Origin of the sequence: Lachnoclostridium sp. Marseille-P6806 (assembly GCF_900625025.1) — a bacterium.
Taxonomy (GTDB): Bacteria; Bacillota; Clostridia; order Lachnospirales; family Lachnospiraceae; genus CAG-791.
Map to the genome: position 1 here is coordinate 230,205 of NZ_LR130574.1, position 57,671 is coordinate 287,875.

Annotated in this window: 50 protein-coding genes (2 of these 50 cut by a window edge); 4 read left to right on the forward strand and 46 right to left on the reverse strand. The window is 58.4% G+C overall.

Going from position 1 to position 57,671, the window contains the following annotated elements:
- The 10 genes from E0E20_RS00965 to E0E20_RS01010 form a co-directional block, all read right to left on the reverse strand.
- Positions 1-2,324 carry the 5' portion of a hypothetical protein gene (locus tag E0E20_RS00965; protein ID WP_130836202.1) on the reverse strand. 232 nt of this gene lie to the left of the window's left edge, so the window shows 2,324 of its 2,556 coding nt (coding positions 1-2,324); it begins with the start codon at positions 2,322-2,324; its stop codon lies beyond the left edge, outside the window.
- A 22-nt stretch (positions 2,325-2,346) separates the two neighbouring features.
- A complete protein-coding gene (locus E0E20_RS00970; RefSeq protein ID WP_130836203.1) occupies positions 2,347-3,033 on the reverse strand; it encodes a V-type ATP synthase subunit D in 687 nt (228 codons plus the stop codon).
- A 204-nt stretch (positions 3,034-3,237) separates the two neighbouring features.
- Positions 3,238-4,611 carry a V-type ATP synthase subunit B gene (locus tag E0E20_RS00975; protein ID WP_130836204.1) on the reverse strand — a complete coding sequence of 458 codons (1,374 nt, stop codon included), beginning with the start codon at positions 4,609-4,611 and terminating at the stop codon, positions 3,238-3,240.
- A complete protein-coding gene (locus E0E20_RS00980) occupies positions 4,611-6,386 on the reverse strand; it encodes a V-type ATP synthase subunit A (protein WP_130836205.1) in 1,776 nt (591 codons plus the stop codon). Before E0E20_RS00980 ends, E0E20_RS00975 begins: the two co-directional genes overlap by 1 nt.
- Before the next feature lie 4 nt (positions 6,387-6,390).
- Positions 6,391-6,717, reverse strand: a complete 327-nt coding sequence (locus tag E0E20_RS00985; protein WP_130836206.1) for a V-type ATP synthase subunit F — start codon at positions 6,715-6,717, stop codon at positions 6,391-6,393.
- Positions 6,710-7,672 carry a V-type ATPase subunit gene (locus E0E20_RS00990; RefSeq protein WP_130836207.1) on the reverse strand — a complete coding sequence of 321 codons (963 nt, stop codon included), beginning with the start codon at positions 7,670-7,672 and terminating at the stop codon, positions 6,710-6,712. The genes E0E20_RS00985 and E0E20_RS00990 overlap by 8 nt, the downstream gene beginning before the upstream one ends.
- Before the next feature lie 14 nt (positions 7,673-7,686).
- Positions 7,687-8,277, reverse strand: a complete 591-nt coding sequence (locus E0E20_RS00995) for a V-type ATP synthase subunit E (protein ID WP_165443920.1) — start codon at positions 8,275-8,277, stop codon at positions 7,687-7,689.
- A 49-nt stretch (positions 8,278-8,326) separates the two neighbouring features.
- Positions 8,327-8,809: a V-type ATP synthase subunit K gene (locus E0E20_RS01000; protein WP_130836209.1), complete on the reverse strand. Its 483-nt coding sequence runs from the start codon at positions 8,807-8,809 to the stop codon at positions 8,327-8,329.
- Positions 8,810-8,811: 2 nt separating this feature from the next.
- On the reverse strand, positions 8,812-10,830 hold the full coding sequence (locus E0E20_RS01005) for a V-type ATP synthase subunit I (protein WP_130836210.1): 2,019 nt from the start codon (positions 10,828-10,830) through the stop codon (positions 8,812-8,814).
- A gap of 39 nt (positions 10,831-10,869) precedes the next feature.
- The gene (locus E0E20_RS01010) at positions 10,870-11,181 is read right to left on the reverse strand and encodes a hypothetical protein (protein WP_130836211.1); all 312 of its coding nucleotides are present in this window, start codon (positions 11,179-11,181) and stop codon (positions 10,870-10,872) included.
- 235 nt (positions 11,182-11,416) lie between these two features.
- Here E0E20_RS01010 and E0E20_RS01015 point away from each other — a divergent pair, with 235 nt between their 5' ends.
- Positions 11,417-11,929, forward strand: coding sequence for a DUF402 domain-containing protein (locus E0E20_RS01015; RefSeq protein WP_130836212.1), 513 nt, complete (start codon positions 11,417-11,419; stop codon positions 11,927-11,929).
- Here E0E20_RS01015 and E0E20_RS01020 read toward each other — a convergent pair.
- The 6 genes from E0E20_RS01020 to E0E20_RS01045 all read right to left on the reverse strand — a co-directional run bounded on the left by E0E20_RS01020 (position 11,923) and on the right by E0E20_RS01045 (position 18,123).
- Positions 11,923-13,104, reverse strand: coding sequence for a cell wall hydrolase (locus E0E20_RS01020; RefSeq protein WP_130836213.1), 1,182 nt, complete (start codon positions 13,102-13,104; stop codon positions 11,923-11,925). The genes E0E20_RS01015 and E0E20_RS01020 overlap by 7 nt on opposite strands.
- A gap of 15 nt (positions 13,105-13,119) precedes the next feature.
- Positions 13,120-13,608, reverse strand: coding sequence for a deoxycytidylate deaminase (locus tag E0E20_RS01025; RefSeq protein WP_130836214.1), 489 nt, complete (start codon positions 13,606-13,608; stop codon positions 13,120-13,122).
- A gap of 73 nt (positions 13,609-13,681) precedes the next feature.
- Positions 13,682-14,311, reverse strand: a complete 630-nt coding sequence (gene upp / locus E0E20_RS01030; RefSeq protein WP_130836215.1) for a uracil phosphoribosyltransferase — start codon at positions 14,309-14,311, stop codon at positions 13,682-13,684.
- A 53-nt stretch (positions 14,312-14,364) separates the two neighbouring features.
- Positions 14,365-14,793 carry a ribose 5-phosphate isomerase B gene (gene rpiB, locus E0E20_RS01035; protein WP_130836477.1) on the reverse strand — a complete coding sequence of 143 codons (429 nt, stop codon included), beginning with the start codon at positions 14,791-14,793 and terminating at the stop codon, positions 14,365-14,367.
- Positions 14,794-14,856: 63 nt separating this feature from the next.
- Entirely contained in the window at positions 14,857-15,909 is a 1,053-nt protein-coding gene (locus tag E0E20_RS01040) for an L-threonylcarbamoyladenylate synthase (protein WP_130836478.1), read from the reverse strand.
- A 36-nt stretch (positions 15,910-15,945) separates the two neighbouring features.
- Positions 15,946-18,123, reverse strand: coding sequence for a glycosyl hydrolase family 18 protein (locus tag E0E20_RS01045; RefSeq protein WP_165443921.1), 2,178 nt, complete (start codon positions 18,121-18,123; stop codon positions 15,946-15,948).
- 972 nt (positions 18,124-19,095) lie between these two features.
- Between E0E20_RS01045 and E0E20_RS01050 the strand changes: the two genes are divergently transcribed.
- Positions 19,096-19,854, forward strand: coding sequence for an adaptor protein MecA (locus tag E0E20_RS01050; protein WP_130836217.1), 759 nt, complete (start codon positions 19,096-19,098; stop codon positions 19,852-19,854).
- Positions 19,855-19,942: 88 nt separating this feature from the next.
- Here the strand turns inward: E0E20_RS01050 and E0E20_RS01055 are convergent, their stop codons facing one another.
- A complete protein-coding gene (locus E0E20_RS01055) occupies positions 19,943-20,152 on the reverse strand; it encodes a DUF1858 domain-containing protein (RefSeq protein ID WP_130836218.1) in 210 nt (69 codons plus the stop codon).
- 349 nt (positions 20,153-20,501) lie between these two features.
- On the opposite strand from E0E20_RS01055, the gene nifJ reads away from it, so the two are divergent.
- Together nifJ and E0E20_RS01065 are read left to right on the forward strand one after the other, a co-directional pair.
- Positions 20,502-24,017 carry a pyruvate:ferredoxin (flavodoxin) oxidoreductase gene (gene nifJ / locus E0E20_RS01060; RefSeq protein ID WP_130836219.1) on the forward strand — a complete coding sequence of 1,172 codons (3,516 nt, stop codon included), beginning with the start codon at positions 20,502-20,504 and terminating at the stop codon, positions 24,015-24,017.
- A 150-nt stretch (positions 24,018-24,167) separates the two neighbouring features.
- A complete protein-coding gene (locus E0E20_RS01065) occupies positions 24,168-24,338 on the forward strand; it encodes a DUF362 domain-containing protein (protein WP_130836220.1) in 171 nt (56 codons plus the stop codon).
- Positions 24,339-24,499: 161 nt separating this feature from the next.
- Here E0E20_RS01065 and E0E20_RS01070 read toward each other — a convergent pair whose 3' ends face one another.
- From E0E20_RS01070 to E0E20_RS01205, 29 genes are all read right to left on the reverse strand, one after another.
- Complete coding sequence (locus tag E0E20_RS01070; protein ID WP_130836221.1) at positions 24,500-27,316, reverse strand: alpha-L-rhamnosidase; 2,817 nt, start codon at positions 27,314-27,316, stop codon at positions 24,500-24,502.
- 77 nt (positions 27,317-27,393) lie between these two features.
- The gene (locus E0E20_RS01075) at positions 27,394-28,245 is read right to left on the reverse strand and encodes a carbohydrate ABC transporter permease (RefSeq protein ID WP_165443922.1); all 852 of its coding nucleotides are present in this window, start codon (positions 28,243-28,245) and stop codon (positions 27,394-27,396) included.
- A 4-nt stretch (positions 28,246-28,249) separates the two neighbouring features.
- Positions 28,250-30,217, reverse strand: a complete 1,968-nt coding sequence (locus E0E20_RS01080) for an ABC transporter permease subunit (protein ID WP_130836223.1) — start codon at positions 30,215-30,217, stop codon at positions 28,250-28,252.
- Between the two features lie 30 nt (positions 30,218-30,247).
- Positions 30,248-31,915, reverse strand: coding sequence for an ABC transporter substrate-binding protein (locus tag E0E20_RS01085; RefSeq protein WP_165443923.1), 1,668 nt, complete (start codon positions 31,913-31,915; stop codon positions 30,248-30,250).
- A gap of 124 nt (positions 31,916-32,039) precedes the next feature.
- Positions 32,040-33,020, reverse strand: coding sequence for a LacI family DNA-binding transcriptional regulator (locus E0E20_RS01090; protein WP_165443924.1), 981 nt, complete (start codon positions 33,018-33,020; stop codon positions 32,040-32,042).
- Positions 33,021-33,310: 290 nt separating this feature from the next.
- Entirely contained in the window at positions 33,311-34,867 is a 1,557-nt protein-coding gene (locus E0E20_RS01095) for a DUF3329 domain-containing protein (RefSeq protein ID WP_130836226.1), read from the reverse strand.
- Between the two features lie 16 nt (positions 34,868-34,883).
- Positions 34,884-36,776: an ABC transporter ATP-binding protein gene (locus tag E0E20_RS01100; RefSeq protein ID WP_130836227.1), complete on the reverse strand. Its 1,893-nt coding sequence runs from the start codon at positions 36,774-36,776 to the stop codon at positions 34,884-34,886.
- A 65-nt stretch (positions 36,777-36,841) separates the two neighbouring features.
- Positions 36,842-38,206, reverse strand: a complete 1,365-nt coding sequence (dnaB, locus tag E0E20_RS01105; protein ID WP_130836228.1) for a replicative DNA helicase — start codon at positions 38,204-38,206, stop codon at positions 36,842-36,844.
- 14 nt (positions 38,207-38,220) lie between these two features.
- Positions 38,221-38,667, reverse strand: a complete 447-nt coding sequence (gene rplI / locus E0E20_RS01110; protein ID WP_130836229.1) for a 50S ribosomal protein L9 — start codon at positions 38,665-38,667, stop codon at positions 38,221-38,223.
- Positions 38,668-38,741: 74 nt separating this feature from the next.
- A complete protein-coding gene (locus tag E0E20_RS01115) occupies positions 38,742-40,790 on the reverse strand; it encodes a DHH family phosphoesterase (protein ID WP_130836230.1) in 2,049 nt (682 codons plus the stop codon).
- A gap of 54 nt (positions 40,791-40,844) precedes the next feature.
- A complete protein-coding gene (locus tag E0E20_RS01120) occupies positions 40,845-41,318 on the reverse strand; it encodes a YcxB family protein (protein ID WP_130836231.1) in 474 nt (157 codons plus the stop codon).
- 250 nt (positions 41,319-41,568) lie between these two features.
- On the reverse strand, positions 41,569-42,501 hold the full coding sequence (gene msrB / locus E0E20_RS01125; RefSeq protein ID WP_130836232.1) for a peptide-methionine (R)-S-oxide reductase MsrB: 933 nt from the start codon (positions 42,499-42,501) through the stop codon (positions 41,569-41,571).
- Positions 42,502-42,773: 272 nt separating this feature from the next.
- Positions 42,774-43,037 carry a 30S ribosomal protein S18 gene (rpsR, locus tag E0E20_RS01130; protein WP_130836233.1) on the reverse strand — a complete coding sequence of 88 codons (264 nt, stop codon included), beginning with the start codon at positions 43,035-43,037 and terminating at the stop codon, positions 42,774-42,776.
- A 36-nt stretch (positions 43,038-43,073) separates the two neighbouring features.
- Complete coding sequence (locus E0E20_RS01135; RefSeq protein WP_130836234.1) at positions 43,074-43,553, reverse strand: single-stranded DNA-binding protein; 480 nt, start codon at positions 43,551-43,553, stop codon at positions 43,074-43,076.
- A 474-nt stretch (positions 43,554-44,027) separates the two neighbouring features.
- Positions 44,028-44,255: a DUF951 domain-containing protein gene (locus E0E20_RS01145; protein WP_130836236.1), complete on the reverse strand. Its 228-nt coding sequence runs from the start codon at positions 44,253-44,255 to the stop codon at positions 44,028-44,030.
- Between the two features lie 40 nt (positions 44,256-44,295).
- Entirely contained in the window at positions 44,296-45,045 is a 750-nt protein-coding gene (locus E0E20_RS01150; RefSeq protein WP_130836237.1) for an NAD-dependent protein deacylase, read from the reverse strand.
- A gap of 167 nt (positions 45,046-45,212) precedes the next feature.
- Positions 45,213-45,479, reverse strand: a complete 267-nt coding sequence (locus E0E20_RS01155; protein ID WP_130836238.1) for a hypothetical protein — start codon at positions 45,477-45,479, stop codon at positions 45,213-45,215.
- A 59-nt stretch (positions 45,480-45,538) separates the two neighbouring features.
- Positions 45,539-46,282, reverse strand: a complete 744-nt coding sequence (locus E0E20_RS01160; RefSeq protein ID WP_130836239.1) for a copper homeostasis protein CutC — start codon at positions 46,280-46,282, stop codon at positions 45,539-45,541.
- Positions 46,282-47,598, reverse strand: a complete 1,317-nt coding sequence (locus E0E20_RS01165) for an alpha-L-fucosidase (RefSeq protein ID WP_130836479.1) — start codon at positions 47,596-47,598, stop codon at positions 46,282-46,284. Before E0E20_RS01165 ends, E0E20_RS01160 begins: the two co-directional genes overlap by 1 nt.
- Before the next feature lie 82 nt (positions 47,599-47,680).
- Positions 47,681-48,580, reverse strand: a complete 900-nt coding sequence (locus E0E20_RS01170; protein ID WP_130836240.1) for a carbohydrate ABC transporter permease — start codon at positions 48,578-48,580, stop codon at positions 47,681-47,683.
- Between the two features lie 30 nt (positions 48,581-48,610).
- Positions 48,611-49,540 (reverse strand): ABC transporter permease, encoded by a 930-nt coding sequence (locus tag E0E20_RS01175; RefSeq protein ID WP_130836241.1) that lies wholly within the window; start codon positions 49,538-49,540, stop codon positions 48,611-48,613.
- Positions 49,524-49,679: a hypothetical protein gene (locus E0E20_RS13820; RefSeq protein WP_165443926.1), complete on the reverse strand. Its 156-nt coding sequence runs from the start codon at positions 49,677-49,679 to the stop codon at positions 49,524-49,526. The genes E0E20_RS01175 and E0E20_RS13820 overlap by 17 nt, the downstream gene beginning before the upstream one ends.
- A 136-nt stretch (positions 49,680-49,815) precedes the next feature.
- The gene (locus tag E0E20_RS01180; RefSeq protein WP_130836242.1) at positions 49,816-51,585 is read right to left on the reverse strand and encodes an extracellular solute-binding protein; all 1,770 of its coding nucleotides are present in this window, start codon (positions 51,583-51,585) and stop codon (positions 49,816-49,818) included.
- A 68-nt stretch (positions 51,586-51,653) separates the two neighbouring features.
- Positions 51,654-53,312, reverse strand: coding sequence for a hypothetical protein (locus E0E20_RS01185; protein WP_130836243.1), 1,659 nt, complete (start codon positions 53,310-53,312; stop codon positions 51,654-51,656).
- A 264-nt stretch (positions 53,313-53,576) separates the two neighbouring features.
- The gene (locus E0E20_RS01190) at positions 53,577-54,683 is read right to left on the reverse strand and encodes a branched-chain amino acid aminotransferase (protein ID WP_130836244.1); all 1,107 of its coding nucleotides are present in this window, start codon (positions 54,681-54,683) and stop codon (positions 53,577-53,579) included.
- Between the two features lie 78 nt (positions 54,684-54,761).
- Positions 54,762-55,964, reverse strand: coding sequence for a glycosyltransferase family 2 protein (locus E0E20_RS01195; protein WP_242622598.1), 1,203 nt, complete (start codon positions 55,962-55,964; stop codon positions 54,762-54,764).
- A gap of 105 nt (positions 55,965-56,069) precedes the next feature.
- Complete coding sequence (locus tag E0E20_RS14320; RefSeq protein WP_278045050.1) at positions 56,070-56,198, reverse strand: hypothetical protein; 129 nt, start codon at positions 56,196-56,198, stop codon at positions 56,070-56,072.
- Positions 56,199-56,203: 5 nt separating this feature from the next.
- Positions 56,204-57,523: a glycosyltransferase gene (locus E0E20_RS01200; RefSeq protein WP_130836245.1), complete on the reverse strand. Its 1,320-nt coding sequence runs from the start codon at positions 57,521-57,523 to the stop codon at positions 56,204-56,206.
- Between the two features lie 26 nt (positions 57,524-57,549).
- A protein-coding gene (locus E0E20_RS01205) for a glycosyltransferase family 4 protein (RefSeq protein ID WP_130836246.1) crosses the window boundary here: on the reverse strand, positions 57,550-57,671 show its final stretch. It continues 1,219 nt past the right edge of the window; 122 of the gene's 1,341 nt are visible here — the last part of the coding sequence; its start codon lies beyond the right edge, outside the window; its stop codon occupies positions 57,550-57,552.

The following is a 57,671-nucleotide window of genomic DNA, read 5'->3' on the forward strand; positions in this document are numbered from 1 at the left end:
TTGTAGCTGTCCGTCCCCGGGATAGCCTCCTCGAGGATGCGAAGCAGATTATTGCTCCCGGCAAGCTCCTGCTCTGCGGAAACCGCCGTATTCTCATAACGGAAAATCATATCGAGGCAGGCGGCCAGACTGTCCTCCGCGCCGCCCTCCGGCGCTTCCTCCGTGATCGCCATGATCTGATTCGAGGCTCTGCGGTTCCCGGATACCCATATATAACGGCCTGTGTCATCCAAAACGCAGCCCGACAGCTCCTCGGCTTTCTGCACTGCCTCCGATGGCGTCAGGTAAAAGCCGGCCAGCCCGTACATATCGTAGACAAAGCAGCGCTCCGGCCGGGTCCCCGAGAGCTCCGGCAGCGCCAGTGCGCGGCTCCCCTCATGAATCACGAACTTGGGCTCCAGAAACTTCACTGATGAGGCTCTGAAGCCGCGCATGGAAATTTTCTGCATCGTCTCATAGCGCTCCACCACAATTTCCGAAAGATGATTCGCCCCCTGCCTCCGGCTGTCCGACGTCAGAATCTGATCATCCTCCGCCGTGACGAGCTGCCCGTCCTCATCGCTCCGCCGCACCCGGTGCAGCGTGATGCGGTCGCCGTTCACCTCGCAGGAGCTCACGTAATATTCCCCGGCCTCATAGTGCTCAAGCTCCTCCATGCCGGAATCCACGATATATACCGCATACATGGAAAGAACCTCGTCCCCTGCCGCATTGGTCGTAATGTCCGCCTCTCTGGCCACTCCGTATATCAGATCCTCGTGAATAAAGCCGAGCGGAACGACGCGCTCCCCCGCCGGCGCGCGGATTACCTGCTGCCCCGAGGTGGAAAAGTCCATGACGGAAATGATATCCTCCGAGTCGCCGCGGCCCCGGTCCTGCGATTTCCATGCCACGATCTGACCAGAGGCGGATGCCTGCAGCCCACCGCCGGAGAGACTGTCGGCCGCCGTTTTCACCGTATGCTCCGCTACGTTGACCTCATAGATCGTCTCGTCGATCAGAAGAAACAGCGTGCTCTTCTTATTGTTATAGTAGGAAAGCTTCTCTACCTGCAAGCGCAGAAGATCATAGGAGCCGCTGTACGGAAGAAACGCCAGCTCCTCCACCGTATGATACTCTCCGTTATAGGTGTAAAAAGTAGTCCCCAGCTCGCCCTCATGCTCCCCGCGGTTCATATAGCCATAGACCAGAAAGTCGATGCTGCCGGTCTCGTCCACATCGAGGATGCGGATGCCGAAGCTGCGGTAGTTGTCGCGCTCGTCCAGACTGTCCGCCGCCCCGAACGCAAATACCTGCGCCACCTCGGCCGACGAGGGCGTAACGCCGTAGAGCCGTCCCGCATTAACAAAGGCGAGCGCCGAGCCTCCGTCACTCTCGACAAACTGCATCTCCTTTTCGGTAATGCCGAGCGAAATCATATCGGACACATAATTTTCCTCGAGCGAGGGATCAAAGACCTCCTCCATCGTCCGCCGGTAATCCATCAGATAGACACGGTCGGTTCCCCGTTTCAGACGATAATACTCCGTGCAGTCAAATTTCGCATTGTTCCCGTCCATGTCAATGGACAGGATATAATCCATACGGAGCACGCAGCTTTCCTCGTGAAGATCCTGTATCGCGACGACCGGCCGCATAAGCTCTACCGGCTGCAGATCGCCGTAGGTCACCTGATAAAAATTGCTGTGAATCGTGACATCCGCGAAGCTCGAATTATCGCCCTCCGTGCTGGTCTCGATCACCTGACTGACCGTGCCGCCCTCCTGGCCGGACAGGGCGCCGTCGTGAAACTGCTGCGCAAATGCAAGCTCCGCGGAGATTGCCGTCTCATCGCACTCCATCACACGCGTATAATACCGCACCGCGCTCCCGTCAGCCCGGTCCAGCAGTATGACGAGCATATATTCCGTGTCGGCCGCAATCAGATCCTTGACGGTGAAGCCGGCTTCAATCCGGCCGTCCGCCAGCCTCTCCTCCCGCATCACCGCGCCGTCCTCGATCAGTCTGCCCCCGTCCACGGAGCGCAGCTCAAAAGACAGACCGGTCACTTCTTCTCCGTAGAGTTCTACGGTGAAAGTGATCGCCCTGTCCTCTCCCATTGGCGTCAGGACCGTGCGGTAATGGCTGATATCCCGCTCTGCGGTGAAGCCGTGCAGCTCATTGACTGTCCGGCCCACCGTCTCCATTCTGATCAAAGGAAGCGAGGCGGCGTCCATCTCCGCCGTGATCGCCGCGCTCCCCTGATGCATCAGAAGCTCCAGCAGAAATACCGTCGCCGCAAACAGCACGGCCGCGTAAATTAGTCTGATTACTGAATTCCGCATACTTATATCACAGAGAAAGAGATTATGATACCTGTTCCCCGAAGCGCGCCTCCTCTTTCTCTTCGTAATGATGCGCGTCCTCAAGCATCATATCCTTGACCTTCATCAGGCGCGTCTGTGAACTTCTCTCGGCCTCATCCAGCTTCATCGTAATGAACTTGATGTTCTGCTCCATCTGCGGAATCATGACGTGCTCCAGCGCATTGACGCGGCGGCGGGTCTTTTCGATCTCGGCGGCGAGAAGCTGACAGGTCTTCTCGCTCTCCGCAAGCCGCATCATATCGGGCAGAAGCTCCGCAAGCCCCGCGACCGCCATATCCAGATCGCTCGAGGTAAACGCGAAGCCATAGGAATAAATATCATTCGGGTCCGAGGTCCGCGTCGTGTAGGAATAGATCGGGACATCCACGCTCATGATATTTTTGGTCGCCGTGGTCATCTGAATCTCCTGCCTCGGCGTCATAAACGCAACGCGAACCGCCTCCTGAGACATTCCGGAGGCTGCAAGCGCAAAGCTCTTGTTGGACTCGCCGATCCCTTTTTCCACTTTTTCCCGCAGATCCTTGTTCTGTCTGACGAGATCAAGAAACTGCCGCATCAGCTCATCGCGCTTATCTTTCAGCAGCTTATGGCCGCGCCGCGCCGTCGTCAGCTTCTTTTTCAGCCGGGTGAGTTCCATCCGGGTAGGATTCACTGTTTTCGTCGCCATGAAAAACCTCTCAACTGCAATGCCTCAGCTCGGGCGCTCCGCTGCCTTCGCTGTTCGTGCTGCGCACTCGCGCCACTGCGCAATGCCTCAGCTCGGGCGCTCCGCTGCCCTCGCTGTTCGTGCTGCGCACTATGAATCCCCGGTTTCCCGGATCAGCCTGCGGATAAATCCGCGCTGATCCGGGAAACCGTGTCTTCGCATTGCTTAGTTTGCGTCATAGTATTGATCCAAATATTCGTCCTTGATTCGTTTGAGCTCTGTGCGGGGCAGGATGCGCAGAAGCTTCCAGCCGATCTCGAGCGTTTCCTCGATGCTGCGGTCGGTGCGATAGCCCTGTGATACGTACTGCGCCTCGAATTCATCCGCAAATTTTGCATACAGCTTATCGACATCCGTCAGCGCCGCTTCGCCGAGAATGACCATCAGCTCCTTGTTCTCCTTGCCGCGCGCATATGCCGCAAAGAGCTGATTCAGGACATCCGCATGATCGGCGCGGGTCTTGCCCTTGCCGATCCCCTTATCTTTCAGACGGGACAAAGACGGCAGCACGTCAATCGGCGGCTGGATACCTTTACGGTACAGATCACGGGACAGAATGATCTGACCCTCCGTGATATAGCCCGTAAGGTCCGGAATCGGGTGCGTCTTGTCGTCCTCCGGCATAGTCAGGATCGGAATCATCGTGATGGAGCCCGCTCTCCCTTTCTGCCGGCCGGCGCGCTCATAGAGATTCGCCAGGTCGGTGTACATGTAGCCCGGATATCCGCGGCGTCCCGGAACCTCCTTGCGGGCGGCGGAGACCTCACGCAGCGCATCCGCGTAGTTCGTGATATCCGTCATGATGACCAGAACGTGCATGCCCTTTTCAAAGGCAAGATACTCCGCCGCCGTCAGCGCCATGCGGGGTGTCGCAATACGCTCGACCGCCGGGTCGTTCGCCAGATTCATAAACAGGACGGCCCGATCAATGGCCCCGGTCTCCCGGAAGCTCTCAATAAAGTAATTCGACTCCTCAAAGGTGATGCCCATCGCCGCAAAAACGACCGCAAACGGCTCATCGGTTCCGCGCACTTTCGCCTGCCGGGCGATCTGCGCCGCAAGCTGGGAATGCGGGAGACCGGAAGCCGAGAAAATCGGCAGCTTCTGGCCGCGCACCAACGTATTCAGACCGTCGATCGCGGAAATTCCTGTCTGGATGAACTCCTGCGGGTACGCTCTCGCCGCCGGGTTCATCGGAAGACCGTTGATATCGCGGCGTTCATCCGGAAGAATCTCCGGACCGCCGTCGATGGGATGTCCCAGTCCGTCAAAGACGCGGGACAGCATATCCTCGGAGACGCCAAGTTCCATGCTCTTGCCAAGGAAGCGCACTTTGCTGCTCCCGAGGTTCAGCCCGGCCGCATTCTCATACAACTGCACCAGCGCATTGCCGCCGTCGATCTCAAGCACCTTGCAGCGGCGCTTCTCTCCGCTCGCCAGATCGATCTCGCCCAGCTCATCATAGGCGACGTTCTCGACGCCCCGCACAAGCATCAGCGGCCCGGCGATCTCCTGTATTGTCCTGTATTCCTTCGGCATCAGAACTCCTCCTTCTCGGAAATAACAGTATCTACCTCTGCATTGATCTCCGCCTTGATTCTGCCGTACTCTTCCTCCAGCTTCGTCTCTTCCACATATTTGTAGCGGCCGATCTGCTCACGCACGGGAAGCGCCACCAGCTTCGTCACCTCCGCACCTTTCTCGAGCGCCTTGCCGCAGGCGTCGTGGAAATCAAGAATCAGATCCATCATGCGGTACTGCTTCGGAAGAGAGGTAAACGTGTCGATCTCATGGAACGCGTTTTGATGGAGGTAATCTTCACGGATGGAACGGGCCGTTTCCATTTTCAGGCGGTCGGGCGCGCTGAGCGCGTCCTCACCGACGAGCTGCACCATCTCTTTCAGCTCGGATTCCTCGCTGAGAATGACCATGAGCTGCGTTCTCTTCTTCATCCAGTCCTTTTCCACGTTGGCATCAAACCAGTCTCCGATGGACTCAAGATAAAGAGAATACGAGCTGAGCCAGTTGATCGCCGGGAAATGTCTCTCGTAGGCAAGCTGCGCGTCGAGGCTCCAGAATACCTTGACGATGCGGAGCGTCGCCTGCGTGACCGGCTCGGACAGGTCGCCGCCCGCGGGGGAAACTGCGCCGATAACGGAAAGCGCCCCCTCGGCCTCGCCGGAGCCCAGCGTGCAGACGCGGCCGGCGCGCTCATAAAACTGCGCCAGACGGGATCCGAGGTAGGCAGGGTAGCCCTCTTCTCCGGGCATCTCCTCCAGACGTCCCGACATCTCGCGGAGCGCCTCCGCCCAGCGCGAGGTCGAATCCGCCATCAGAGCGACCGAATAACCCATGTCGCGGAAGTATTCCGCAATCGTGATTCCTGTATAAATGGAAGCCTCGCGGGCTGCCACCGGCATATCCGAGGTGTTGGCGATAAGAACCGTCCGCTCCATGAGCGACTCGCCGGTCTTGGGGTCTTTCAGCTCCGGAAATTCGTTCAGAACGTCCGTCATCTCATTGCCGCGTTCGCCGCAGCCGATATAGACGACGATATCGGCATCGGCCCACTTGGCAAGCTGATGCTGCACGACGGTCTTGCCTGAGCCGAACGGCCCCGGAACCGCAGCGACACCGCCCTTTGCAATCGGGAAGAGCGTATCAATGACGCGCTGTCCGGTGACAAGGGGCATCCTCGGGGAGAGCTTCTCCTTGTAGGGACGGCCCTTTCGGACCGGCCATTTCTGCATGAGCGTCAGCTCCTCCACGCTGCCGTTCGCCGTCTCGAGCTTTGCCACAATGTCCGTGACCTTATAATCGCCCTCGGCAATCTCGCGGACCACACCGGATATCTGCGGCGGGACAAGAATTTTATGCGATACGATCTTCGTCTCCTGCACCGTTCCCAGCACATCGCCGCCGGACACCGAAGCGCCGGCCTCCACTGCAGGCACGAAGTGCCATACGGAATTTCTTTTCAGCGAGGGAACCTGCACGCCGCGCTGCAGAAGATTGCTGCCCGTCGCCTGCATGATATCATCCAGAGGACGCTGAATGCCGTCGTAAATGCTCCCGATAAGACCGGGGCCCAGCTCGACGCTCATCGGCATTCCGGTGCTGACGACCGGCGCTCCCGGCGCAAGACCCGCTGTCTCCTCATAAACCTGAATCGAAGCCTCTCCGCCATGAATTTCGATGATCTCGCCGATAAGCTGCCTGTCGCCGACATGGACCACATCGGACATATTGGCGTCGCGCATCCCCTCCGCAACAACGAGAGGCCCGGCTACTTTCTTGATCGTACCTGTACTCATTCGCTTATTTCCCTCCAAAGATGATATCTGAGCCAACGGCCTGTTCGACCGATTTCTTCACCGCCGCGAGACCCTGCCCCGTATTCCCTGAAATGCCGGGGATCAGAATGATCGCCGGAGAGGGAAGCGTTCTGTAATGCTCGATCTCATTCGGAACTCTGGCTGCCAGCGCCTCGGTAATATAGATCACCGCATAATCCTGCTCGGACAGTCTGCGCAAGAGCCGCCCGGCCTCCTCGATATTGCTCTCATCAAAACGGAACGTGTCGAGTCCCAGCGCGCCGAAGCCGTATATGCTGTCCCAGTCTCCCATTACCGCAATTTTAGACATAGGTTTCCCTCACTCTTCCCCGGATCAGACTTTCCGCCATGTCATTGCGCTTGCCGGTCAGAATGATCCGCACGGACCGGATCTCCATCCGGCGCGCCAGAATATAGGCGGCCAGCGGATCGATGCCGAAAGAATTGGAAAGCTGCGGGCGGATCCTGCGGATCAGATAATTGTCGCACCAGCACTCAAAGGCCGCCGGCGATTTCTCGAGCTCGGGAACCGCATCCGCATAGATGGTCGTATCGAGATACGCGACCAGCGCCTCCATGCTCTCCGCCGCCTCGCTAAGACGCGCCTCATCCAGCGTCGCGCAGGGAGCGAGCGATGTCCGCAGAAATTCAAGGCTCTTGCCGGTGCGGAGTGCACGGACCGCTGTCTTGATGTCTCCGATCGCCGCCGTCAGCTCACCGTACAGGGCAAGCAGCTCGCTGCCTGTCTCTGCGCCGGCCTTACGGATTGCGCACAGGGCCGCCCGGTCGATAATGCAGTCGCAGAGCTGCCCGTCGCGGGTTGACAGAAGCGTATCCATCGCCCGCTCTGCCGGCTCGCGCATGTGCTCCGGGAGATCCCCAAAGCTGCGGGACTCCACCGCCTCCTCCAGCATACAGGCCGGGAAGACAGAGTTTTCCACATAAATACCGGGATGCCTCCCCCCTGTGCAGGCCTCCTTGATCGCAGCTTTCAGATTGTGATAGTCATTCTCATAGAGAAAGACATGAAATACCGAGAGATCACCGACCAGTTCCCGGATCAGCTCCCATGTCTTTTCCGTTTCTCCGTCGAGCATCTGCTCGGCGGACATGTCCGGGGTCCCCCAGCCGTGCTCTGAAAGCAGACGGAGACACCCCGCCTCGTCCGGAGCCGCGAGAAGCTGCTCCATAAAGGCCGCGTTCAGAAGCTGCAGTTCATGAGAACGAATGCGGGCGACCGCATAAATATAACTGTCTTTTGCCATGCTTTTGGTTCCTATCAGGGAAAGAGAATCTGCCGGATCCTGTCCTGCAGCTCCTCTCTCTTTGCGGAGAGAACCGCCTCAAAGGTACAGTTCTGCTCAACACCGTCGTATTCCAGAACAAATCCGTCCGCGATATCCGCCGGCACATCGGAAACAGCCAGCGTCTTTCCCTCCGGGAGAGCTGCGTTCAGCTTAGTCATAAAATCCGCCGGAAGTCTCTTGAGATCGTGCCCGCTGAAACGAATGATCCCGGAGCCGTTCTCCGCCTCGCGGACCGCCAGTCCCGAAAGCGCCGCAAAATATACATCCTCGGGAAGAGAATGCGCCTGCGCAAGGATCGTCTCCATCGTCTCTGCGATCAGCTCCTGCTTCTTCGCAAGAATGCTCTGTCTGCGGTGCAGCTCGCCGGCAGATTTCGCCCGGGCTGCGGCCTCCGTAATCCGATGCGCATAGTCGGCGCGGATCTTTTCCGCCGCCTCTGCCGCATCCTTTTCTCCGGCGGCGCGGATCGCATCCGCCTTGGCCCCTGCGACAGACAGAATCTCTTTCGCCTGCTGCCCGGCCTCTCCCCGGATATCTTCAATAATTTTATCTATTCCGCTCATGGTTTTCTCCATGCCGCGGCCCTGCACAGAGCCCCGGCATAAACACTCATCAGACAGCAAGGCCGGCAATTCCGAAAATCGAAAGGATGGACACCAGCAGCGCCAGAATCGCATAAGTCTCAACCATCGCCGGGAAAATCATGGACTTACCGAACTGATCGGGCTTTTTGCTGACCAGCGCAATCGCGGAGACCGCCGCGTTGGCCTGCTGGATCGCGGAGATCAGACCGACAAACGCCATTGGCATGCAGGCTGCAAAGTAAAGAAGTCCCTTTACCGCGGAAAGATTCGCATCCCCGCCCATAATGCCGATCTGCGTCAGCGTAATGAACGCGATCAGAAGCCCGTAAATGCCCTGTGTACCGGGAAGAAGCTGCAGAATCAGAACCTTGCTGAACTTGGCAGGGTCCTCCGTGACGACGCCCGCCGCAGCCTGTCCCGCCTTGCCGACGCCGATTGCGGAGCCGATTCCTGCCATAAGAGCAGCGCACGCAGCCCCCGCCAGTGCAAAGAAAATTCCCATGCTTGCCATAATTAGATCTCCTCCTTGATTTTGAAGTATTTAGTATTTTGCGCGAACGGTTCGAAAGCTCTGCCTCCGCCGTCGTAGAACTTACCGAAGAACTCCACATACTCAAGGCGGTTCGTGTGCACATACGCCCCGAGCGCGTTGATTGCGAGATTCAGCACATGCCCGATAAGGAAAATCACGATAAAAATCACCGCGCCGATGATCCCGGCTCCCTCAGCCACCATGCTGCCCATCTTATTGAACACCTGCGCAATGACGCCGGTTGCAAGCCCCAGTGCGAGAAGTCTTGAGTAGGAAAGGATATCGCTCAGCCAGCCGGTGATTCCGTAGGCCGCATACAGGCCTTTCAGGATCCGCTTGAACCAGCTCCCCGACTCTCTTCCGCCGGTAAGAATGATTCCGGCAAGACCGATCAGCGCCGCCGTCCCCGCCACTGTTCCGACCGAAGCGGAGAGCGTCTTCACTCCCAGCATCTGCGACATCATCGGGAGCGTCAGAAGATAGCCGATGGAGCCGCCGACCAGCAGGTACCAGAACAGCACGTCATAAACCGCATCAAGGGGCTGCCCGCTTCTCAGATAGCCCCACGCCTTTGCTCCGAGGCCGACAAACATATGGATGATGCCGACCACAAAGCAGAACACCAGCATCTTCATCGGATCGTCGATCTGCTCAAACCAGAGCGCCGGAAGCCGGACATCCGGACGGCCGAAAAAGGTCGACGCAATAACGTTCACCGCGTCTCCGAAGAACGACCCGAACATGAAGCCCCAGAATGTCGTGGAGATGCCGCAGTAGAGGAACATCTTCATGGTCTTCTTCATGGCGGGCTCCATGCTCTTCTTTTTGAGCAGGGCATAGGCGCAGCCGATCGTCATGATGATGCCGTAGCCCGCATCGGAGAGCATCAGACCGAACAGAAAGTAATAAAATACGGACACCAGCACAGAGGGATCGAACTCATGCCGGCCCGGGAGCGAGTAGCTCTCGACCACGCTCTCGACCGGAGCGGCAAAGCCGCCGTTCCGGAGAGCCACAGGCACTTCCTCCTCTTCCGCAGGCTCCTGCGTTTCAAAAACAAGCTCATAGCGGGAGGTGAGCGCCCGCTCCAGACTCTCCGCGCAGCGCGCTTCGGCGTAGCCCTCGATAATCACCGTCAGACGGCTCTGTACAAGGCCGCTGATAACATCGTACTTATCCGCCCGCATGGTGTAATAGTCCGATGCGAAGCGAAGCGCATCCCGCTTTCCGGCAAAGCCGCGAATCTGCTCCGCAAGCTCACCGGCCTCAGCCTGCAGCTCCGCCATCCGGCTCTCCAGATCACGCAGCGCCTGCTCCGGATTCTCCGATGCAACCGGAGGCTTCGCGAAATTCATGCGGCGCAGGGCATCCCGGAGCTCTGCCTCATGTTTTCTGCCGCAGATAACGCACAGACAGGTCTGCTCCGGCGCCGCGGAGATCAGATTCACCTCCATGTCGTCCAGCCCCGGCGCGTACTCTGCGAGAGCCGCCTCAATCTGCTCCTGCGTGAGCTCCCCGGGAAGCGTTCCGGCAAACACCGCCGCCGCTTTCGTCCCGGAAAAGTCGAGCGGAAGATCATAGCCTATCCACGGACGGATCGCCACAAGCTGTGATTCCGTCCTAGGAATCTCCGCCCGCACATCACTGCAGCGTTTCTGCAGTGAATTGATTTCCTTTGCCGTGCGGACCGCCTCGTCTGCCGTCCGGAGGCGCTCCTCATATTCCGCCGTCGAGAGAGGCTTTCTCCCGTCCAGCATGGAAAGAAGCCCGCTTTCCTCCGGTGCGTGCTCATCCAGCACCGTGAGCGCCTGCTCACAGGCCTCCGCTGATTTGCGGAACGTCGCAGCCATTCGGGATTTATCCTGTCTGCTGAACACCTCGTCATCCGAAAGCGAACTGCGGATCTCCAGAACGCCCTGTCTCTGCAGAAGCTCCAGAACCTGCTTCCTGTCTTTTCTGAGCGCGCAGATCACAATCCGCTTCATCGGTAAAACAGACATATATCACATCCCCCTTTCTTCCATGATATATGCGGAGCCCTACTGTACCAGCTCGCGGAGAATCGTCTGCGCCGCTTCCTCCATCTTCGCCCGCGCGCCGTTTTCCAGCGCGAGAAGCTCCTCCGCGGTATCGGCCGACATCCCGGAGGCAGCTTTCTTTCCGGCCTCCTCCGCCGCCTGCAGTCCGGAGACTCCCTCGCTCCTTGCGCGCTCAAGCTCCGTCTCCATGAGCTCCGCGGCGGCTTTTCTTGCCCCGTCGATCAGCTCCTGCGCTTTCTGCTTCGCCTCCTGCTCGATACCCGCGGCCGCTTTCTCCGCTTTCCGGATCCTGTCAATCGTTTCCTTTGCCATATCGTCCTCTTTTCGTCAATGATTTGACAAACTAGAAATATTCTACTTCAAGCCCTGTAAATATTCAATCAAATATCCCGCAGCCTGCTGCGAACACGGAATTGACTTTTCCCCGCAACTTGACTACCATTTTCTTAATAAATATCCGCCAAACAGAGAAAGCTCGGCGCGGCGTCCCATCCCGGTCAGCTCCGGGACGACGATTTTCCCGTCCGCGTCCGGAACGGAGAGACAAATGAACCGGACTACCGCACTGTTTCGCAGGCGTCTGATCCCTGAGGAATGTATTCGTCTCGACAGCGACGTCATCGAGCGCTGCGACGAAGCCATGCTCGTCACCTCATGGCGCGCGATCCGTCCCAAGAGAGAGCTCTCTCACGGCTACTCCGTCTATTATCTGAAACGCGGGATCAAGGTCAGTCAGTTCATCGCGCACGACGGCAGTCTCATGTACTGGTACTGCGATATTGTGGATTACGACTACCGCCCCGAGGAAAACACGCTGATCGTCACCGATCTTCTCGCCGACGTTCTGCTCTACCCGGACGGCCGTCTCAAGGTGGTTGATCTCGACGAGCTCGCGCAGGCCTTTGACGAGCAGAAGATCAGCGCCGAAACCATGGTACGCTGTCTCCGCCGTCTCAACAGTCTTCTGGAAATCATTTACAGCCGCCAGTTTGAAGCTCTGCAGCGTCCGATTCTGGAGCTTCAGAAGCAGAGCGCCGTCCCTCTCCCCCTGTCTCAGTAAAAAATATGGCCGCCGATGGTATAGCGCGGCGTGATCTGCGGAATCGGCGTGCGGAAAAAAATGCAGTCCGCCACCGTGGTCTGTCCCGCCATGGCCGCGTCGGCCGCCGCGTAGCAGGCATCGGTCGCATCGTCCCTCGCGAGCGCAAGCGCCAGCCGTCCGGTGGAAACCGGTTCAAACTGATTGCTCTGATAGATCACTCCGACGATGGTGGACGGGAACGCACCGCTCATCACCCGGTTCATCACGACCGCACCGACGGCAACCTGTCCGTCATAGGGCTGGTTCCCTGCCTCGCAGTAGATCAGATTCGCCAGAAGATAACGATCCCCCTCCGCAAACGAGATCTCGGAAATGTCCCGCCATGCGGACGCTCTCGAGAGCGCCTCCAGACGCCGCTCCTCGGCGAGCTGCTTCTCCAGCGCCGAAACCTGCGCGTTCTGCGTGTCAAGCTGGTCCTGCAGGGCGTCGGCATTCGCCTCGGCATCCGCAAGCTGTCCCGCCGTCGCACTGAGGCTTCCGGAGGTCTGCCGGATCAGCTCGCCGACCCGTCCTTGCTCCGCTTCCGCCTCCGCATGGAGACTTTCCAGCTCGGTTTTTTCGGATTCCAGCACATTCTTTTTTTCCTCCACTTCTTCCATCGTCTGCCGGTAGAGCACCAGCATTTTCCGGTCATAGGCAGAGAGCTCGCGAATGTAATTTGCCCGGTTCAGCATCTCTCCGAAGCTCCCGGCCTGCAGCAGCGTATCAAGCAGATAGACATTCCCCCTCTCGTACATGAACTGGATGCGCTTCTTCATGGACTCGTACTGCATCTGCGCACGCTGCGTCGCCTCATCCAGTTCCGCCTGCGCCGTGCTGATCTCCGCGTTTTTGTCGTCGATCCGCTTCCCGATGGCAGCAAGATGATCCGCCACCTCCGCAAGGCGCATATCCAGCCCGGTAAGCTGCTCCTGCAGCGAGGACTGCGTCCGGTTCAGACTGTCAATGCTGTCCTGATTCGCATCGATCGCATTTTCCGTCTGCTCCCTCTGCTGCTTTGCCTCATTGAGCTGCTTCTGCGTTTCCGAGGTGACGCCATAAACAGAAAGCGGCATTTCTGCCGCAAGCAGGAACGCCGCCGCAAGGGCATGCCAGCCGTATGCTTTTTTTCCTCTGCATTTCCGCAATTTCATGCGCCCTTTGCTCTGTCAAAGATGAATTTCGATAATTCTCCCGGTGCTCTCATAGGGGATATACTCCACCCCCGCCGCGTCGAGCATTTTCTTGCTCGCGATGGTGCTCTCCGAGTCCGAATACTTGTCGCTTGCATAGATGATTCTCGCAATCCCCGCCTGTATGATCGCTTTCGCGCACTCGTTGCAGGGGAACAGAGATACATAGATCGTACTGCCCTCGAGAGAGCCTCCGCGGAAATTCAGAATGGCATTCAGCTCGCTGTGCGTAACAAAAGGATATTTTGTCCCCAGCTCTCCCTCCGACGCTCTTTCCCACGGGAAATCATCGTCCGAGCAGCCGCGTGGCAGACCGTTGTAGCCGATGGAAAGGATCTTATGGTTCCTGTCCACAATGCACGAACCGACCTGCGTGTTGGGATCCTTGGAGCGCATCCCCGCAAGCTGCGCCACTCCCATGAAGTATTCATCCCATGAAATATAATCCGAACGTTTTCCCGACATATACGGTCTCACCTCCCGCCGCCCTGCGTGCGCGGCCTGTATCCGCCGCACTGTTCCGAATTCGGTTCTGAAATTATTTGGTTCCGAAGATGCGGTCTCCGGCATCCCCGAGTCCCGGTACGATGTAGCCGTGCTCGTTCAGCCTCTCGTCCAGCGCGCCGATATAGACGTCCACATCGGGATGCACCTCCGTAAGAGCCTTTACACCCTCGGGCGCCGCAATGATGCACATGAATGTGATCTTCTTGCAGCCATGCTCTTTCAGCATCGTGATGGCCGCCGCGGAGGAGCCGCCGGTCGCCAGCATCGGGTCGACGACAAACACCTCGCGCTCCGCGCTGTCCGCCGGAAGCTTGCAGTAATATTCCACCGGCTTCAGCGTCTCGGGATCCCGGTACAGACCGATATGTCCGACCTTGGCGGCCGGAATCAGAGTCAGCATGCCGTCCACCATGCCCAGTCCCGCACGGAGAATCGGAACCACTGCCATCTTCTTTCCCTTGAGCTCCTTGACGACCGTCTTCGTGATCGGTGTCTCAACCTCCACATCCGACAGCTCCAGATGGCGGGTCGCCTCATAGCAGATCAGCATGGCGATCTCGCTGATCGTCTCGCGGAAATCCTTGGTTCCGGTCTCCTTTCTCCGGATAAGGCCGATCTTATGCTGAATAAGCGGGTGATCCATGATGACTGTTTTTGACATAACTCTCTCCTTTTCATAACGGTCCTTGGACCGATTGATAACCTCCTGCCGCCTTATTCTTCGATCCGGGAGATCCGGCGCGAATGCTTTTCCTCCCTGGAAAAGGGCGTATCCAGAAAAACATCAACAATGTCGGCCGCCAGCTTCGGCCCGATCATCCCGCCGCCCAGCGCCAGTACATTGGCATCATTGTGAAGCCGCGTCAGCTTTGCCGTGCTGGTTTCCGCACAGAGCGCGCAGCGTATGCCCTTTACCTTATTGGCCACAATGGACACGCCGATTCCCGTCGTGCAGATCACGATCCCTTTCTGCGCCGTACCGCTGGCGACCGCCTCCGCGACAGCCCTCGCATAGCCGGGATAATCCACCGATTTCTTATCGAAGCATCCGAAATCCTTTACCTCGTCGCTCCGCTCCGCGAGGTGCGCCAGCACCTCCTCCTTGAGCGCAAAGCCGCCGTGATCGCATCCGATCGCTACCATCATGATCGTTCCTTTCTGCCTGTCCCGCAGGCTCCGGAAAACTATGCGGTTTTTCTGCCGCCTCTATGTCAGATCAATCACCCGGTGCCCCGCCGCTTTCATCAGCCGGTTCATGACCGCCATGCCGATTCCGTCGTCCGCAAAGGCCTCGGAAAAAATAAGCTGAACTCCCTCGTCATCAAATTCCCGGAGGATCCGGAACAGCTCTCTCGCCACCATCCGCTCCTCGGTCCGGGTACCAGCGCTCTTCACCGAATCCGCCCGGTACCGGTCTCTCGTTTCATCCGTGCAGATCACCCCGGTGCGAAGCCCGTGCCCCGCCGCCTCCGCCGTTCTTTCATTGATATAGCGGATGACCTCCGCCGCGGCGCCCTCCACGATGCTGAGCTCCCCCCGCGGCGCGTAATGCCGGTATTTCATTCCCGGCGCCCTGGGCCTTTCCCCGGAGCTGCCGCCCAGTATCGTCCGGTCCAGCGCGACGCTCCCCAGCGCATCCTCCAGCATCTCTTTCGTCACGAAGCCGGGGCGCAGTATCGTCGGCGTTTCTCCGGACAGATCAATGATGGAGGACTCTACGCCGATATCGACCTGTCCGCCGTCGATGATCATATCCACAAGGCCGTCCAGATCCTCCCTGCAGTATCTCGCGAGTGTGGGACTGGGCCTCCCTGACCGGTTGGCGCTCGGCGCGGCGACGTAGCCTCCGCCGGCCTCGATCAGCGCAAGGGCGATCCGGTTGCGGGGAAAACGGATTGCCACCGTGTCCAGCCCGCCTGTCGTTTCCGGCGGGACAAGACGGCTTTTCGGCAGAATCATGGTCAGAGGTCCCGGCCAGAACCGCTCTGCCAGAATATGGTACGCCTCCGGAATGCGTTCGGCGATCCGCTCCGCCGCCTCCGGGCGGCAGATATGCACAATCAGGGGATTGTCGGAGGGGCGTCCCTTGGCGGCGTAGATCTTTCTTGCGGATTCCGGATTCAGGGCATCCCCTCCGAGACCGTACACCGTCTCTGTCGGAAACGCCACGAGTCCGCCTCTTTTCAGAATATCGCCCGCCCGGGCGATGGCCGCTCCGTCCGGCTCCTCTTCGGTCATGGAAACATACTCTGTGATCATCAAAGCTCTTTTCTTTCGCGGGTTTCCGCCGCGGACTCAGCCGTCCATGTACTGCGCAACCGCGTCCCACACGTCGGCCGTCTCATAGCCCAGCCGCCACGCCGCCACGCCGGCAATTCCATCCGCCGTCATGATCTCGAGCTTGGACGCAATGGAGCGCGCGTCCTCGACCCACATCTGATAGCGGGCGCCATTTTCCGTAAAATCCACATAATTCTGTCCGGATGCGTCGTCCCATACCTGCTCCGCGCCGTGAGCCGCGATGAACTCCTGCGCCTGCCGCATTCCGAGCGCCTTGCTGGTCAGGCCCTCCGCATCCGTCTGCCACAGCCTTGTATAGAAAGGAACCGCGTTGATCAGCTTGGACGCCGGAACCTCCTGCAGCGCCCTCTGGATTCCGTAGCGAACATAATCGATCGAGGCGACGCTTCCCGCCTCGCTGCTCCCCGCGTAGTGCTCGTCGTAGCCCATGACGATGACGTAATCCACAAACGCGGCCTGCTCGTCCATGCTGTAATAATCATTGAAATCATAGGTGACGTAGTTGTCCACCGACAGCGTGAGCCCCCGGCTCCGGCACGCAATGGACAGCTCCCGGACGAACTCAATGAAATCATCTCCGTTCTCCGGGTTGATCAGCTCGAAGTCCACATTCAGCCCATCAAAGCCGTAAACCTCCGCCTCGCGCATCAGCTGGGAGATCATATTCTGGCGGGACGCCAGCGTCGTGAGAAAGCGATTGTGATCGACGCCCTCGGTATTGAAATTATCGACAACCGGCCAGACTTTAAGCCCCATGGCATGGGCCTGCTCCACGTAGCTCTGCGTCGCGTAGCTTGCAATATTCCCGCTGTCGTCAAGAAGCGGATACCATGTGGGCGCAATTACCCGCAGTCCGCGGGCTGCCGCCGTGACGTCCGGCAGCGTGGCATTCCCGTCCGCCGAGATCACGCTGTGCCAGCCCATGCTGACTTTTCCGTCAAGTCCGGCTCCCGGCGCGGGCTCTTCCGCCGCCTCCGCTCCAGTGGGAACGGCTGCCGTCATCTGCCTCTCATCTTCCAGAAAACGGTTCTCCACATAGCCGATATAGCCGTCTTCGGTCAGAATCTTTGTCCACTCCTGCATTTTTTCAAGAATGAACACCGTCTCCCCGGCCTCTGCCGGAGTGAGAATCTCGCTCTTGACTCCGCCCGCGATGCGGATGTTCGTGTCGCGGGCGATCGTCGCGGCTGTTTTTTCCTCATCCTCTGTGCGAAGCACCATGCGGTTCGGCTCCGTAAACGTCTCGGCGGTAAAATCCGTAAACTTTTTGATATAGTCAAGCGCCAGATACAGCGTTCCGTCCTCTATGCGCGCCGGCTGATAGCTCTCCGTCACGGTTCCGTCCGAGACAGACGACCACTCAGAGCTCCCCACTGCCGTCTGCACCAGCTCCGTGGGACGAGCGTACAGCAGCAGGCCGTCGCTCTCACCGTAATAAAAGCGTTTGTTCAGAAGCTCCCTGACCATATCGCAGGACAGATAGAATGTGCCGTCCAGAAGACGCGCATGGGTCTCATAGAGCGCATCCTGATAGATCACGGCGACATCCGTTTCCCCCGAGAGGGAAAAATACCCAGCAAGATCCGCTGTTTCATCGGAATACCCGTAGCGCTCCTCGTAGAGACGAAAGCCGAACACTCCAGCCAGAATCACCAGCAAAAGCACCGGAAGCAGCCACTGCCAGCGGAAATGCCGGCCGCCGCGGCCCTGTCTTCTCCCTTTCCGTCCCTCTCCGGAATAGCGGTTATTTCCAAACGAGGGGGCCTCGCGGTATGTGCGGCTCACGCCGCCCCGGGCTTTTGCCGCTCCGGATGCGCGCGCTCCCGTTACGCGGCTCCGGCCCCCGCCGACGCTCCGGCTTCTGCCCGCCGCATACCGGCTATCGGAAACACCCGACGTATAGCGCCGCCGGTCATAGCGGACCTCCTGCCCGTCATCCCCGTCGTCAACGCTTTCCCCGTAGCGGTAATTCCCGCTGTCGCGGCGGACGCTCCCTTTTCCGAAGCTGCGCCGGACATAGCTCACATTTTCAAATTCTCTGTCTTCAAATTCCCTGTCCCCATGGCTCTCCTCTTCCGCGTCCTCCGCCGGTCTCCCGGAGGCTCCGTATCGTATCCCGGCATCCGTATAATACCGCTCCCCGCTGTCTCGTCTATGGTCCGTATTGCCCATGAAAACCTCTGAAAATCTGGGCCTTGCAGTCATACTCTGTCTGCATCTGCCCGTAACCTTTGATATTATAGCACAGCTCCCCCGCAACAGACAAAGACCGGGCGCATGTATCGCAGTCCGGTGCACGGCAGTGCCCTCCGTCCCTATTCTGCCACAGATACACACGCCCGAAAGACAGGCTGTTCAGATATGCTTTTCGATTTGATAAAAGACCGGCATCCCCATTCAATAAGGAAAAGGCACGCCGCAAAGACAGACGGCAGGCTCTTCAGTGCGGCCATCTCGGAGGTCTGCGTCTTGCATTTCCGTGGGACGCCTCCGCGGTCAGAGCCCGCCGCGGCATGGGACAGTAGCCTCTGCACATTGCAGAAATACACTTCACGGCAGACGCCGATCCGCGGACAGAACATCATCGTATTGTGAATTCGCGTGAAAAAATTTCAGTGAAGCCTGAAAGAATGCGGAGAGAATATCCGCCGCACAGCAGATCCGCAGACCGCGGGCACTCTGCAGACAGAGGCCCGTGCGCAGCTTCCGTCCGGACGCTGCACCGTACTGCGAAAAAAGATAAGTAGTACTCCGCAGAATGCGCGGAGAGACAGGTTCACCTGTCGGAAAAACGGTTCGCCTCCTTTCCGGATACATGGATTTGTCCCGCATCAGCCGTCATGAGTATAACCGGGCGCCCAGCCGCTGCTCAAGGCCGCCGCGCCACTTAATTACGCAAAACAGTTTTCTTGTCCGTTTCGATCTCTTCATCTAAAAAATGCACAACATCTGAAAAGTACACAGCCTGACAGGGAGAGGCGCACCGCACCTCTCCCTGTGGGCGGCCAGAGGCGATGCTCGCCTTGGCCGCCCTGAACCATTACAAAGTATAAAACTTTAGTGAAACCGCGTCCCATCCTATTGACGCTGTATTTTCAAAAGTGTATAAGTGGGGAAAAGAACTGGCAATATGGGGTTATTTCCATGAAAATAGAACGATTGAACGATAATCAGATCCGCTGCACGCTCACGGGCGAGGATCTGGCAAAACGAAATATAAGGCTCTCCGAGCTGGCCTACGGCTCCGACAAGGCCCGCCGTCTGTTCAGCGACATGATGCAGCAGGCCGCGGTTCAGTTCGGCTTTTCCGCGGACAATATTCCGCTGATGATCGAGGCCATTCCGCTCAATTCCGAGAGCATTGTGCTGGTCGTGACAAAGGTTGAGGATCCCGAGGAGCTCGATACCCGCTTTTCCAATTTCGCTCCCTCTGTCGAGAAAGAGGCAGGCGGGGACGACGCGGGTTCCCCCTCGACGTTTGAGCGTCTGATGGACGCCATCCGGCAGGGCCCCGCCGAAGCAGAGCCGGAAGCCCGCGGCGGAGCGGGCGGAAACGATGAGGCCGCAGGAAAAGGACTGGCCGATCTGCGGCGCTATATCTTCACGCACCGCCTCTTTTCCTTTGAAAATATGAACGACGTCATCGCCGCGGCCCGGCTCGCCTCTCCCGATCTTGGCCCGGATACGCACTGCGCTCTCTATTTCAGCGAGACGGCGGGACGCTACCATCTGGTTCTGGCTTTCCCGGATCCCGACGCGGTCAAAAAGCACCAGAACGTGCTGGCCTGCCTGTCCGAATACGGCGCTCCCGAGGTGATGTCCTTTGCCCGCGAGCTCCATCTGCAGGAGCACGAGCGCGCCGTCTGTCCGGAAAACGCGCTCGCCACGCTGGCGGCGCTCTGAACAATAATTAAAAGAAAAGGGACTGCGGCAAAACGATCCTCGTTCTGTCACAGTCCCTTTTCTCGCGTCCGCGTATCCGCGTCTGCTCTTACTCGGCTTTAGCCGCGCAGGCCGCCTCAATATGCTCCATCAGCTCGTGAATATCCACGCCGTGAACCATCGCCGCCTCCTCGAGCGTCTCGCCCTGCGATGCCGGGCAGCCGAGGCAGTGCATGCCGATCTGCATGAGAACCGGCGCAATATTCGGGTTTGCCATGAGCGCCTGTCCGATTGTCATATCCGGAGTAATCTGTGCCATATGCTTTGACCTCATTTCTGAAAAACAGTGGTGTCTGATGAACGGATCCGAATGGGATCCCTTTCCATGATGAACTTTCCATCGAAGTATAGACCACCCGCGTCAAAAGCGCAACCGGACAAACCCGGACAGTTGTCCATGTTTTCCGATGCTACCGGTCCTCCGCGCAAAAGCTCCGGACCGCCTTTCCAAATCGCTCCCAAACGCCTTGTTTTGTGCGTTTTCCCGCCGTTTGCACAGGTATAAATACATTGCTTTTTGCATGTCCCGATGCTACTATGGGCATAGGGGTTGATTCATTGTATACAGGCTGTATACAACATCAGAATAAACATAGGAGGAAACATCAATGGCCAGAAAATTCAAAACCATGGATGGCAACGAAGCTGCCGCTCATGTAGCATATGCCTACACAGAAGTAGCTGCCATCTATCCCATCACGCCGTCGTCCGTCATGCCCGAGCATGTCGATGAATGGGCGACCGCGGGAAGAAAGAACATCTTCGGTGAGACAGTACAGGTCACCGAAATGCAGGCCGAGAGCGGTGCCGCCGGCGCCGTGCACGGTTCTCTCGCCGCAGGTGCAATGACTTCCACATTTACCGCTTCTCAGGGTCTTCTTCTCATGATTCCCGACATCTACAAGGTCGCGGGCGAGAGACTTCCCGGCGTATTCAATGTATCCGCGCGCTGCGTCGCTACGCATGCGCTGAATATCTTCGGCGATCATTCCGACGTATATGCCTGCCGCCAGACCGGCGCAGCCATGCTCTGCGAGTCCTCTGTGCAGGAGGTCATGGATCTGACCCCCGTCGCCTATGTCGCCGGCGTCGAGGGCAAGCTTCCTTTCATCAATTTCTTCGACGGTTTCCGCACCTCCCATGAGATCCAGAAGATCCAGATGTGGGACTATGAGGATCTGAAGGATCTCATCGATCTCGATAAAATTCAGGAGTTCCGCAACAATGCCCTGAACCCGAATCATCCCCGTCAGATGGGTTCCGCGCAGAATCCTGATATCTTCTTCCAGACCAGAGAGTCCTGCAACGCCGCCTACGACGCAATGCCTGCCATCGTACAGTCGGCCATGGACAAGGTCAATGCCAAGCTCGGCACGGATTATCGTCTGTTCAACTACTACGGCGCGGCGGATGCCGAGCAGATCATCATCGCCATGGGCTCTGTCAACGAGACCATCGAGGAGACGATCGACTATCTCAATGCGCAGGGACGCAAGGTCGGCCTCATCAAGGTCCGCCTGTACAGACCTTTCGCGGCGGATGCCTTTGTCGCCGCGATTCCCGACACCGTGAAGAAGATCTCCGTTCTCGACAGAACCAAGGAGCCCGGATCCATCGGCGAGCCTCTGGCGCTCGACGTCATCGCAGCTCTCAAGGGAACGAAGTTCGGGAACGTCCCGGTCTTCTCCGGACGCTACGGCCTCGGCTCCAAGGACACCACGCCGGCGCAGATCATCGCGGTCTATGACAACGAGGAGAAAAAGAGATTCACCATCGGCATCGTCGACGACGTCACCAATCTTTCCCTTTCCACCGGCAGAGAGATCGTCACGACCCCCGAAGGAACTATCTGCTGCAAGTTCTGGGGCCTCGGCGCGGACGGAACGGTCGGTGCAAACAAGAACTCCATCAAGATCATCGGCGACAACACCGATATGTACGCGCAGGCGTATTTTGACTATGATTCCAAGAAGTCCGGCGGCGTGACCATGTCCCACCTCCGCTTCGGCAAGAAGCCGATCAAGTCCACCTACCTCATCCATCAGGCGAATTTCGTGGCCTGCCACAAGGCATCCTACATTCGCCAGTTCAACATGGTGCAGGAGCTGGTTGACGGCGGCACGTTCCTTCTCAACTGCCCGTGGTCCGTCGACGAGCTCGACAAGGAGATTCCCGGACAGGTCAAGAAGTTCATCCATGATCACAAGATCAACTTCTACATCATGGACGGCGTGAAGCTCGGCATTGAGACCGGCATGGGCCCGACCCGGATCAACACCATCCTGCAGGCGGCGTTCTTCAAGCTGGCGAAGATCATCGACACCGATACCGCCGTCGATCTGATGAAGAAAGCGGCAGCTAAGACCTACGGTTCCAAGGGACAGGACGTCGTCGACAAGAACTGTGCAGCCATCGACGCCGGAGCGGCGGACAAGAACCTTGTCAGAGTCGAGGTCCCGGAGTCATGGGCAAACGGCGAGGACGAGGGTCTTCATGTCGGCCATGCGGACAGCGGCCGCGAGGATGTCGTCGCTTTCGTCAACAGCATTCAAGCCAAGGTGAACTCTCAGGAGGGCAACAGCCTCAAGGTTTCCGAGGTTCTTCCGTACACCGACGGCTCCACTCCCTCCGGCTCCTCCGCCTTTGAGAAGCGCGGCATCGCCGTCAACATTCCGGTATGGGATGCGGAGAAGTGTGTAGGCTGCAACAAGTGCTCTTTCGTCTGCCCGCACGCCGCGATCCGTCCGGTTGCCATGACCGAGGAGGAGGCCGCAAAGGCTCCCGAGGGAATGTCCATCAAGGATCAAAAGCAGTACGCTCCGTTCAAGTTCGCCATCGTCAATTCCGCTCTGGACTGCACCGGTTGCGGAAGCTGCGCGAACGTCTGCCCTGCCAAGGCTCTGACCATGAAAGATCTGGAGGCCAATCAGGGCAACCAGAGATTCTTCGACTTTGCCGTAAACGAGGTCACGCAGAAGCAGGAGCTTGTAGACAAGTTCAAAGAGGTTTCCGTCATCGGTTCTCAGTTCAAGAAGCCTCTGCTTGAATTCTCCGGCGCCTGCGCAGGCTGCGGCGAGACGCCTTATGCGAAGCTCGTCACCCAACTGTTCGGCGACAGAATGTACATCGCGAATGCGACCGGCTGCTCCTCGATCTGGGGCAACTCCTCCCCGTCCACGCCTTACACCGTGAACGCAAAGGGACAGGGCCCCGCGTGGTCCAACTCCCTGTTCGAAGATGCCGCCGAGTTCGGCTACGGCATGCTACTCGCACAGAACGCGATCCGCGACCGTCTCTCCGGCAAGGTTAAGGTTCTTGCGGACGACGGCAACGCTGCGGCGCAGGAGTGGCTTGATACATTCCACAGCGGTGCGAAGAACGGCGCCGCCACGGAGAAGCTGCTCGCCTCTCTCGCCTCCGATACATCGGCCGAGGCGGAGGAACTGAAGAAGAACAAGGATTTCCTTGCAAAGAAGTCCCAGTGGATCTTCGGCGGAGACGGATGGGCCTATGATATCGGCTTCGGCGGCCTCGACCATGTTCTGGCCTCCAAGAAAGATATCAACGTCTTCGTCTTCAATACCGAGGTCTATTCCAACACCGGCGGACAGTCCTCCAAGGCTACCCCTGAGGGCGCTGTCGCACAGTTTGCAGCCGGCGGCAAGGAGACTACACAGAAAGATCTGGCAAGCATCGCGATGAGCTACGGCTATGTCTATGTCGCGCAGATCGCTCTGGGCGCCGACCCGAATCAGGCCGTCAAGGCAATCGCCGAGGCGGAGGCCTATCCGGGACCGTCCCTGATCATCGGCTATGCTCCCTGCATCAACCACCACATCAAGGTGAAAGGCGGCATGTCCAAGGTCATGGACGAGGAAAAAGCAGCCGTGGACACCGGCTACTGGAACCTGTTCCGCTTCAATCCTGCGGCGGACAAAAAGTTCTCTCTGGACAGCAAGCCGGCAACGGCTCCGTACAGCGACTTCCTCGCAAGAGAGGCCCGCTACACGAGCCTGCAGCTCAAGAATCCGGAGAAAGCAGAGAGACTGTTTGCAGAGGCCGCGGCACATGCCGAGCAGCATTACAGCTATCTGCAGAAGCTGGGCGAGCTCTACAACAACTGACCCGCTCTGCCGGGCGGTCCGCTGTGACCGCCGACCGCCGAAAGGTCTGTTACCGCAATATCCGTTTCGGTGCAGTCTCTGCTCAGGAGCTGCGCCGAAACGATATGATTTCATCATCCATACATCGTTATTCAAAGGAGGATATTTATTATGGCACGTGTAATCAGTGAAGCTTGCATCAGCTGCGGCAGCTGCGCCGCGCAGTGCCCCGTGAGCTGCATCACCCCGGGCGACACCCAGTACAACATCGACGCGGATTCCTGCATTGACTGCGGATCCTGCGAGGCGCAGTGCCCTGTCGGCGCCATCTCCATGGCATAAACAAGACCGCATGACACAAAACAGCCCCCGCTGCTGCCGGCTTTCTATCGGTAACAGCGGGGGCTGTTTCTGTCTTCTTATATAAGGACGGCGGCGAAGCCGCACGGCGCGTCCCGACGCCGGCACCATCCGGAGCGGCCCGCCCGTGCCGGCGCCGGGCCTCAGCGCAGGAGACGGATCCGATAGCTTCCGGCAGGGAGCAATACCGACTCCCCTTGTCCCAGAACCTGCGGAACGGGCGCCGGGCCGGTTTCTCCATCCGCAGCAGCCTCCTCTTTTTCCTCCGCTCCGGCCTTGGTGATCTCCGCCCTTTGTAGCGCGCCGCATACAGCAAAGTCCGCGGCCGTATCAAAGGGAACGGTGAGGCGCATCGTATAACCGTCCTCCTCCGTCTCCCAGCAGGAGACGATTGTTCCGTAGACCGATTCATACTCTGTCCGGCAGAAGCCGAAGCGCGGATCCGGCTCGGGCCGGAGCCGAAAACGGCGGAAGCCTCCGCCTTGCTCGTCCGGATGAATGCCGCCCATCGTCCGGTAAACCCACTCTACCACCGCCCCATACGCATAATGGTTCAGACTGTTCATGCCGGTATCGCTGATGCTGCCGTCCGGCAGGACGGAATTCCAGCGCTCCCACACCGTCGTGGCTCCCATATTGACCTCATACAGCCAACTGGGATAATCCTCGTTGAGAAGAAGCGTGTAGGCATACTCCGTGAGCCCGATTTCCGAGAGCGTCCGGCACAGATACGCCGTTCCCACAAAGCCCGTCGTCAGATGAATCTTTTCCTCCTCAAGGCTCCGCCGCAGGTCCTCCCGCAGGCGCTCCCTCGCGTTCTCCGGCGCGATGCCGAAGTGCAGAGCCAGAACGAGAGCCGTCTGCGTCGGAATGGCAAGACGCCCCGTAGCCGTAAAATATTCTCTGCGCATTGCCTCGCGCACCTCTCCGGCAAGTCCCGCATAATACGCGGCATCCTCCCCGCAGCCCAGCACCGAGGCCGCTCTGGCCGTCAGCTCCGCCGAGTGCAGATAATAGGCGCTCGCCACATAATACGGATCCGTCCCCCCGAACGAGGAGCCCGCGTGGAAATTATCGAGAGCCAGCCAGTCCGCAAAATGAAAGCCGTGTGTCCAGAGCCTCCTCCCGCCGCAGAAGCAGTCGTCGATATCGTGGATATGATCGACCCAGAGCTTCATATTTTCATATTGTTCCGCAAGCCGGGTTTTGTCCCTGAAAAATACATACATCGTCCATGGGATCACCGTGGCCGCATCTCCCCACGCGCAGGACCCGGCCGCCGCATCCGTTTCCTCGGGCATATTCCCATCTTCCGGCGCATTCCCATCTTCCGGCGTATTCCCGTCCTCCGGCAGCTGCAGCGTTCCCTCCGCCGCGTCTGTTTCTTTCTGATCCGCGCTTCGCCGCTTCATCACCCTGCCGATCTGATCAAGAACGTCCGGCACGACATGAGGGACGCTGCCGGCAAGAAAATCCTCTTTCTGCTCCTGCCGCATATCATAGAGAAATTTCCCGTAAAAGCCCGGTGTGTACATATTGAAGCTCGCGGTCGCCGCAAAGGCCTGCGCGTCCCCTGTCCAGCCCATGCGCTCGTCCCGCTGCGGGCAGTCCGTGGGGACATCCACGAAGTTCCCTTTTTGCCCCCATCTCGCATTCTGAATCAAGCGGTTCACTTTCTCATTATCCGTCGTAATCCGCCCGGTTTCCGGCATATCGGAATGCAGAACAAGGCCGGTGAAGTCAGAGAGCTCGAACTGCGTAAAGCCCTCCGCTTTCATATAGCGGAATCCGTAAAAGGTGAAATGCGAGGTGTAGCTTTTTTCCCCGCCGCCCGCATAGTAAATCAGCTCCTGCTTTGCCGTCCGGAGATTCTCATTGTAGAAATTCCCGTTCTGCAGAATCTCGCCGAACCGCAGATGAATCCGCGTTCCCGCCTTTTCCCGGCACACAAAAGAAATCAGTCCCGTCATCTCCTGTCCGAAATCAAGGACCGTCTCGCCGGCCGCCGTCCGGATCAGCTCCACCGGTGCAAGGCGCTCATGCACCACGAGCGGAAGACTCCGCCGGGCCGACAGCCTTGCCGTGAGCTCCTCCCCCGCCGGAACCGCCGCCGCCCATCCCCTCTCCTTTGAGAGCTCACAGCGGGCCGTGCCGAAGTCCTCCGCCTCAAGGCGGGCGTCGTATTCCTCCCCGTCGTAGATGCTGCTGGCAAGCATCGGGGAACGATGCGCACAAAAGCTCTCATCCGACGAAATCACCACCGCCTCGCCGGACGGCAGCTCCGCCGTCAGCTCGCAGATCAGCTGCTGCGTATCGCCGTAGAGACGGTCCAGCCCGTCGATGAAGCCGAAGCGCCCCATATACCAGCCGTTCCCGAGCGCGATTCCGAGCGCGTTGTCTCCCGCCTCGAGCTGCTCCGTGATATCGTAGGTCTCCACCTGTATCCAGTGATTATAGTCGTTGTAAAAGGGCGCGAGATAATCCTCCCCCACGCGTTCCCCGTTCAGAAACGCCTCGTAAAGGCCAAGGCCCGTGATCCGCAGACGGGCCCTCACCGGCTTTTCGTCAAGCCGGAAGCGCTTCATAAAAATCGCGTGACCTCCCTCTTCAAACGGCGCTCTGATCCATTTCGCCGCCTCTCCCATCGCCCGATAACGCTCAAAAAATGCAGTCCCGCTCTCCGCGCTGTCCCCGGCGTCATCCGTGACATATACTTTCCAGAAATAGCGCACACCCTCGCAGGCGGTAAACGCGGGGACAAAGGAGGCGGAATCCACTCCCGCCCGGCGGCCGCTGTCATACACGGGCTCCGCAAAGCTCTCGTCCCGCGAAATCAGGACCCGCACCGTCTCCGTTTTCTTCCCCGCGGCTTCCCTGACTTTCCACGAAAGAGAAAGCACATCCAGCGCATAGCCGACCGGATTTTCCATATGATTTGTTTTCAGCTCGACAATCCTCATGCCTGCCTCCTGCCCGCGCCCCGCCGCGGCGCATCAGAAACCGGGAAAATTCCCGCTTCTTTCTGTCTCCGCACTCTCTAGCCCTTTACCGCCCCCGCGGTCATGCCCTCCATATACAGCCTTGAAGTAAAGAGAAACAGAACCAGAATCGGAAGCGTGGCAATGACATAGCCCGCAAACATGGAACCGATGTTTACTGTCCCCTGCGCGTTCGTAAACACCCGAACCGCGACCGTGATGACCTGCCGGGTATTGGATTCAATCACCATCATCGGCCAGATAAAGTCGTTGTAATAGCCCACCATCTGCATCACGGCGACCGTCGAGAGGATCGGCTTTGCAAGCGGAACCGCGATGTAAAGGAGCTCTCCCAGCTCCCCGCAGCCCTCGAGCCGCGCCGCCTCAAACAGATCGGCCGGGAGCTGTTCGATAGAGTTTCTGCACAGGACGATGCCCAGAATCTGTCCGCCGGAGATCCACGGAAAAATCAGAGCCCACCATGTATTAAACAGTCCGTATTTCTGTATCAGCACATAGTTCGGCGCAAAATACAGATTCCCGGGAATCATCATGAGCGCCAGAAGAAGCAGATACAGCAAGCGCTTTCCCGGAAAATCGAGCCGCGCGAAGACAAAGCCCGACACCGCTGCAAGCACCAGTGTGAGCACAACCGCGAGGCCCACGACGCCGATGGTATTAAGCATATTGCGGAACAACAGCCGGAACGCGTCGCCGTAGTTCTCCAGATGAGGGCGTTTAGGCAGGGCGAAAAAATCGTGATAAATTTCCACATTCGTTTTGAACGAGGTCACGAGCATGACCAGAATCGGGACAAAGGCCAGCAGCGTGATCAATCCCATCACAAGCTCGACCAGGAGCTGGAAGCGCTGCTCCCGCGCATGCCGTCCGCCTTTTCTCAGAATCGTCATCCTGTCACGCCTCCTTTTCTCTTGTAAGAAACATATTGGCAAGCGTGACAGCCATGGTAAACAGAAACAGCACCACGCCCAGCGCGCAGGCATAGCCGTATCTGCCGAACTGAGCCACATTGAAATACAGCTCCAGCGCCGGCACATAGGTCGATGTCCCCGGACCTCCCTGCGTCAGAATGTAGATCTCATTGAAATTCTGCATAATGCCGATCATCGTCAGAATCAGCATGACGCGGAACTGCGGCCGGATCAGGGGGAGCTGTATTCTCCAAAAAATATCCCGTCTCCTCGCGCCGTCTACGACGGCAGACTCCTCCACCTCTCGTCCGATTCCGATAAGTCCGCCGTAATACACGAGAAACGCCATGGCGTTCACAAAGGGAAATCCCATGAATACGATTGCCCAGATCGCCGTCCCCGCGTTGCCGAGCCAGACCCGCGTCCAGCTCTCCCGCCCGATTCTCCGCAGGAGCTCATTGATCAGCCCGATATTCGGGTCGTATATCTTGAGCCACGTCATGGCACTGATCACGCCGGGCACCACGATAGGGAGAACAAAGAGAAAGCGGTGAAGGTACTTTCTTCTTCCGCCGCTTGCGGAGTAGACAAGCCAAGCGCAGAGCACAGGGACGGTCAGAACCTTGACCACGCCTGTCCCGGCAAGAATCAGAAGATTCCTCATGCCCACCAGAAAATAGCCCTCTGTGAGCATTCTTCTGAAATTATCAAGACCGACAAAGTGCATCTTCGCGACGGTATTGTTCGTCAGGGACCAGTCCGTGAATGCGCGGACAAGCGCCGTGAGGATCCCCCGGTAATTGAACAGCCAGATAAGAATAAAGGTAGGCGCCAAGAGAAGATACGCCATGCGGCAGCGCCAGATCCGCCGCGCCGTCCAGCGGATCGCCGCCCCCGTTCCCGGAAAGGACAGGAGGAGAAAGAAGACGGCAGCCGGGTACAGCACCGCCGCCGCGGCTCTTGTATACTTCGCCGCCGCGATATTCCGCTTGATATGCGCAAGCTCCTCCATATTCATGCTCTTGATGAAATCGCCCGACCCGGTGAACCAGACGCTCCCGCCCTCCGCCGCGAAGCCGGCAATGCCCGCGCCGATGCGGTCGGTGTAGATCTGCTCGTCCTGCTCATTCAGAATAAACAGATAGCCTTCCTCACTGCCGACAGCCACATAGCGCTGTTCCCCGTCCGTGCCGACCGACGACGGCGTCGCCTGCATGCCGTTCGCAATGCGTCCGTGTCGAAGAATACAGAGTTCATCGTCAAAAAAGAAATATCCTCCGTCCTTGCAGAGCACAAGGTGCGAATCCCCGGCGTCGATCATCTGCACCACACTGTAATCCGTCCGGTACTCGGTCTCCTTTTCTCCTCCCTCTCCGATGCGGATCAGCTCTCCCCGATTATTGCCGATGATCATTCTGTCGTCCGCCGTGATGGCAATTCCGCCGATTCTGACCTTAAAGGATGCACTTTCCAATAGTTGACCATTCCGGTCAAAAAGAAGAGCCCCCGCCTTGCTCGTGCCGGTCAGCGTCGCCGCGGCAATTCTTTCGCCGTCGTCCGAGACCGCAATCGCCACCACGCGCCTCTGCACGTCAATTGTCTGTACAGAACGTCCGTCGTTCAGATCATAGAGATAAATGTGACCGTCCTGATTCCCCGCAAAGACAAGCCCGGAGCTCACTTCAACATCCGCGAACGCCCCCTGCGCGGACTGCCGCCACAGCTCCCCGCCGTCCCGGAAAGCAATCAGCTCATTGCTCCCGGTTGTTCCGACAAGGAGCGTCTGTGTGTCCTCATCACAGGCAATGCAGCTGTTCACCGCCCCGGTCGAGACCGGCGCCGCGGTGATCCCCTCCGTCCGGGCCCGGTACAGAAGATGCGCTGCCGTCAGAAGGAGCGCCGCGGCAAACAGCAGGATAGAAATCGCGGCAGTCTTTTTCCCGGTTTCCATGGATTTCTATTCCTTTCCGTCAGTTTTCCGTCAGTTTCCGGTCGGCTCGTTCTGCGGATTGGCGAGGTCGCTCTCGCCGACTCCCTTGGCCGCCATGGCATCCAGCACATGGTTCATGATATTCTGCTCATGCTTCTCCGCCCACTCATCGACCGTAATCGCGCCGCTCAGATAATCATAGGAATACTGGTAGAAATCGCGGAACGTCTCCGCCGACTCTCCGATGCCCCGCGCCAGAAGATTGTTGAAGTCTTTCTGCACATTTCCGATAAAGGTCAGATTGGAAAACGCATTCTGGATCTCCTCCGGATATTCGACACCGTACACAAGGCTCGAGCCGGCCACATTTCCTCCCGCTTTCAGGGATTCCTCGATGCAGATGCTCTGTCCCTCCTTCGAGGAGAAGAACATCAGAAAATCAAGAACCAGATCATCATGCTCCTGTCCCTTGGAGATGACGCCGAGGAAGCCGTTGGCGACCTCGATGGTTCTCGCTTTCGCCTCGATTCCCTCGCCCTCCATGGACGGCATATTGAACGAGCCGAGATCAAACTGAATGGCATCCGCGATCGCTTCGCCGTCCGAGGTCTCGATGCTGCCGCCGCTCTCCAGCGCGGCCATATCGTTCATGAAGTCGATAATGCCCCACGCGCCGTTGACCATCATCGCCGCCTTGCCCTGATAAAACAGAGTCTTCGCGCCGTCCGCATTGGTTCCGAAGAACGCGTCGCCTCCGGCATATTCCGGGAATACCTCCGCAAAATTCTTCCAAACCGTTTTCATTCCCGCCGTGTCACCGGTGTAAACGCCGTCCTTTACATTTGCAAAGGCACGACCCGGATTCTGCGTCAGCTTCGCCGCGTCGTCATTCCACGGATCCGAGGGATCGTATTCCCACACGCCGTCAATATCCGGATCGTAGCAGTAATCGCCCTCCTGCGCCCGATTCTTCTCCACCATGGACCGGGTCGTCTGATCCGCGTAGACCTGTGCCAGCCATCCCATGGTTCCGGAATAGAAGCTGTCATAGTCGCCGGGCATCGCAATCGGCTGGTAGCCTGCGTCTTTCAGCTTCTTGCAGACGTCGATCAGCTCGTCCCATGTCTCCGGCGCGCTGACCCCGACCTCATCAAAAACGGATTGATTATACAGCCACACGACCTGAACCGACTGAAGCGAAAGAGCCGTCATTTCTCCGGTGGACATATCCACCTTCTGCTGGGCGACGTCGAACTGCTCTCCCCATGTCCCGTCCGAATACGGGCTGTCGTTGTCAATATAGTCCGAGAAGTTCACCGCCTTGCCGGTGCTGGTATCGCCCGCCAGATTGATGTTGACGATATCCGCCGCCGGATTCTCGGAGGTAAACGCCGTCTGAACCCACTGGTCATAGCCGTCCGCCGCTTTCAGGTCGATGATGACGTCCACATCGGGATTTTTTTCCTCATACGCGGCCGCCACGGCATCCCATCCCGCCTGCACGCCGGTGCCGGTCTGTATGCTGACGGTGATGGTCTTTTTGCCGGAGCCCTCTTCTGTGGGCTCCTCTGCTTCGCTCGCCTCCAGCGCCGCGCTTTCGTCCTGCTGCGCCGCAGACTCCGTCTCGGCGGGAGCCGTTCCGCCCGCGTCCTGACCGCAGCCCGCAAGCAGAGAGCTCGCGAGCACCCCCGAAATCAACACTGCCAATACTTTTTTCATACCACCCTCCTTGCCGAAGCACCATTTGAGAAATACGCCGTTCCGCGCTTTCCCTCTGTAAAATGAGACTTCCGCCGCCGGCTGCGCCGTGCACATGCGCCTCCCGCAGCATGTTCTTTATCAATCAGGCATCGGAGCCGCAGAGCGCCCCAACGCTCTCCCGCTCGATATATCTGCCTGTAATGATACTTTTTTCTGCCTGCTCCCCCCGCATCCTGCACAGGAGCAGCTTCATCAGCTCCTCTCCCGCGAGCGCAGACGACACGTCGATGGTCGACAGATGCGGGTTGACGAAACGCCCGATTTCAATATTGTCGCAGCCCACGACCGAGACATCGCCGGGAATGCAAAGCCCTCTCTCCCGCAGTGCGTCCATGGCGCCGATCGCCATCAGATCATTGGTCGTCATGAGCGCCGTGAAGCGCACGCCTCTGCGGAAAAGCTCCGCGACGCCCCGGCGTCCGTCCCGCTCGCTCGTGGTCTCTCTGCTCTCTCCGTATACGATCTGCTCCTCGCCAAACGGAAGCCCCGCCGCGGCCACGGCCTCTTTGAAGCTCCCGCAGCGCTCATCCGGATTGTCTTCCCTCAGACCGCTCACATAGGCGATGCGGCGATGCCCCTTTTCCGCAAGCGAGCGCACCGCACTGAAGATCGCGTCCCGGTACCGGATGCCGACATATTCGCCGGAGGACACGGTGGGAACCTCTCCGGACAGGAGACGCTCGATCTCGGCGTCTCTCTGCGACGCCATGATGATCCCGTCGAGCCTCCGCTGCATCAGGCGGATGATCCCCTCCTCATCCGTGTCGTCTATGAGAAGAAGAGACGTGAGATACCCCGCTCTCACCGCCGCTCTCTGCGCTCCCATGAGGAGCGACGCGTAATAGGGGTTCTCGAGATTGTCGACCAGAATCGCAACATGCTGCGTTTTGCTGGTTGCAAGCCCCCTTGCCACGAGATTCGGCCGGTAGCCCAGCGTCCGCACCGCCTCCTCGACCCGCTCCGTGACCTCGGGAGAAAGGCGCTTTGTCCCGTTCACGACATAGGACACCGTCGCAACGGACACCTTTGCCAGCTCCGCTACCTCTCTGCGCGTAACAGCCATATCAACCTCCATGCCGAACCCAAATCGCCGTATGAAATCCCCTGCGCCGATGCGCATGGGTACAAGCCGCTTTGTGGCTCATGCCGCCCCGCCGTCGCTGCTGATCTCCCTTTTCTTTTTTGGTTACTCGCGTAACCTATGAGATAAATATAACACAGCTTTGCTGAAACGTAAAGAATTTTCTACTTAGTTCCCGCGCAAATCAGAAACAAGGCGCGTCATACCCCGCAGCCTGCTGCGGGGTATTTGACTCACAAAAAGCGGCTGTCAAAGTCATGCCTGTATGATGTTCAGAAGCCGAAAAGGCCGTTTTCCTCCACCTCTCCGTAGTTGTTCTGCGCGGCCTCCTCCTCGGTCTCCCGGCCGACGGAAACCGCCCACTCGTCATACGGCAGAGCGGAGATCGAGCGCACGCCGTAGTACTCCGCCATCGCTACGTTCGTCCAGTAGCCGGGATCCTCGGTCAGATCGCCGTCGTAGGCCGCCGTGAATTTATTCCGGAAATCCGCGTGGAGCTGTCCGACGGTGATTTCCTCGTTTCCCGCCGCTTTCTGCTCCAGAATATAGACCGTACGCTCATGGCTGTCCCGCCAGACGCGCACCATGTTGGCCCCGTTGTCAAGGTACATGAACACAAAAAACAGCGACGCCGCGGCAAGAAAGGACCAGCAGACCGCGCGCACGCCGATATGCTCATCCCGCTCTTTCTCCCCGGAAAGGACGTCCTGTATGCCCTGCAGACAGGCGATGATGAGGAAGACGCCCGCGCCGAAGAACGCCCGCGGCTGCGTCTGCGCCGTCAGAATCAGCGCATAAGAGGTCATGAAAAAAAGAAACGCAAACAAAAGCCGCTCGCGGAGCAGCGCCCGGAGCTCCGCCCGGCTCTCCCGGCGCTTTTGCAGCGCGCTGACCACAATCGTGAGAATCAGAAGCGCCAGCAGAAAGAAAAAGTACTTTTCCACGCGGAGCGTCACTTTCTGAAAGCGCGAGAGCAGACCGAACAGGCCGTCGTGCTCCTCCGTGCGGTACGCCGCGCGGAGCGCGTTGCCCGGCGCGCTCACCATAAGAAAGAGGCCGAGCGCATTCCCCGCGGCCGCAGCGCAAAGAGGAAGCGGCGGCAGTGTGAAGCGGTGCGGCCGCTTCCTTTCCGTTCTGCCCTCCATACTGCGCGCCGATATATTCCAAAGCAGAAGCAGAGCAAACAAAAGCGCGCCTCCCGAGGTGTTCTCATTACACCAGCCCGCGGCGACGCCAAAGAAAAGCATTCCCGCCGCCAGCGCGGCCTGTCTTGCCTTTCCCCGGGACTTTTCTTTTTCTATCCTCTCCGCGGACCCCTCTCTCTCCGCATCCGCCAGACGGCGCAGCACCGTCATAAAGCCCAGAATAATCGTCGTCCCCCAGAGGTAATTGCAGGCCCCGGTCTCCCACAGGACGGTCTGCGCGAAGTCCACCCCGGTAAACCACAGAAACAGCACCCCCGCGAGGTAGAGCCCCGGCTCATAGCGTCCCCGCCGCGTCACATTGGCGTACAAAAGCCACGTGAGCAGCACAAAAACCGCGCTGTTGCAGAGCTTGAACACGACGGGCGGAAGCACGAGAAAGCAGCGCAGCAGAAAATGCACAAGAGAGCGGCCGTTCCATGTCATATACTGCCGGTACTCCTGAAGCAGCAGCGCCCGCACGCTCCCCGCGTGCCGCGCCTGCGCGCCGTAGCTGAAATCATCCGTCAGCATCGGCGTCATCAGATTGAAGAGCAGGATGGTCACGAACGTCATGACCATCAGCAGGTAAAACGCCGTCCGGCCCCTGTCCTGCTTTAATCCTCTTGATCGGTTTCTGAATGGCATCTGTTTCTCCCGCGCGTCACGCCTCGCGCCGCTGCTGCCGGATCAGCTCCAACAGCTCTTCCTTTGTCAGCCGGTTGAATTTCTGATTTTCCACGCGGTACACCGCGTCACAGTTTGCAATCGTCGAGAGCCGGTGCGCCACAATGATCAGCGTCTTGCGGCCGTGCAGCCTCTCGATCGCCTCCATGATCGCTTTCTCCGTCTCGTTGTCGAGCGCCGAGGTCGCTTCGTCAAAAATCATGATCTGCGGATCGTTGTACAGCGCTCTGGCAATGCCGATGCGCTGCCTCTGCCCGCCGGAGATCCGGACGCCCCGCTCGCCGATGCCGGTATTCAGGCCGTCGGGCAGGCTCCGGACAAACTCGTCGAGCTTCGCCTCCTCAAGAACATGCCAGACCTTTGCGTCGTCGATATCCTCCGGCCTCACGCCGTAGGCGACGTTGCTTCGTATGGTGTCGTCGAGCATGAACATCATCTGCGGCACATAGCCGATATCCGCATACCAGCCCGGCAGATTTTCCTCGATGTCAATGCGTCCGTCCACAAGAATCTGCCCCTCCTGCGGCTTCAGCAGGCCCAGAATGATATCGACCGCCGTGGATTTCCCCGCTCCGGACGGACCAACCAGACCGATGGAATGCCCGATCGGAATCGTGAGAGAGCTGTCTTTCAGAATATCCGTCTCCGTCCCGGGATAGCGGTAGCTGATGTCTCTCAGCTCCACATGGTCCGAAAAGCTAAGCGGACGGATCTCATCGCGCCCCTCAAAGCGGGCGTCGACGTTCGCCGCGCGCGAGTCGGTGATGATCGTTTCCACGGCGGTCAGGCTGGGCTCATAATAGGCCACGCTGTTCAAAGACTGTGCGATGCGATTCGCGCTCGGCATGATGCGGATCGCCACTACCGCGAGAACGCCGATGCGAGCCATCATCGGCGCGGCGTTGTCCGTTCTCCCGATGAAGATTCCCATCATGGCGAGAATCCCCACCATCGTCATCGTCTCGATGGACAGGCGGGGGAGGTTCGCGACGGAGGCGGACTGGGTCTGAATCTCGGCGAGCTTCTTTCCGCTCCGGTCATATTGATCGATGAAGTATTTCTCCCGGTTCAGCACCTTTGTCTCCTTGATGCCGTTGATCGCCTGCATGAGCCACTTCGTGACCAGCGCGTTGTTGACGTTCGCCTCATGCCCCCAGCGCCGCGAAACCGGACTGATGATGATTTTGTTCACAGCGAGAATGAGGCCGATCACAAGAATCATGACCCCGGTCATCGTCGGGCTCATGAACAGAGAGACGGCAAACAGCGCCGCAAAGATGATGATGTCCGTAAAAAGAGAGAGATAGGTTCTGACTAAGTTATAGACCCCGTTGACGTCGCTGGCGATATGCCGGATGGTCAGCGGCGTGCTCGCATCCAGAAAAAATTCATAATCCCGCGAGACAAAATCCTTGAACACCGTCCGCGAGGTCCGGTACATGCCCTGATAGACAAAGCGGTTCTGCATGAGATACATGACATACAGAAACACGTTCTTGATCAGGTAAATCACCATGAGCGATACGATCATCAGCAGCAGAAAGGAATTGACGCTGCGAAGCTGCAGAAGCTCGTAGATCATGCGGTAGCGCCGCCTGCCGAGCGCCTCGCCGGGCGCCATCGCCACCTCGATCAGGGGAAGAATCAGCGAGGTTCCGACGGTTTCCAGCGCCGCGCCGATCAGCATCATAAAAAAAAGCCCCAGCATCCGGCGTTTTTCCGCCGGCGTCAGAACCCGGAGCACGCGGCGGAACACCTGCGCCTCGTTTACGCGGCGTGTCCGGCGCTGCTCTTCCTTTTTTTCCTGCGCCTCCAGAGAATCGATGTGCTCCCGCGCCGTTTGCGCCGCGCCGTTTTTTTCTTTTTCCATACGCTCCCTCGTGTCGCTCCGCCGCGGGCCGGACGCCGCGGATGCCCCGCAGAATCCGATCCCGCTCAGTCCGGTGCGGCAAAGTGATCCCTGCCGCCGGCAAGATTTGAAAACTTTGTGTACTGCGCCTGCCACGACAGCTCGACCGTCCCGATCGGGCCGTTTCGCTGCTTGGCGATGATCACCTCGGCAATTCCCTTTTTCTCGGTGTCCGGATTGTAGTAATCATCCCGGTAGATGAACATGACGACGTCCGCATCCTGCTCGATCGCTCCCGATTCACGCAGATCCGAGAGCATCGGCCGGTGATTCGGGCGGCTCTCCACCGCGCGGGAAAGCTGCGAAAGGGCGACGACCGGGCATTTCAGCTCGCGCGCCAGCGCTTTGAGCGAACGCGAGATCTCCGATATCTCGTTCTGTCTGGAATCCGAGGCCCGCGAGGTGCTCGAGGTCATGAGCTGCAGGTAATCGATCAGAACCATCTCAAGGCCGTACTCGCTCTTGTATTTGCGGCACTTGGTCCGCAGCTCCGCCACGGAAATGCCCGGGGTATCGTCAATGATCAGCCTGCTCTGCCCGATCTCCCCCGCCTTGGCGATGAGGTCCGCCCACTCCGCCTCGTTCAGATCGCCCGTGCGGATATGCTGCGCCTCAACGCGCGATTCCATGGCAAAGAGACGGTTTACCAGCTGCTCCTTGGACATTTCCAGAGAGAAAATGGCGACCGCACGGTGGTCGCGGAACGCGACGTGCTCCGCGATGTTGAGCGCCAGCGCGGTTTTTCCCATCGAGGGGCGGGCCGCGATCAGAATCAGATCCGAGGGCTGCATTCCCGCCGTCCGGGTGTCCAGATCCGTGAAGCCGGTCGCCACGCCGGTCACGGTTCCCTTGGATCGGGACGCCTGCTCGATTCTCTCCATCGCGTTCAGAACAATGCGGGAAATCGGGACAAAGTCCCCCGAGCCGCGCTTCTGCGAAATATCAAAAACGCTCTTCTCCGCCCGGTCGAGAACCACATCCAGCTCCTCGGTTCCGGCATAGCAGTCGTTCGCAATCGCCTCCGCCGCGCGGATCATCCGGCGCAGCGTCGATTTTTCCTGCACAATGCGGGCGTAGCTGCGGATGTTCGCCGACGTAGGGACCACCGACACCAGCCCGGCGATAAATTCGGGGCTGGCCGACTCCGGCGGGAGATTTTTCCCGAGAAGCCGGTTCTGGAGCGTCACCGCGTCGATCTCGACATTTTCATTATGAAGTTCACAGACGGCATTGAACACAATGCCGTACTGCTTGGAGTAGAAATCGTCCGCCGTAAGATACTCGGTCGCGATCTCCACCGCTTCGGCGTCCATGATCATAGCCCCGAGGACGGACTGCTCCGCCTCCAGACTGTGCGGCATGACGCGCCGGATCACTTCCTCTTCAGGCATGGAACCGGTTCTCCTTATTTCTCCTGCACCGAAACATAGAGCGTGCCGGTCACCTGCGGGTGAAGACGGATCGGCACCTGACGCATGCCGAAGCCGCGGATCGGCTCATCAAGCTGAATCTTCTTCTTGTCCAGCTCCAGCCCGTGCTGCGTCTTTGCCGCCTCGGCAATCTCCTTGGAACTGACGGAGCCGAACGCCTTGTCGCCCTCTCCCTTTTTCATGTAGACGGTAAGTTTGAGCCCCTCGAGCTTCGCCGCGAGAGCCTGCGCCTGCTCCAGCTTTTCCGCCGCGAGCTTTTCCTCGTGCTGCTTTCTCAGCTTCAGATCGTTCTTATTCTTCTCGGTCGCCTCCACCGCAAGGCCCTTGGGAATCAGCGCGTTGCGCGCGTAGCCGTCGCTCACGGTCACAATATCCCCTGCCTTGCCGAGCGTTCTGACATCCTGCAGTAAAATCATCTTCATAAATTCCGTTCTCCTTTCTGTTTTCCGGCGATCCTGTTCCCCGGAGGTTCCGTTTTCCGGCATATTTCCGATCATCACGAAATTTCGCCCTCGGCGATCATGTCGTCCAGCGTGCGCTTGAGAATGCTACCCGCCTCCTCGATGGACACCTCCTCCATCTGACAGCCCGCAATGTTCATATGGCCGCCGCCGCCCAGCCGCTCCATGATGACCTGCACGTTCACCTCGTCGATGGAGCGGGCGCTGATGAAGATCTGGTTCTGATATTCCGTGAGAATAAAGCTCGCCTTGACGCCCTTGATGTTGAGAAGCTCGTTCGCCGCCTGCGCGCCGACCACCGTAGGGCTCTCGATCTCGTGGTTCACGCACACGGAGATCGCATAATTATCCCGATAGATTTCCGCCTGCGAAACCGCGTCCGCGCGCGCCTTGTATTCGCCGGCATCCTCCCGGAACAGCTTGCGCACCCGGGTGACATCCGCCCCGTTCCGACGCAGAAACGCCGCCGCCTCAAAGGTCCGGACCCCCGTCTTGCTGACGAAATTGTTCGTATCCACAACGATCCCGGCATACATCGCGTCCGCTTCCTCCTGCCGTATGTGGATGTTCTCCCCGATATACTGAAGAATCTCGGAGACCATCTCACAGGCCGAGGAGGCATAGGCCTCGACGTAGGAGAGCGTCGCGTTTTCAATGACCTCCGTCCCCTGCCGATGATGGTCGAGAACAATGATCGACTTGCACAGACGCAGGAGCTCGGGACATTCCGTGATGCTGGGCTTGTTGACATCGACAACCACGAGGGCCGAATTGCCGGACACGGTGTCCACCGCCTGCGGACTCGTGTAGAAGAGATCCTCCGGATATTCCGGATTGTCCGTGAAGAGCTCCATGATCGGCTTCAGCGAATTGGTGACCTCGTTGATGACGATGTGCGCCTCCTTGTTCATCGTTCTGGCGATGCGGTAGATTCCGACGGCCGAGCCGAAGCTGTCCACATCTCCCAGACGGTGCCCCATGATATAGACCTTGTCCCGGGTGGAAATGATCTCTTTCATGGCCTGCGCCTTGACACGGGCCTTGACGCGGGTGCTCTTCTCCACCTGCTGGGTCTTGCCGCCGTAATACACGGTGTTGTCCGGCGTCTTGATCACCGCCTGATCGCCGCCCCGGCCGAGGGCCAGATCGACGGCATTGCGCGCAAACTCGTAATTCTGCGCATAGCTCAGACCGTTCATGCCGATTCCGATGGAGATCGTGATCGACATCTCGTTGCCGATATTGACGGTCTTGACGTCTCCCAGCAGCTCAAAATGAGCGTTCTGGAGCTGAAGCAGCGATTTCTTGCGCATGACGACAAAATACTTGTCTTTCTCAATCTTGGCGCAGACGCCGTCGACCGAGGAAACATACTTTGCGACCTTTCGGTCAATCAGCGCGATGAGGAGAGAGCGGCGGACGTCCTCGATGCTCTCCAGCGCCTCCTCATAGTCGTCCATATAGATAAAGCCAACGACCACGCTCTGGTCGTCGACCTCCTGCAGCGCCAGCTTTACCGCCGTCTCGTCAAAGAGATAGAGCGCGATCAGAAAATCCTGATACCCGGACGCGTCGATGATATCGCTGTTGGCCGCCATATCGTCAAGCGGAATGCGGGTCATATGCGCCGTGTAGTAGCTGTTCTCGTACTCCACGGGAAAATCCTTCTCGTCCTCCCGGGACGGCAGATTGTCCCGCGTCAGCGCCGGGAAAATTGTGGTGATCGAGCGCCGGTACCCCTTTTCCCTGTGCGTGATGCGCTCGAACTGCTCGTTGGTCCAGATGATGCGCCCGGTCTCGTCGAGAACCGCGTAGGGAACCCCCAGCTCCCGCAGGAGCTTGCGCTGAATCTGCCCGTATTCCGTCGCAAAGCTCACCAGCTCGCCCGTAAGCAACGACCGGTTGTTGATGTAGAGAGAGCCCACAATCAGAAAATAGACTGCGGTGAAGACGGTCAGGAGCAGGCCGCTCGGCCAGCTCACGAAATAAATGATCAGATCAACCAGAATAAGGAAGATTCCGAGCCGCAGCGGCGCATTGAAATAATTGGCCAGTCTCCCTTTCAGTTTTACGTGATTGTTCATACGGTAAAAGCTCCTTCTGCAGATCGCCGCAAAGGGCGATATACAGAATATATTTTACCACAGACAGCGCGCGGCGCGCCAGAGGCGCGGTTCTCCCAGCCTCTCCACAAAGGCAATCAGTTCGGGTGAGCATTCCGCACGGACCAGATTCACCCCCTGCGCCTTGCCCAGCATGATATACAGATTCGTCTCCGTGGCAATGACCCGATAAATATCCTCATAGCGGAGCCTCAGCTCGCCGTGCTTGCTGACCGCCGTCACATGATCCTCATAAAAAAAATACCGCCTCACGGAGTCCCGCAGAGTCCGGTCCGACTCCCACGCCTCGTGCGCAACCCTGCGAAGCCTCCGGCGCATCCGCGCCATCATCAGGAAATAGTACGATGCGCCGAAGAGGATAAAGAAAATATCCAGAGGATTCGGCCCGCCGGAGACCGCCAGCATGACGATTCCCGCGAGCAGAATGAGCCCGGAAAGGACGAGATAGGTTTTCCTCGCTTTTTCGAGCGATTCGGCGAGGCAGACCATATTAAAGCGGATATACTCCTCCTCGGTTCATACCGTCTGCGCGGTGAAAAGGGGAGTGCCCTCCGGCTGTTTTCCCTCCTTAAAATTTCTCTCTTCAAAAGCTGCCGACTGATTCTCTGATGTCTGATTCACAAGCTGTACCTCATTGATTCCGCTGGATGAAATGAGAATTTACCGTTCAAATCCACGCCAATTTTTTACGATGTATAACCAAGCCCGTTGAGGATCACCTTATCATATTGATTTATGCCTATTCTTTCTCAAAGAGATTCCGGTACTCACCGTACCCCTGTTCTTCCAGTTCATCATAGGGAATGAAGCGAAGTGCAGCGGAGTTGATGCAATAACGCAGACCACCGGATTCCTTTGGACCGTCGTCAAACACATGTCCCAGATGGGAATCCGCACCGCTGCTGCGTACCTCTGTTCGGATCATTCCATGGGATGTATCTGTGCTTTCCGCAACGGCATCCTCGGTAATCGGTTTCGTAAAGGCCGGCCAGCCGCAGCCGGAGTTGTACTTGTCCATGGATGTAAAGAGCGGCTCTCCGCTGACAATATCAGCATAGAGGCCCTTTTCAAAGAAGTCGTCATATTCTCCTGTGAATGCGTATTCCGTGGCGGCATTCTGTGTGACTTCATAAGCAAGATCACCGATTCGCTCCCGCAGTTCTTCTTCTGATTTTTCTGCATTGTTCTGCTGAAGCTCAAAGTAACTGCCCGGGATGTGGCAATAACCTCCCGGATTCTTGTCTAAGTACTTCTGATGATACTCTTCTACAGGAAAGTAATGTTCCAGAGGGAGCAGTTCAACAGCAAGCTTGGCTCCGGCTTTCTCCTCCTCCGCCTGATAAACAGCTTCAATTTCCGGGAGTTGTTCATCTTCTGTATAATAGATTCCCGTCCGGTACTGGATACCCCGGTCATTGGCCTGCCTGTTGACGGAGAGCGGGTCTATCACCATAAAATAATAGTTCAGCAAATCAGTCAGAGATATTACGTCGGGATCATAGTCAATCCGAACCGTCTCGGCGTGCCCGCTGCTTCTGCATACATCCTGATAGCTTGGCGCCTCATCCGGTCCGTTCGCATATCCGGCCTCCGTCTGAATCACACCATCAAACTGGTCGAAGAATTTCTGCATGCCCCAGAAGCATCCTCCCGCAAGGTAGATTGTTTTCATGTTCTCCGGTAATTTGCCGAGCATCCGGTCAGCAGAAATACAGCTGGCAGAAACAAAAACAACCGTTTTATGTTACAAATGCTTTTTTCTTCCATTTATCTATCCTGCTTTGAGCTCAATAAGCTACGAATTAAGCGGCATCTCTGCTAATAGATCAGCGCCGCTATTATACAGGAGAGCTTCTCAATGGAAAAGTATATTTTTTAAAAAAGCCCCATCCTTGCGGACGGGGCCTGATGATGCTCTGTTTTTACTTCATTCGATGGGAATGATCAGATCTCGCTGTACGGCATCAGAGCCAGATGGCGCGCTCTCTTGATCGCGACCGTCAGCGCTCTCTGATGGGTAGAGCAGGTTCCGGTGATTCTTCTCGGGAGGATTTTACCGCTCTCGGACACATACTTGCGGAGCTTCGCAACGTCCTTGTAGTCAATGGTATTATCCTTACCGCAGAAAACACAAACCTTTTTCTTTCTGTGGAAGCCGCCTCTCTTCTTGAAAGGCGCATCTCCTCTGTCAGATTTTGTATAAGCCATGATCTATCTCCTGTCTTATCCAGACCGTTTCGCAGCTTATGAGAACGGAAGCTCCTCGTCGATCCCATCCGGGATATTCATGAAGCCGTCTCCCGCTGCGGAAGGCTGTGCATTGCTGTTATTGTTTCCGGAGGACTGCCCGAATGAATCTCCGCCGTAGCTGCTGCCGTAGTTGTTCTGGCTCTGCGCGCTCTTGCTCTCCGCAAATTCCTGATCCTCAACGACAACGTCTGTGGTGTAGACCTTCTGCCCCTCCTTATTGGTGTAGCTTCCCGTCTGGATCCTGCCGGTCACCGCGAGCTTCGTGCCCTTGTGGCAGTACTTCTCGGCAAATTCCCCGGACCGTCCAAATGCAACACAGCCGATGAAATCCGCTGTCTGCCCGTCCTGATTGTTCCGGCTCATTCTTCTGTCCACCGCCAGCGTGTAGCGCGCGATGCACATCGGATTTTCACCCTGGGTATATCTGACGTCGGGGTCCCTTGTGAGACGCCCCATAAGTATTACTTTATTCATTCTGACCTCTGCTTTCCGTCAAGCCTCGTCTGTTCTGACGCACAGATAACGGAGTACATTTGCCATAATGCGCATGCGGTTCTCGATCTCGCGGATCGCGGCGCCCTCTGCGTCGAAGTGAATGAAGTAATAGAACGCCTCATTCTGCTTCTGGATCTCGTATGCCGTCTTCTGCTTGCCCTGGTCATCGACATCGCTCACAGTGCCGCCGAATCTCTCGATCAGTGCCTTGCACTTGTCAAGGGTCGCGGTTCTGGCTTCGTCGTCGATCTGTGCACTGACAACAACGGCTAACTCGTACTTGTTCATGCTGTATCTACCTCCTTATGGTCTCTGGCCCTCCCACTGCGGAGAGCAAGGAAATCGAGGACATAAACGTCCCACGGAGCTTTAGTCTATCACACTGCCGCCCCGAATACAAGCGCTTTTCCGCGCTCTCCGGCAGCTCGAACGGCGAAGTAACGGCGACTCCTCCTATGTCCCTCCTGTGACGGCTTCTCCCGCGGCGGCTCCGCCGCTTTTCTCTCCGGGAATCACCTCCCGGATGCGCTTTTCCAGCGCCGGGCGCGCCAGCATGAGCTGATGGCCGCAGCCCCTGCATTCTATCCGGAAATCCGCTCCCGCCCGAAGCACCCGCCACTCCGACGCTCCGCAGGGATGCGGCTTTTTCAGTCGGACGATATCTCCCACCTGTATATTCATGCACCGCCTCTCCGGCGTCTGCGCCGGTCTGTATCCACGCTCACAGCCTTGCATCCACCGCGCCGAGCACCTCGCCGATGCTGCCGTCGATCACCAGAGACGCCCCGGCATCCCGCGCCGTCCTGCCCCGGTTGATCAGAATCAGATGATCTCCGCGGTAATAGTCGATGAGCCCCGCCGCCGGATAGACCGCGAGCGAGGTTCCGCCGATGATAAGCAGCTCCGCGTCCCGGATCAGCTCCGCCGCTTCCTGAAGAAGCGCCATGTCAAGCCCCTCCTCATAGAGCACCACGTCCGGCTTCACCCGGCCGCCGCAGCCCGGCCTCGTGCAGGTCGGAACGCCCTGCGCCCGCTCGACAAACTCCATGTCATAGAACGCATGACAGCGCTCGCAGTAGTTGCGGAGCGTGCTGCCGTGCAGCTCCAGAACCCGCTTCGAGCCCGCGCGCTGATGCAGACCGTCGATATTCTGCGTGATGACCGCCCGGAGCTTTCCCAGCCTCTCCCATTTCGCCAGCGTCCGGTGCGCCGCGTTCGGCTCCACGCCCCGTACAAGAAGCTTGTCCCGATAAAATCGGAAAAATTCCTCCGGTCTGTCGCGGTAAAAGCTGTGGCTCAGAATTTCCTCGGGCGGATAGTCATATTTCTGATGATACAGCCCGTCCACACTGCGGAAGTCCGGGAGCCCGCTCTCCGTCGAGACGCCCGCGCCGCCGAAGAATATGATATTTCGGGAGCCTCTGACAAGCTCCGCCAGCCGGTCCAGCTTCTCCTCCTGTCTGTTTTCCATACGCCGCTCCTCTCCGCGCACCGGGCCGTATAAGGACAGAGATGTCCGCACGGGGCTAAGCTTTGGCCGCACGAACAGAGCATCGCCGGATTGGCCCCCGCACAGAGATAAAAATACCCGCGCGGAGACAAAACTCCCGCGCGGGACGGAGTGAAGTCACCGCCCGGTTACCGCGCGTCAGAAAAGCGCACCGCGGTGATTTCCTCGCAGGCCATGCAGGCGCGCAGCAGGGCAAGCCCCTCCTCCGCATCCGGTTTTTCCCCGAACGCAAACCGCTCGTTCATCTGCCGCAGCAGCTCCAGCCGGACGCCGCCGCGGTGGATGGCGCAGGGCTCCGGATCGCCGAAAAGCTCCATGCTCTTTTTCAGCATGAAGCTCTCCTCAATCGGCACATCCTCCCAGCGCCCCCGGTAGAGCTCGATGCTCTCTGCCATAATTGTGACACATTCCGGCGCTTTGCGGGATATTTTTTTGTGAATTCCAAGCATAATTTTTACCGGCTTTCCACAGCGCTGACGAGACGCTCCACCTTTTCTCCGGATACGGCGTCGTACATGCCGCGGTGTCCGTCCCCTGCATAATTATAGGAGATCGTCCTGCCCTCTGTCGTGGGGTCAGCCCTCCACTCTCTGCAGGAGCTGTGCAGCTGGGAAATCCCGGTATTTTCTATCAGCGCCGCCGCGTTCCTCTCGTTGACGCCGCCGCCGGCAAGAATTTCGATTCTCCCGTCCGCCGCTCTGTGCAGCGCCCGTATCTGCTCCGCTCCCTCCGCGGCCGTGAGCTTTCCGCCGCTGGTGAGCACGCGGTCGACGCCGAGGCGGATCAGAATCTCCAGCGCCTCCTTAGTCGCTCCGGTGCAGTCGAAAGCCCGGTGAAAAACGGACTCCCGGCCATAGCGGTGCGCCAGCTCCGTCATTTTTGCCGTCCGCTCCTCGTCGATGGCGCCGTCCGCCCTGAGAAAGCCGAAGACGATGCCGTCCGCCCCGGCTTTCAGAAGCTCCTCGGCATCCGCCAGCATGGACAGAAACTCCGCCTCCGAGTAGCAGAAGCCCCCGCCGCGCGGGCGAACCATCGCGCACACCGGCAACCCGGTATCGCGCTTCACCAGCCGCAGAGTTCCGATTCCGGGCGTCAGGCCGCCCATGAAGAGCGCACTGTTCAGTTCAATCCGATCCGCTCCGCCGTCCATGGACAGCAGCGCATCCTCGTAGCCTCCGCAGCAGATTTCCGTTACCATCAGCAGTTTCCCCGTTTCGTCCTCACCGCGAGAACATAATCTACCGGATCCGGAAGCACCGGATCCTCTCCGAGATCCGCAAAGCACAGCTCCGGATAGTCGCTGTGAACCCAGCTTGTGGAAACCGGAATCTCATAGCCGTTTTCCAGCGCGCGGATGGAGACGATCTCCTCCGGGCGAAGCCCCGGCAGCGGGATCGGACCGATCGTGTTTTCATAAATATGGAAATAGTAGGTGTCTCCGTTCTGCGTGATCCGGCCGAACTCCGGCTTTTCCACGTCCGCCCTACCGCAGCCGTAAATGCTCTCGTGATTCTTCTTCATCCAGCGCCCGATCTCCCCGAGAATCGCCATGGATTCCTCCGGGATGTTCCCCCGGGCGTCCGGTCCGACGTTCAGCAGCAGGTTCCCGCCCTTGGAAACGCACTCGACCAGCTTTTTGATCAGCATCGGCGCCGGCTTGAACAGGCGGTCCGTCCCGCAGAAGCCCCAGTGACCATTCATCGTGACGCAGGCCTCCCATACCATGGGATTTCCCTCGACGTCGAGAATGCCCTCCGGCGGGATCATCTGCTCGGGGCTCACAAAATCGCCGTGATACGGCGTGGGGCGGCACTCCGCGAGCGACCCGCGGCCCTCGCCCGAAACCTCAAGGCGGTTGTCGATGATGACGTCCGGCTGCAGCTCGCGCACCATATTCATGAGCTTGGTCGCGCCCCATTTTTCCCCGCGCATATCGTCATAGGAAAAATCGAACCAGAGAAGATCGATCCGGCCGTAATTGGTGCAGAGCTCGCGCACCTGATTGTGGAAATATTCCAGATAGCGCTCCCATACGCGGTTCTCGTTGCCGCACTCCGGGCGGTTCCTGTCCGGATGGATCCGGTCGCCGAAATGCGGATAATCCGGATGGTGCCAGTCAAGCAGCGAATAGTACAGCCCGACCCGCAGCCCCTCCGCGCGGACCGCGTCGACGTACTCGCGGATCAGATCGCGCCCCGCTTTCGTGTTCGTCGCTTTCCAGTCCGTGTACTGACTGTCGAACAGGCAGAAGCCGTCGTGGTGCTTGGCCGTGAGGACAACGTACTTCATCCCGGCCTCTTTCGCCGCGCGGGCCCAGCTCTTCGGATCATAGTCGGCCGCGTCAAACTCCTCAAAAAACTTCACATATTCGCTCTCCGGCATCTGCTCGGTGCTGCGCACCCATTCGCCGCGGGCCGGAATGGAATACAGCCCCCAGTGAATAAACATCCCGAAGCGATCGTGCGTATACCACGTCATACGGCGCTGATAGCTTTCTCTGTCAAACTGATACATATACATAAATCCTCCATGCCGAAGCACTTTGATGCGAGGCGGCCCTCACGCAGGGCACACGTTTACGAAGCTCCCGGACGGCTCAGCCCTTGACCGCGCCGATCATGACGCCCTCGACAAAATATTTCTGAACAAAGGGGTAAATCGCAAGCACCGGCACCGATGCGACCACGATGGTGGAATACTTGAGCAGCTGCGCAAGTCCCTGCATCTCCGAGGCCGCTTTGGCGTCCCGCAGCATCGTAAAATCAACCTGATTCTGTATCAGGATCTCACGCATGACAATGGTCAACGGCTGCAGCATCTCATTTTTCAGGAAGATCATCGCATTGTAGTAGTCGTTCCAGTGCGACACGCCGTAATACAGAACCATGACCGCGAGAATCGGCTTGCAGAGGGGCACCACAACCTTTACCAGATACTCCCACGGCGAACCGCCGTCGATCTCGCAGGCCTCATACAGCTCATCCGGTATCGAGTTCACCATGTAGGTGCGGCAGATGATCATGTTGTAGGAGCTCATCGCCGTCGGAATCAGCATGGCCCAGACCGTGTTGACCATGTGCAGGTTCCTGACCAGAATGTAGGTCGGCACCAGACCGCCGGAAAAATACATCGTGAACACAAAGTAGCTGGTGATCCGGTTTCGCGCCGTAAACTCCTTTCGCGACAGGGGATATGCACACAGCACGGTCATCACAAGATTGATGAGCGTTCCGACGATCGTGTAGAGAAAGGAATTCCGGAAGCCCGTCATGATCTTGGGGTTCTGAAATACCGCGCGGTATCCTTTCAGCGTCACATCCACCGGCAGGAGAAGCACCTTTCCGGAGATCACCGCCTGCGGAGAGGAGAACGACGCGCTTACGATATAGATCAGCGGATAGGCGATCACAATGACCAGAAGAATCAGGAGCACATAATCCACGATTGTAAAAATCTTTTCTCCGAGAGACATATGACGGAATTTTTCGTTTTTCATTTCCCACACCTCTTGCTTCGGCTGCGTCGTTTACCAGAGACTTGTTTCCGTCACCTTCTTTGCGATCCAGTTGACGAGGAGGAGCAGAGCAAAGCTGACCAGCGACTGGAACAGCCCCGCCGCTGTGGAGAAGCCGAAGTCCGAATTGACCAGACCGACCTTATACACAAAAGTGGAAATCACCTCGGAGACGCCGGCGTTCATACTGTTCTGCATCAGGAATACCTTGTCGAAGCCGATGCTGACGATGCCTCCGCAGGCAAAAATCAGCATGATGGTGATGGTCGGCAGGATGCTCGGCAGATCGACATGGATGATTCTCTGCAGGCGGCTCGCCCCGTCGACGACCGCCGCTTCCTTGAGCTCCATGCTGACGCCGGACAGCGCCGCGATGTAAATGATCGAGCTGTAGCCTATCGTCTGCCAGAGCCCGCTCCACACATACAGGCTGCGGAAGATGCCCGGATCCCCGAAGAAGTTCACCGCCGTCCCGCCGAGCATGACGATGATGCGGTTGATCACGCCGGTGCGCAGATCCATCATCTGCATCATCATGCCGACCAGCACCACCGTGGAAATGAAATACGGGGCGTAGCTGATGAACTGGACAAATTTCTTGAATTTCTGGTGATACAGCTCGTTGACGAGAACCGCGAGAAGAATCGGCAGCGGAAAGTTGACCACCAGACTGTAAACGCCCAGAATCAGCGTATTCCGGATGACCGTCACGCTGGAGGTGGAGGTCAGAAACTGCCGGAAATATTTGAGTCCCACCCAAGGACTCCCCAGAATTCCCTTGCGGATGCTGTAATCCTTGAACGCCATCAGAATGCCGCCCATCGGAATATACGCAAAAATGAACGCGTAGAGCAGCGGCAGGGCGATAATCGCCCAGAACTGCCAGTCGTACTTGCCGTGCCTTTTCTTTTTCTGTTGTCCCGCCTTAGCCTGTTTTGCCATTATCAGCCTCATGCCGCAGCCGCGCCCCCTCTTTGTTCTTGATGAGATCAGAGCTTCCATCGGTCCCGAACGGCCGGAGTGCCCTGCGCCCCGCGTTCCCGGATCCATCGAAGCCCGGATCCGCATTCCGCATATCCATGCGGTTCCTTTCTGTAAAACTGCGGCGCGAAGCACGTGCAATAAGCCGTGTCATTTTCACGCCGCAGCGTTCTTTCTGACTGACGGCGCCTTACCTTTTCAAAAGGGAGGCGTCATGTTTCATCCGTTCCGCTTATTTATTTGCCCATCGTTCTGTCGTAAACCGTCTGATAGGCCGCGAGCAGATCCTGCAGTCCTGCCGCATCGAGGGACTTAAGATATGCATCCCAGCCGGCATCGAGATCCTGCGTTCCCATGATGAACGCAACCTGCGATTCCTTGATGATCTTGTCAACCTCAACGCCGATGGTAGCAACTGAGGAGGATTCCTCCGCCGTCAGCTTCATCTCCGGAAGCACATCGAGATCCGAGTTCTCCGCCGTCTGTCCGTAAGGCGCATAGTTTTCTTTCGACGCGTCGTACAGAAGCTTCTCCAGTCCGTCGGGGCCGTAGGGGTCAACCGTAGGATCGGTGGCCTGTCCGAGGCGGTACGCCTCCGGCGCCACACGGATGCCGATATCCTGCCAGTCATGATTCTGCGGCTCGCCGGAATATCCGTTGAGAACCTCATACATTGCAGGCTCGCCGTTCAGACCGACCTTGCCCTCCGGAGCCATGACCCAGTCTACGCCCTCGTCCGCGCCGTACTGCGAGCAGAGGTCGCCTTTGGTGGAATAGAAGAAATCAACCCACTTCAGCGCTGCCGCCGGATCCTTGCACTTGTCGGTAATCATGAACGCACCGGAGCCCACTGCGGAATACTTGTAATAGGTAGCAAGACGCACGCCGTCCGGTCCCTCGAGAGGCGGAAGCGTCACATACTGCTTATACAGGTCGGGGTTGGACACCACGTCGATGTAATCGGAGATCGTGCCCTCCGGCATGCAGAGCACAGGGGACTGCTCCGGGTTATTGACAAGAGTCTTGAGCTGCTCCTGCGTCTGAGTGAAGTCACCCTCGTAAATCGCGCCGGCCTCATAGAGCTCATGCGCATAGGCGAGGAAATCGCGGTATCTTTCATCCGTGGCCGCACAGACGATTTTGCCGTCCTTGTTGACCGCCGTATAGTCATAGATGCCGAGCGTATAGGAGCCGCCCGGATACAGGAGGAACGAGTTCATCATCCACTCCTGGAAGAAGGAATGCCAGCCCGAGCCGACCTCGGTGCCGCCGACCGCAATGCCGGTCGGATACTTCTCAAGGAACTTCGCGCAGACATCGGCAAATTCCGCCGTCGTCCCGGGCATATCGACGCCGAGCTCCTCCAGATACGTCGCGTTGATCCACATCTTGCCGGCGTATTTGCAGTGATAGCAGTCGTTGGTCGAAAGCAGGGAATAAATCTTTCCGTCCGCCTCGCGGGACAGGTCGAGCTGATCGCCGAACATCTTCATGTAGTTCGGGCAATTCTCCTCCGTCAAATAGTCATCCAACGGGATGATGATACCCTCCTCACAGCCGTACTTCGCAAGATCCGGGTTCACGCCGAGGATCACATCCGGATAATCTCCAGAGGAAAGAGCCAGATTCAGCTTCTCTCTCCAGTCGTCACGGGAGCCTGTCTGGAACTCGAGATGCACACCGGTCAGCTTCTCAAGATACATGGTGAAATCGTTGGTCGAAAGATCGGTGACATTGGGCATCGACATCGTGAACACACTCAGGTTCACCGGCTCGTCCGCCACCGGATAAAAGTCCGGGTTGTCATAACTCGCGCCCAAAGCAGACGCATCCTCTGCTGCATCGTCTCCGTCCGTCTCTGCCTGCGCCGTCTTTACCGCGCCGTCGTTCCCGGCCGGAGCCGTACCGCCTGTCGCGCCCCCTCCGCCGCAGGCGGCAAGGCCCACTGCCATAGCGCCCGTAAGCGTCACGGCGAGGATACGATTCAGCAACTTCTGATTACTCATTTGTTGTCCTCCCTTACATTATGTTATGAAGTGCCGATTGCTGAAAACTCTATATAATAACCGCGCCCTCACGCGGATATTATCACTGCGTAAACCAGAAAAAGCACTGCGGTGAGAAGCTTGATCCACGCCTCATGCTTCGCAAAAAAGGCAGTGACGCCGTGAAGCCTCCCCGTCGCCGCAATCACGGCCGTGAGCCCCGCGGACGGAAGCAGGATGCCAAGCGCATACAGAGCAAACATCGCCGCGCCCCCTCCCGTAAGTCCGTTCTCCCGCCTCGCAAGGGACAGGATGGATGCCGCATATAGCTGACCGGCGCAGAAAAATTCACCCGCTGAAATAACCAGTCCGAGGAGAAAGGCCGCCGGAAGAAGCAGTCTCTCCGTCCCCGCAAGCCTGCGGATCGCCGCATGCGCCGCGCGGCGGAGGCCCGCCGGAAGCTGCATCCTCACTCTGCCGAAATCCCTGCGGAACGCAAAGTACGCATCCCGGAAATTCATCACCGCCAGAACAGCGAAGACCACAGCCAGCGCAATGCCAAGCGCCCTCCCCGCTCTCCCTACCGTGCCGGAGGTCAGCGCGGCCGCCGCCCGGAACAGCACGACGCCCAGCAGGGCGTAGGCGGCAAACTTGCCCGCAAGATACATCACGGCGCTGGAAACGATCTTCTTTCCCGATGCGAGCAGCACGGAGAACAGCATGAGCAGCATGGAGACAGAGCACGGATTCAGTCCGACCGCCACGCCCTGCGCAAGAAGCGCGTACCACGGGATATCCGCCGCACGCCCCGGAGCAGCGCTCTCCGTCAGGGATTCCGCCGATGCGCTCCGGCTCTGCAGGCGCCGCAGCAGAATGCCGGCCGTCGTTTCCGCCTCGCCGCGCGGCGCGGCTCCGGGATTCGCATCGCCGGAATTTACGTTTCCGGAATTTGCTGCCGCCGTCTGATATTCCCCTTTCCATGCGAGCAGGGCGTCCCGGCAGGCATCGCCGCCCGAAGAGATTTCCTCTCCGAGAAAAAGACACGGCACCTGACGCTCTCCCTCCGGCTGTCCCTCCAGAAGAAGCTGCAGCGCCTCGCCGCAGCCCGGCTCGAGAATGCTGAACACCCGCACGGGAAGCGCCGGATATTTCCGCAGCAGCGCCTCCGCCTTTTGACAGTCCCCGCAGGATGCCGTCACAAAAAGGATCGCCGTTTCGCCGTCCTCCTGCATGCTGTCAAGCTCTATCATGAACTGGCGCAGCTCCGGAGAAGCGTCCGAAGAAGCACCCGAAAGCACCGTGTCTTCCTCCGCCGGAACCGCCGTACTCCATGAGGGATCCTCCATCACGCGACGGAGCTCCTCCCGTATCGCCGTATAGCCGACAAGCCGGATATCGCCGCAGATCAGCACCGGCAGCTCCATGGAGGGGTTCGCAGGCTCTCCGTCAGCCTCCGCCGTCTCACAAAAACGGAGATACAGCTCGTAATTCGCGCGCTCGAACACGTTCACTGCGCGGAGCTCGTAGTGCAGGGCGGCGCGTTCCTCCTCGCTGAATTCCTCTCGGAACAGCTCGTAGATCTTTTCGCTCTCGTCGCAGGAGGCGCAGGGATTATCATAAAAAAAATAGACGATCCGTGTCTCCTGCGCCCGGACGCGAAAGCATTCCCCAAAAACCGCGGCAGGAAGCAGCAGCGCCGCGAGGAAAGCCATCCCCCGTATCAGAATCTGTTTCTGTCTCCTCTGCATATTCTCCGCTTCGGCCGCTCCGCCTGCGGAGCTTCTCCGCGGGCGCCGCACCCCCGTATTGTTCAATCTGTACAGCAGGCCGATCAAAACAGGTGCTTCACTGCTCAAATTGTAACACGGATTTTTCTTGTTGTTAATTGTTTTTTATTATTTTTTATTGATTTCTATTGATTTTTATTGATGTGAACAAAAAAGAGACTGCAAAAGGCGATAAATTGCTTTTTGCAGTCTCCTGTATCCTTATAAAACAGAGGCGCCGTCCGCTCAGCAGATCGGGACGACCCAGCCCTCCGGGCCCTCGATGCGCCCGAGCTGAATGCCGGTCAGCGTATCATACAGCTTCGTCAGCACCGGCCCCATCTCTCCGCGGTTGTTGTCCTCAAAGACGATCTCTTTCCCGTGATCGTTGATGCAGCGGACGGGGCTGATGACCGCTGCGGTCCCGCAGAGCCCCATCTCCCGGAATGCGCCGATCTCGTCCAGATAAACCTCACGCTCCGTGACCTGAATGCCGAGGTAATCCCTCGCCACCACCTCAATCGAGCGGCGGGTGACAGAGGGAAGAATACTGTCGCTCCGCGGAATCACAAGATTTCCGTCCGCATCGACAAAAATCGTATTGGCGCCGCCGGTCTCCTCAATCTTGGTGCGGGTCGCCGGATCGAGATAAATATTCTCCGCAAAGCCCTCTTTATGGGCCTCCACGATGGCGTGCAGGCTCATGGCATAGTTCAGGCCGGCCTTGATGTTTCCTGTTCCACGGGGCGCGGCGCGGTCATAGTCGGACACCTTGATGTCAATCGGCTTTGCGCCGCCCTTAAAGTAGGGGCCCACCGGCGTCGTGAAGATGCGGAATTGGTAATCCTCCGCCGGCTTCACGCCGATCACCGGGCTGATGCCGAACATATACGGGCGAATGTACAGCGACGCGCCGCTCCCGTAGGGCGGAACCCACGCCTCGTTCGCCGCGACGACCTGCTTCACCGCGTCAACAAAGCGGTCCTGCGGGAACGGCGGCATCTCCAGCCGCAGCGCGGAATCATACATCCGCTGCGCGTTGAGATCCGGGCGGAAGCAGACGACGTGACCGTCCTCCGTCGTATACGCTTTGAGGCCCTCGAAGACGGACTGGGAATACTGCAGAACGCCCGCATCCTCGCTCATGACGATCTTGTCGTCGCTGATCAGCGCGCCTCCGTCCCACGCTCCGTCCGTAAAATTCGATACGTAGCGCTTGTCCGTGACGTGATATGCAAAATCCAGATTTCCCCAGTCAATGTCCTTTTTTTTCACCATCTCCGGCCTCCTGTTCTTCGTCAAAACGTCTGGCACCAAAACATTTGATACATAGTATAGTTCCGAAGATGGCATAATTCCAGTATTTTCTTTGAAAATCAGGCCGGCATCCCCCGATGCGGCGCTTCGTTCCGGGCAGCGCGCAAGGCAGGATCACCCCGCCCGCCGGAGCCGCCGGTGCACGTTCCGCGCAAGGCGAGGGCACAGCGTAAACAGCGCAAGATACAAACGGTTTTTCACCGTGAGCACCGGAATGAACAGCGTATCGGCAAAATGCGAGCGCAGATACCGCAGCGTCTCCACATAAAATGCATTGCCGACGTGCATGTCCCCAATCGGCACGTGCAGCATGTAGTCCATCCGCTCATAAAGACCGAAACGCCGGGCCGCCGCGCGGAGCGCCGGATATTTTTTCACGACCTCATCCTCCACATAATCGGCCTGCCGGACGATATCGATATAGGCCCTTGAAAACTGTCCCGCATTCGCCCGCCGGGTTGCCGATCCCGCGCGGTGCACCACGTGATAGCCGGTTTTCGGAATAAGAAGCACGCCCTCCGTATCAGGCAGCATCTCCATATGAAGACGGAAGTCCTCCCCCAGCGTTCCCTCGGGAAAGGGATGCGCAAGGAGCAGCGCCCGCGGCGTCAGCTTTGTGCAGTAGGAGGCATCTCCGGTATAGAGCAGAAGACTCCGCATAAATTCTTCGGGTGATATCCGCCTCTCCTGTGTCTGCGGAGGGAGCACGTCCGGGAGCCTGTGCCCGCTCTCATCCTCCTCCATGCGCCCCGTCTGCACCAGAAACGGCAGACTGCCGCCTGTTCCGCCGCCTTTCACAGCACCGCCGCCCGTCATATTCCCGCCGGGTGCGGCGTCCTCCGGCGCTGCCCCGGCAGAAGCGCCGCCCCCCGCCGCCTGCTGCCGGAGCCACGCCTCCACAAGGCTCTCGATCATGTCCGGCTCAATCCAGTCGTCCGAATCAACAAAGCCGATCAGATCACCGCGCGCCTTTGCCACTCCCAGATTTCTTGCACTGGACGCCCCGCCGTTCTCCTTATGAAATATGCGGATCCTCTCATCCGCCTCCGCCATCGACCGCATCAGCGCATAGGAGCCGTCCGCAGAGCCGTCGTCCACTAAAAGAATCTCGAGCCGCTCATAGCTCTGGCGCTGCACCGAGCCGACGCTGCGGCGCAGGAACGCTTCTGAATTGTAAACCGGTATGACAACCGAAATAAGGGGAGCTTCCATCCTCAGCCTCTCTCTGTTTTCATGATGCGCCTCAGCCAGCACAAAGGCGACGTCCGTAGCGATGCGCACCATGCGGAAGCGCCGGTGCATCACATCGCTCAGCACAACCGCCGCCAGATCGTTCGTCTCGATCCCCGCGTCGGATATGCGTGATGCCGTGCGTCAGAAAGGGAACCTCCGCGGCGCTAAGGCTCCGGAAGAGTCCCTGAATCAGCACGTTAGACGGATCCGCCCCAAATCAGACAGAAGAAAAAGGGTGACGCCGAAATACGCGACGACAAGCCCGGCAAAAAGGAGTGCAATCCGGATCAGCATCTCTTTCGTTCCTCTCACGTTCATGGCAATCACCATTCCTCTTTCGGCCGGACAAAGGGACGAAGCCGCGGTGCAGGGCTCATCGGGCCCTCCCGCGGCGGATCCCAGCCCTTCGGCAGAACCGGTTTCTCCTCCGCGCGGCAGGCGAGAATATACCGCGTGAAACGGAGCAGCTCCCGCGCCGCCGTCTCCGCATTCCAGAGCGTCCGTATCGTCTCCTCGGCCGCCCGGCCGAGACGCCGCACACGCTCCGGATCCTCCGTCAGCCACAGCGCCTTGCGGATAAAGTCCCGCTCGTCCTCCCCGGCAAACAGGAGGCCGTTCTCTCCGTGGCGGATGAGATAGGGCGAAGCGCCGGCCTCCGCCCCGGCGACCACCGCGCAGCCGCTGTTCATCGCCTCGTTCAGGACCGCGCCCCAGCCCTCAAGATGATTGCTGGGAAAGAGAAACACCTGCGCCCGCTCCATGAAAGCGCGCACCTCGTCCGGCGAAAGAAAGCCGCGAAAAACAACCGGGAAATCCTCCGCATCCGGAGGGTCTGCCTGCGCTCCTCCGCGCCGGCGCGCCGCGGCGCCCTCCGCCAGGACTCTCTTTGCCGGAACGTTCGCGGCGGAGCCCCGCGGCGCGCAGAGCCGTCTTTGCTCCGCGTATTCCCGGAGCTCCTCCTCCATCTCGCCGCCGCCGATCATATCAAGACGGAAGCGGACTCCTCTCTCACGGAGACGCTCCGCCAGATGCAAGGCAAATTCCGGATGCTTGTAGCCCGGCACGAAGCGCCCTGCGAAGAGGAGCCGCAGCGTCCCCTCCGCGTCCCGCTTTTTATATTCCTCCAAAGCGCCCTCCGCATAATGCCGGAGCTTTGGAAAGTAGCCCCAGCGGAAGCATTTGCCGGGGTAGCTCCGGATCAGCGCAAAATCCGACGCCGCATAGGCCCCGGCGCACAGCATCCAGCAGTCGCTCCTCCGGTATTTCGTATGCTCCCGGTATTTCGCAAGCAGCCCCCGGGGCGAAGCCGCCTTCCACTGTCCCTCCTTGTAGATGCGCTCGCTCACGCGGAGCAGCGGAAGCCCGGCAGCCAGTCTCTCTGCCGCAAGGTCAAAGCGATCCGTCCAGCCAAACAGCACCATATCACTCTCCATGATCCTTGTCCGGGCCGCCGCCTCGTCCTCATAGAGGCACAGCACGTACGGAAGCGCCGAAGTCTCCGCCGCCCAGCCCATCCGGATCCGCTCCTCCTCCATGGGCATGGTCTGGATAAAGCAGAAATCCACGTCCGGCTCCGCGAGCATCGCCTCGGCGAAAGGGATCTGATGATGATTGATATAGTTGGAGACAAAGGTAAACCGCATAGCTCCCCCGCAGACTCCGGCGCGCCTCAGCCGCGGGCCGGCGTTCCCATGATCGAACGGTAAATCGAAAGCAGCCTCTTGAAATTGGTGTCCGGATTGTGCGTCACCTGCGCCGTCCGGCGCGCATGGGTTCCCAGCGTCCGTGCCA

What these genes read in the sequence shown, in the direction of transcription:
- E0E20_RS00995 (WP_165443920.1), bottom strand. Translation starts at nt 8,277, where the DNA reads ATGAGCGGAATAGATAAAATTATTGAAGATATCCGGGGAGAGGCCGGG.
- upp (WP_130836215.1), bottom strand. Translation starts at nt 14,311, where the DNA reads ATGTCAAAAACAGTCATCATGGATCACCCGCTTATTCAGCATAAGATC.
- E0E20_RS01160 (WP_130836239.1), bottom strand. Translation starts at nt 46,282, where the DNA reads ATGGTAACGGAAATCTGCTGCGGAGGCTACGAGGATGCGCTGCTGTCC.
- E0E20_RS01075 (WP_165443922.1), bottom strand. Translation starts at nt 28,245, where the DNA reads ATGACGATTCTGAGAAAAGGCGGACGGCATGCGCGGGAGCAGCGCTTC.
- E0E20_RS01000 (WP_130836209.1), bottom strand. Translation starts at nt 8,809, where the DNA reads ATGGCAAGCATGGGAATTTTCTTTGCACTGGCGGGGGCTGCGTGCGCT.
- E0E20_RS01165 (WP_130836479.1), bottom strand. Translation starts at nt 47,598, where the DNA reads ATGTATCAGTTTGACAGAGAAAGCTATCAGCGCCGTATGACGTGGTAT.
- E0E20_RS01135 (WP_130836234.1), bottom strand. Translation starts at nt 43,553, where the DNA reads ATGAATAAAGTAATACTTATGGGGCGTCTCACAAGGGACCCCGACGTC.
- E0E20_RS01100 (WP_130836227.1), bottom strand. Translation starts at nt 36,776, where the DNA reads ATGGAAAAAGAAAAAAACGGCGCGGCGCAAACGGCGCGGGAGCACATC.
- E0E20_RS00975 (WP_130836204.1), bottom strand. Translation starts at nt 4,611, where the DNA reads ATGCCGAAGGAATACAGGACAATACAGGAGATCGCCGGGCCGCTGATG.
- E0E20_RS01025 (WP_130836214.1), bottom strand. Translation starts at nt 13,608, where the DNA reads ATGTCGGGAAAACGTTCGGATTATATTTCATGGGATGAATACTTCATG.
- E0E20_RS01080 (WP_130836223.1), bottom strand. Translation starts at nt 30,217, where the DNA reads ATGGAAACCGGGAAAAAGACTGCCGCGATTTCTATCCTGCTGTTTGCC.
- E0E20_RS00980 (WP_130836205.1), bottom strand. Translation starts at nt 6,386, where the DNA reads ATGAGTACAGGTACGATCAAGAAAGTAGCCGGGCCTCTCGTTGTTGCG.
- rpiB (WP_130836477.1), bottom strand. Translation starts at nt 14,793, where the DNA reads ATGGTAGCGATCGGATGCGATCACGGCGGCTTTGCGCTCAAGGAGGAG.
- E0E20_RS00985 (WP_130836206.1), bottom strand. Translation starts at nt 6,717, where the DNA reads ATGTCTAAAATTGCGGTAATGGGAGACTGGGACAGCATATACGGCTTC.
- E0E20_RS14320 (WP_278045050.1), bottom strand. Translation starts at nt 56,198, where the DNA reads ATGAACGTGAGAGGAACGAAAGAGATGCTGATCCGGATTGCACTCCTT.
- E0E20_RS13820 (WP_165443926.1), bottom strand. Translation starts at nt 49,679, where the DNA reads ATGGATATGCGGAATGCGGATCCGGGCTTCGATGGATCCGGGAACGCG.
- nifJ (WP_130836219.1), top strand. Translation starts at nt 20,502, where the DNA reads ATGGCCAGAAAATTCAAAACCATGGATGGCAACGAAGCTGCCGCTCAT.
- E0E20_RS01095 (WP_130836226.1), bottom strand. Translation starts at nt 34,867, where the DNA reads ATGCCATTCAGAAACCGATCAAGAGGATTAAAGCAGGACAGGGGCCGG.
- rplI (WP_130836229.1), bottom strand. Translation starts at nt 38,667, where the DNA reads ATGAAGATGATTTTACTGCAGGATGTCAGAACGCTCGGCAAGGCAGGG.
- rpsR (WP_130836233.1), bottom strand. Translation starts at nt 43,037, where the DNA reads ATGGCTTATACAAAATCTGACAGAGGAGATGCGCCTTTCAAGAAGAGA.
- E0E20_RS01065 (WP_130836220.1), top strand. Translation starts at nt 24,168, where the DNA reads ATGGCACGTGTAATCAGTGAAGCTTGCATCAGCTGCGGCAGCTGCGCC.
- E0E20_RS01115 (WP_130836230.1), bottom strand. Translation starts at nt 40,790, where the DNA reads ATGAACAATCACGTAAAACTGAAAGGGAGACTGGCCAATTATTTCAAT.
- E0E20_RS01070 (WP_130836221.1), bottom strand. Translation starts at nt 27,316, where the DNA reads ATGAGGATTGTCGAGCTGAAAACAAATCATATGGAAAATCCGGTCGGC.
- E0E20_RS01010 (WP_130836211.1), bottom strand. Translation starts at nt 11,181, where the DNA reads ATGGCAAAGGAAACGATTGACAGGATCCGGAAAGCGGAGAAAGCGGCC.
- E0E20_RS01185 (WP_130836243.1), bottom strand. Translation starts at nt 53,312, where the DNA reads ATGCAGAGGAGACAGAAACAGATTCTGATACGGGGGATGGCTTTCCTC.
- msrB (WP_130836232.1), bottom strand. Translation starts at nt 42,501, where the DNA reads ATGAAAACAATCTACCTTGCGGGAGGATGCTTCTGGGGCATGCAGAAA.
- E0E20_RS01145 (WP_130836236.1), bottom strand. Translation starts at nt 44,255, where the DNA reads ATGAATATACAGGTGGGAGATATCGTCCGACTGAAAAAGCCGCATCCC.
- E0E20_RS01005 (WP_130836210.1), bottom strand. Translation starts at nt 10,830, where the DNA reads ATGTCTGTTTTACCGATGAAGCGGATTGTGATCTGCGCGCTCAGAAAA.
- E0E20_RS01085 (WP_165443923.1), bottom strand. Translation starts at nt 31,915, where the DNA reads ATGAAAAAAGTATTGGCAGTGTTGATTTCGGGGGTGCTCGCGAGCTCT.
- E0E20_RS00990 (WP_130836207.1), bottom strand. Translation starts at nt 7,672, where the DNA reads ATGGCAAAAGACAGTTATATTTATGCGGTCGCCCGCATTCGTTCTCAT.
- E0E20_RS01190 (WP_130836244.1), bottom strand. Translation starts at nt 54,683, where the DNA reads ATGCCATCTTCGGAACTATACTATGTATCAAATGTTTTGGTGCCAGAC.
- E0E20_RS01150 (WP_130836237.1), bottom strand. Translation starts at nt 45,045, where the DNA reads ATGGAAAACAGACAGGAGGAGAAGCTGGACCGGCTGGCGGAGCTTGTC.
- E0E20_RS01180 (WP_130836242.1), bottom strand. Translation starts at nt 51,585, where the DNA reads ATGAGTAATCAGAAGTTGCTGAATCGTATCCTCGCCGTGACGCTTACG.
- E0E20_RS00970 (WP_130836203.1), bottom strand. Translation starts at nt 3,033, where the DNA reads ATGGCGACGAAAACAGTGAATCCTACCCGGATGGAACTCACCCGGCTG.
- E0E20_RS01155 (WP_130836238.1), bottom strand. Translation starts at nt 45,479, where the DNA reads ATGGCAGAGAGCATCGAGCTCTACCGGGGGCGCTGGGAGGATGTGCCG.
- E0E20_RS01200 (WP_130836245.1), bottom strand. Translation starts at nt 57,523, where the DNA reads ATGCGGTTTACCTTTGTCTCCAACTATATCAATCATCATCAGATCCCT.
- E0E20_RS01040 (WP_130836478.1), bottom strand. Translation starts at nt 15,909, where the DNA reads ATGATCACAGAGTATGTTTCCATGACCGAAGAGGAGCCGGACGGAGCG.
- E0E20_RS01020 (WP_130836213.1), bottom strand. Translation starts at nt 13,104, where the DNA reads ATGAAATTGCGGAAATGCAGAGGAAAAAAAGCATACGGCTGGCATGCC.
- E0E20_RS01045 (WP_165443921.1), bottom strand. Translation starts at nt 18,123, where the DNA reads ATGGGCAATACGGACCATAGACGAGACAGCGGGGAGCGGTATTATACG.
- E0E20_RS01170 (WP_130836240.1), bottom strand. Translation starts at nt 48,580, where the DNA reads ATGAAAAACGAAAAATTCCGTCATATGTCTCTCGGAGAAAAGATTTTT.
- E0E20_RS01015 (WP_130836212.1), top strand. Translation starts at nt 11,417, where the DNA reads ATGAACCGGACTACCGCACTGTTTCGCAGGCGTCTGATCCCTGAGGAA.
- dnaB (WP_130836228.1), bottom strand. Translation starts at nt 38,206, where the DNA reads ATGCCTGAAGAGGAAGTGATCCGGCGCGTCATGCCGCACAGTCTGGAG.
- E0E20_RS01175 (WP_130836241.1), bottom strand. Translation starts at nt 49,540, where the DNA reads ATGGCAAAACAGGCTAAGGCGGGACAACAGAAAAAGAAAAGGCACGGC.
- E0E20_RS01120 (WP_130836231.1), bottom strand. Translation starts at nt 41,318, where the DNA reads ATGGTCTGCCTCGCCGAATCGCTCGAAAAAGCGAGGAAAACCTATCTC.
- E0E20_RS01050 (WP_130836217.1), top strand. Translation starts at nt 19,096, where the DNA reads ATGAAAATAGAACGATTGAACGATAATCAGATCCGCTGCACGCTCACG.
- E0E20_RS01055 (WP_130836218.1), bottom strand. Translation starts at nt 20,152, where the DNA reads ATGGCACAGATTACTCCGGATATGACAATCGGACAGGCGCTCATGGCA.
- E0E20_RS01090 (WP_165443924.1), bottom strand. Translation starts at nt 33,020, where the DNA reads ATGGCTGTTACGCGCAGAGAGGTAGCGGAGCTGGCAAAGGTGTCCGTT.